The sequence below is a fragment of the Streptomyces sp. OZ13 genome (assembly GCF_052068155.1).
Lineage (GTDB): Bacteria > Actinomycetota > Actinomycetes > Streptomycetales > Streptomycetaceae > Streptomyces.
On record NZ_JBQHCZ010000022.1, the window covers coordinates 54,705 to 110,177 of the forward strand.

49 protein-coding genes and 3 pseudogenes (2 of these 52 running past the window's edge) are annotated in these 55,473 nt (G+C 73.3%); 21 read left to right on the plus strand and 31 right to left on the minus strand.

The window, feature by feature from the left end; translation table 11 throughout:
* The 8 genes from ACTMTU_RS33120 to ACTMTU_RS33155 form a co-directional block, all read right to left on the minus strand.
* Positions 1-857, minus strand: the 5' portion of a protein-coding gene (locus tag ACTMTU_RS33120) for an NAD(P)/FAD-dependent oxidoreductase (protein WP_441267128.1). It extends 331 nt beyond the left edge of the window; the window shows 857 of its 1,188 coding nt (coding positions 1-857); its start codon is at positions 855-857; its stop codon lies off the left edge, out of view.
* 108 nt (positions 858-965) lie between these two features.
* Positions 966-1,463, minus strand: a complete 498-nt coding sequence (locus tag ACTMTU_RS33125; RefSeq protein ID WP_441267129.1) for a GNAT family N-acetyltransferase — start codon at positions 1,461-1,463, stop codon at positions 966-968.
* Between the two features lie 87 nt (positions 1,464-1,550).
* Positions 1,551-1,826 carry a hypothetical protein gene (locus ACTMTU_RS33130; RefSeq protein ID WP_441267130.1) on the minus strand — a complete coding sequence of 92 codons (276 nt, stop codon included), beginning with the start codon at positions 1,824-1,826 and terminating at the stop codon, positions 1,551-1,553.
* Positions 1,827-2,060: 234 nt separating this feature from the next.
* On the minus strand, positions 2,061-2,435 hold the full coding sequence (locus ACTMTU_RS33135; protein WP_441267131.1) for a hypothetical protein: 375 nt from the start codon (positions 2,433-2,435) through the stop codon (positions 2,061-2,063).
* 124 nt (positions 2,436-2,559) lie between these two features.
* Positions 2,560-3,393 (minus strand): NmrA family NAD(P)-binding protein, encoded by an 834-nt coding sequence (locus ACTMTU_RS33140; protein WP_441267132.1) that lies wholly within the window; start codon positions 3,391-3,393, stop codon positions 2,560-2,562.
* Positions 3,394-3,402: 9 nt separating this feature from the next.
* A complete protein-coding gene (locus ACTMTU_RS33145) occupies positions 3,403-4,755 on the minus strand; it encodes a cytochrome P450 family protein (RefSeq protein WP_441267133.1) in 1,353 nt (450 codons plus the stop codon).
* Between the two features lie 23 nt (positions 4,756-4,778).
* Entirely contained in the window at positions 4,779-6,473 is a 1,695-nt protein-coding gene (locus tag ACTMTU_RS33150) for a phytoene desaturase family protein (protein ID WP_441267134.1), read from the minus strand.
* 107 nt (positions 6,474-6,580) lie between these two features.
* Positions 6,581-7,207, minus strand: coding sequence for a 5' nucleotidase, NT5C type (locus ACTMTU_RS33155; RefSeq protein ID WP_441267135.1), 627 nt, complete (start codon positions 7,205-7,207; stop codon positions 6,581-6,583).
* A 231-nt stretch (positions 7,208-7,438) separates the two neighbouring features.
* Here ACTMTU_RS33155 and ACTMTU_RS33160 point away from each other — a divergent pair, with 231 nt between their 5' ends.
* From ACTMTU_RS33160 to ACTMTU_RS33170, 3 genes are all read left to right on the plus strand, one after another.
* A complete protein-coding gene (locus ACTMTU_RS33160; RefSeq protein ID WP_441267136.1) occupies positions 7,439-12,805 on the plus strand; it encodes a type I polyketide synthase in 5,367 nt (1,788 codons plus the stop codon).
* A 116-nt stretch (positions 12,806-12,921) separates the two neighbouring features.
* Entirely contained in the window at positions 12,922-13,980 is a 1,059-nt protein-coding gene (locus ACTMTU_RS33165; RefSeq protein WP_441267137.1) for a ketoacyl-ACP synthase III family protein, read from the plus strand.
* Positions 13,971-14,693 carry a transglutaminase-like domain-containing protein gene (locus ACTMTU_RS33170; protein ID WP_441267138.1) on the plus strand — a complete coding sequence of 241 codons (723 nt, stop codon included), beginning with the start codon at positions 13,971-13,973 and terminating at the stop codon, positions 14,691-14,693. The genes ACTMTU_RS33165 and ACTMTU_RS33170 overlap by 10 nt, the downstream gene beginning before the upstream one ends.
* Before the next feature lie 179 nt (positions 14,694-14,872).
* Here ACTMTU_RS33170 and ACTMTU_RS33175 read toward each other — a convergent pair whose 3' ends face one another.
* Complete coding sequence (locus ACTMTU_RS33175) at positions 14,873-15,442, minus strand: rhodanese-like domain-containing protein (protein WP_441267139.1); 570 nt, start codon at positions 15,440-15,442, stop codon at positions 14,873-14,875.
* A gap of 77 nt (positions 15,443-15,519) precedes the next feature.
* Between ACTMTU_RS33175 and ACTMTU_RS33180 the strand changes: the two genes are divergently transcribed.
* Positions 15,520-15,801 carry a metal-sensitive transcriptional regulator gene (locus tag ACTMTU_RS33180; RefSeq protein WP_085573762.1) on the plus strand — a complete coding sequence of 94 codons (282 nt, stop codon included), beginning with the start codon at positions 15,520-15,522 and terminating at the stop codon, positions 15,799-15,801.
* Between the two features lie 24 nt (positions 15,802-15,825).
* Here ACTMTU_RS33180 and ACTMTU_RS33185 read toward each other — a convergent pair whose 3' ends face one another.
* Genes ACTMTU_RS33185 through ACTMTU_RS33195 form a run of 3 tightly spaced genes read right to left on the minus strand, consistent with a single transcriptional unit; the run spans position 15,826 to position 18,327 of the window.
* Positions 15,826-16,578, minus strand: coding sequence for a sulfite exporter TauE/SafE family protein (locus tag ACTMTU_RS33185; protein ID WP_441267140.1), 753 nt, complete (start codon positions 16,576-16,578; stop codon positions 15,826-15,828).
* On the minus strand, positions 16,575-16,934 hold the full coding sequence (locus ACTMTU_RS33190) for a rhodanese-like domain-containing protein (protein WP_441267141.1): 360 nt from the start codon (positions 16,932-16,934) through the stop codon (positions 16,575-16,577). The genes ACTMTU_RS33185 and ACTMTU_RS33190 overlap by 4 nt, the downstream gene beginning before the upstream one ends.
* A gap of 28 nt (positions 16,935-16,962) precedes the next feature.
* Complete coding sequence (locus ACTMTU_RS33195; protein ID WP_441267142.1) at positions 16,963-18,327, minus strand: MBL fold metallo-hydrolase; 1,365 nt, start codon at positions 18,325-18,327, stop codon at positions 16,963-16,965.
* A 528-nt stretch (positions 18,328-18,855) separates the two neighbouring features.
* On the opposite strand from ACTMTU_RS33195, the pseudogene ACTMTU_RS33200 reads away from it, so the two are divergent.
* A pseudogene (locus tag ACTMTU_RS33200) lies at positions 18,856-19,390 on the plus strand (RNA-guided endonuclease InsQ/TnpB family protein); the annotation flags it as partial.
* A 183-nt stretch (positions 19,391-19,573) separates the two neighbouring features.
* On the opposite strand, the gene ACTMTU_RS33205 reads toward ACTMTU_RS33200, so the two are convergent.
* Positions 19,574-20,224 (minus strand): anthrone oxygenase family protein, encoded by a 651-nt coding sequence (locus ACTMTU_RS33205; RefSeq protein WP_441267143.1) that lies wholly within the window; start codon positions 20,222-20,224, stop codon positions 19,574-19,576.
* Between the two features lie 279 nt (positions 20,225-20,503).
* On the opposite strand from ACTMTU_RS33205, the gene ACTMTU_RS33210 reads away from it, so the two are divergent.
* A complete protein-coding gene (locus tag ACTMTU_RS33210) occupies positions 20,504-22,006 on the plus strand; it encodes an MFS transporter (protein WP_441267144.1) in 1,503 nt (500 codons plus the stop codon).
* Here ACTMTU_RS33210 and ACTMTU_RS33215 read toward each other — a convergent pair.
* The gene (locus ACTMTU_RS33215; RefSeq protein ID WP_441267145.1) at positions 21,999-23,450 is read right to left on the minus strand and encodes a multicopper oxidase family protein; all 1,452 of its coding nucleotides are present in this window, start codon (positions 23,448-23,450) and stop codon (positions 21,999-22,001) included. The genes ACTMTU_RS33210 and ACTMTU_RS33215 overlap by 8 nt on opposite strands.
* 272 nt (positions 23,451-23,722) lie before the next feature.
* Between ACTMTU_RS33215 and ACTMTU_RS33220 the strand changes: the two genes are divergently transcribed.
* The 3 genes from ACTMTU_RS33220 (at position 23,723) to ACTMTU_RS33230 (ending at position 26,574) form a co-directional block, all read left to right on the plus strand.
* Complete coding sequence (locus ACTMTU_RS33220; protein WP_441267146.1) at positions 23,723-25,102, plus strand: pyridoxal phosphate-dependent decarboxylase family protein; 1,380 nt, start codon at positions 23,723-23,725, stop codon at positions 25,100-25,102.
* Between the two features lie 234 nt (positions 25,103-25,336).
* On the plus strand, positions 25,337-25,939 hold the full coding sequence (locus ACTMTU_RS33225) for a hypothetical protein (RefSeq protein ID WP_441267147.1): 603 nt from the start codon (positions 25,337-25,339) through the stop codon (positions 25,937-25,939).
* Positions 25,936-26,574: a DUF6875 domain-containing protein gene (locus ACTMTU_RS33230; RefSeq protein ID WP_441267148.1), complete on the plus strand. Its 639-nt coding sequence runs from the start codon at positions 25,936-25,938 to the stop codon at positions 26,572-26,574. The genes ACTMTU_RS33225 and ACTMTU_RS33230 overlap by 4 nt, the downstream gene beginning before the upstream one ends.
* Before the next feature lie 67 nt (positions 26,575-26,641).
* Here ACTMTU_RS33230 and ACTMTU_RS33235 read toward each other — a convergent pair whose 3' ends face one another.
* Both ACTMTU_RS33235 and ACTMTU_RS33240 read right to left on the minus strand, forming a co-directional pair.
* Complete coding sequence (locus ACTMTU_RS33235; protein ID WP_441267177.1) at positions 26,642-27,490, minus strand: alpha/beta hydrolase; 849 nt, start codon at positions 27,488-27,490, stop codon at positions 26,642-26,644.
* A gap of 121 nt (positions 27,491-27,611) precedes the next feature.
* Positions 27,612-28,313 (minus strand): indole-3-glycerol-phosphate synthase, encoded by a 702-nt coding sequence (locus ACTMTU_RS33240; RefSeq protein WP_441267149.1) that lies wholly within the window; start codon positions 28,311-28,313, stop codon positions 27,612-27,614.
* A 218-nt stretch (positions 28,314-28,531) separates the two neighbouring features.
* Here ACTMTU_RS33240 and ACTMTU_RS33245 point away from each other — a divergent pair.
* Together ACTMTU_RS33245 and ACTMTU_RS33250 are read left to right on the plus strand one after the other, a co-directional pair.
* Positions 28,532-29,566: pseudogene (locus tag ACTMTU_RS33245) on the plus strand (hypothetical protein).
* Positions 29,567-30,282: 716 nt separating this feature from the next.
* The gene (locus tag ACTMTU_RS33250; protein ID WP_441267178.1) at positions 30,283-31,653 is read left to right on the plus strand and encodes an MGH1-like glycoside hydrolase domain-containing protein; all 1,371 of its coding nucleotides are present in this window, start codon (positions 30,283-30,285) and stop codon (positions 31,651-31,653) included.
* Between the two features lie 31 nt (positions 31,654-31,684).
* Here ACTMTU_RS33250 and ACTMTU_RS33255 read toward each other — a convergent pair whose 3' ends face one another.
* The 8 genes from ACTMTU_RS33255 to ACTMTU_RS33290 form a co-directional block, all read right to left on the minus strand.
* Positions 31,685-32,830, minus strand: a complete 1,146-nt coding sequence (locus ACTMTU_RS33255; protein WP_441267150.1) for an acyl-CoA dehydrogenase family protein — start codon at positions 32,828-32,830, stop codon at positions 31,685-31,687.
* Positions 32,831-32,858: 28 nt separating this feature from the next.
* On the minus strand, positions 32,859-33,233 hold the full coding sequence (locus tag ACTMTU_RS33260) for an ectoine synthase (protein WP_441267151.1): 375 nt from the start codon (positions 33,231-33,233) through the stop codon (positions 32,859-32,861).
* Between the two features lie 142 nt (positions 33,234-33,375).
* Positions 33,376-34,422, minus strand: a complete 1,047-nt coding sequence (locus ACTMTU_RS33265; RefSeq protein WP_441267152.1) for an anthranilate phosphoribosyltransferase — start codon at positions 34,420-34,422, stop codon at positions 33,376-33,378.
* Positions 34,423-34,424: 2 nt separating this feature from the next.
* Positions 34,425-34,682 (minus strand): phosphopantetheine-binding protein, encoded by a 258-nt coding sequence (locus ACTMTU_RS33270; RefSeq protein ID WP_159682266.1) that lies wholly within the window; start codon positions 34,680-34,682, stop codon positions 34,425-34,427.
* Positions 34,679-36,013 (minus strand): AMP-binding protein, encoded by a 1,335-nt coding sequence (locus ACTMTU_RS33275; protein WP_441267153.1) that lies wholly within the window; start codon positions 36,011-36,013, stop codon positions 34,679-34,681. Before ACTMTU_RS33275 ends, ACTMTU_RS33270 begins: the two co-directional genes overlap by 4 nt.
* Complete coding sequence (locus ACTMTU_RS33280) at positions 36,010-36,828, minus strand: MaoC/PaaZ C-terminal domain-containing protein (RefSeq protein WP_441267154.1); 819 nt, start codon at positions 36,826-36,828, stop codon at positions 36,010-36,012. The genes ACTMTU_RS33275 and ACTMTU_RS33280 overlap by 4 nt, the downstream gene beginning before the upstream one ends.
* Positions 36,825-38,060, minus strand: a complete 1,236-nt coding sequence (locus tag ACTMTU_RS33285) for a beta-ketoacyl-[acyl-carrier-protein] synthase family protein (RefSeq protein ID WP_441267155.1) — start codon at positions 38,058-38,060, stop codon at positions 36,825-36,827. The genes ACTMTU_RS33280 and ACTMTU_RS33285 overlap by 4 nt, the downstream gene beginning before the upstream one ends.
* A 47-nt stretch (positions 38,061-38,107) precedes the next feature.
* Entirely contained in the window at positions 38,108-39,325 is a 1,218-nt protein-coding gene (locus tag ACTMTU_RS33290) for an aminotransferase class I/II-fold pyridoxal phosphate-dependent enzyme (protein WP_159682272.1), read from the minus strand.
* Between the two features lie 352 nt (positions 39,326-39,677).
* On the opposite strand from ACTMTU_RS33290, the gene ACTMTU_RS33295 reads away from it, so the two are divergent.
* Positions 39,678-40,550 carry an AfsR/SARP family transcriptional regulator gene (locus ACTMTU_RS33295; RefSeq protein WP_441267156.1) on the plus strand — a complete coding sequence of 291 codons (873 nt, stop codon included), beginning with the start codon at positions 39,678-39,680 and terminating at the stop codon, positions 40,548-40,550.
* A 223-nt stretch (positions 40,551-40,773) separates the two neighbouring features.
* Here the strand turns inward: ACTMTU_RS33295 and ACTMTU_RS33300 are convergent, their stop codons facing one another.
* The gene (locus ACTMTU_RS33300; protein ID WP_441267157.1) at positions 40,774-41,529 is read right to left on the minus strand and encodes an SDR family NAD(P)-dependent oxidoreductase; all 756 of its coding nucleotides are present in this window, start codon (positions 41,527-41,529) and stop codon (positions 40,774-40,776) included.
* A gap of 158 nt (positions 41,530-41,687) precedes the next feature.
* Between ACTMTU_RS33300 and ACTMTU_RS33305 the strand changes: the two are divergent.
* A pseudogene (locus tag ACTMTU_RS33305) lies at positions 41,688-42,124 on the plus strand (RNA-guided endonuclease TnpB family protein); the annotation flags it as partial.
* A 165-nt stretch (positions 42,125-42,289) separates the two neighbouring features.
* Here the strand turns inward: ACTMTU_RS33305 and ACTMTU_RS33310 are convergent.
* Positions 42,290-43,855 carry a flavin-containing monooxygenase gene (locus tag ACTMTU_RS33310; RefSeq protein ID WP_441267158.1) on the minus strand — a complete coding sequence of 522 codons (1,566 nt, stop codon included), beginning with the start codon at positions 43,853-43,855 and terminating at the stop codon, positions 42,290-42,292.
* An 11-nt stretch (positions 43,856-43,866) separates the two neighbouring features.
* Positions 43,867-44,745 carry a class I SAM-dependent methyltransferase gene (locus ACTMTU_RS33315; RefSeq protein ID WP_159682277.1) on the minus strand — a complete coding sequence of 293 codons (879 nt, stop codon included), beginning with the start codon at positions 44,743-44,745 and terminating at the stop codon, positions 43,867-43,869.
* A 172-nt stretch (positions 44,746-44,917) separates the two neighbouring features.
* On the opposite strand from ACTMTU_RS33315, the gene ACTMTU_RS33320 reads away from it, so the two are divergent.
* The 5 genes from ACTMTU_RS33320 to ACTMTU_RS33340 all read left to right on the plus strand — a co-directional run bounded on the left by ACTMTU_RS33320 (position 44,918) and on the right by ACTMTU_RS33340 (position 49,071).
* Positions 44,918-45,172, plus strand: coding sequence for a hypothetical protein (locus tag ACTMTU_RS33320; protein ID WP_005321911.1), 255 nt, complete (start codon positions 44,918-44,920; stop codon positions 45,170-45,172).
* Between the two features lie 15 nt (positions 45,173-45,187).
* Positions 45,188-46,174, plus strand: coding sequence for a 3-oxoacyl-ACP synthase III family protein (locus ACTMTU_RS33325; RefSeq protein WP_005321909.1), 987 nt, complete (start codon positions 45,188-45,190; stop codon positions 46,172-46,174).
* Positions 46,171-47,664: an FAD-binding protein gene (locus ACTMTU_RS33330; RefSeq protein ID WP_441267159.1), complete on the plus strand. Its 1,494-nt coding sequence runs from the start codon at positions 46,171-46,173 to the stop codon at positions 47,662-47,664. The genes ACTMTU_RS33325 and ACTMTU_RS33330 overlap by 4 nt, the downstream gene beginning before the upstream one ends.
* A gap of 79 nt (positions 47,665-47,743) precedes the next feature.
* Positions 47,744-48,229 (plus strand): SRPBCC family protein, encoded by a 486-nt coding sequence (locus ACTMTU_RS33335; RefSeq protein WP_441267160.1) that lies wholly within the window; start codon positions 47,744-47,746, stop codon positions 48,227-48,229.
* Positions 48,226-49,071 (plus strand): alpha/beta fold hydrolase, encoded by an 846-nt coding sequence (locus tag ACTMTU_RS33340; protein WP_441267161.1) that lies wholly within the window; start codon positions 48,226-48,228, stop codon positions 49,069-49,071. The genes ACTMTU_RS33335 and ACTMTU_RS33340 overlap by 4 nt, the downstream gene beginning before the upstream one ends.
* A 337-nt stretch (positions 49,072-49,408) precedes the next feature.
* On the opposite strand, the gene ACTMTU_RS33345 is transcribed toward ACTMTU_RS33340, so the two are convergent.
* From ACTMTU_RS33345 to ACTMTU_RS33360, 4 genes are all read right to left on the minus strand, one after another.
* Positions 49,409-50,404, minus strand: a complete 996-nt coding sequence (locus ACTMTU_RS33345) for an AraC family transcriptional regulator (RefSeq protein WP_441267162.1) — start codon at positions 50,402-50,404, stop codon at positions 49,409-49,411.
* 128 nt (positions 50,405-50,532) lie between these two features.
* Positions 50,533-51,024 carry an anthrone oxygenase family protein gene (locus ACTMTU_RS33350; RefSeq protein ID WP_441267163.1) on the minus strand — a complete coding sequence of 164 codons (492 nt, stop codon included), beginning with the start codon at positions 51,022-51,024 and terminating at the stop codon, positions 50,533-50,535.
* A gap of 113 nt (positions 51,025-51,137) precedes the next feature.
* Entirely contained in the window at positions 51,138-51,788 is a 651-nt protein-coding gene (locus tag ACTMTU_RS33355; protein ID WP_441267164.1) for a hemerythrin domain-containing protein, read from the minus strand.
* A 103-nt stretch (positions 51,789-51,891) separates the two neighbouring features.
* Complete coding sequence (locus ACTMTU_RS33360) at positions 51,892-52,731, minus strand: NmrA family NAD(P)-binding protein (protein ID WP_441267165.1); 840 nt, start codon at positions 52,729-52,731, stop codon at positions 51,892-51,894.
* A gap of 328 nt (positions 52,732-53,059) precedes the next feature.
* Here ACTMTU_RS33360 and ACTMTU_RS33365 point away from each other — a divergent pair, with 328 nt between their 5' ends.
* The 3 genes in view from ACTMTU_RS33365 to ACTMTU_RS33375 are tightly spaced (at most 32 nt apart) and all read left to right on the plus strand, a layout consistent with a single transcriptional unit that may run on beyond the window.
* The gene (locus ACTMTU_RS33365; protein ID WP_441267166.1) at positions 53,060-54,331 is read left to right on the plus strand and encodes a tryptophan 2,3-dioxygenase; all 1,272 of its coding nucleotides are present in this window, start codon (positions 53,060-53,062) and stop codon (positions 54,329-54,331) included.
* Between the two features lie 32 nt (positions 54,332-54,363).
* A complete protein-coding gene (locus ACTMTU_RS33370) occupies positions 54,364-55,281 on the plus strand; it encodes a hypothetical protein (protein WP_441267167.1) in 918 nt (305 codons plus the stop codon).
* Between the two features lie 22 nt (positions 55,282-55,303).
* On the plus strand, positions 55,304-55,473 hold the 5' portion of the coding sequence (locus ACTMTU_RS33375) for an acyl carrier protein (protein ID WP_441267168.1). It continues 154 nt past the right edge of the window; the window shows 170 of its 324 coding nt (coding positions 1-170); the start codon lies at positions 55,304-55,306; the stop codon falls past the right edge of the window.

Below are 55,473 nucleotides of genomic sequence, written 5' to 3' on the forward strand. Positions count from 1 at the left end.
TAGGAGCTCATCCGCAGTGGCCGGTCCGACGGCGCCGCCGCGTCGCCTGCCGCGACGACACGGTCGTCGTCGATGCTGGTCAGGGTCTCGTCGGTGAGCAGCCGGCCGAGCGCGTCGGTGCGCAACCCGCTGGCTCGGGCCAGTTCGGGCACGCCGAAACCGGCCGCCCAGATGGTCAGTGCGCTCGGCCGCACCCCACCGCTGGCGAGGGCGACCGCGTCCGGCCGGACCTCGGCCACCTCATCCTGCTCGAGCACGGCGACACCGTGCCGGGACAGCCACTTGGCGATGGACCGGCGACCCGGCGCGCTGAACGTCGGCGCCAGGATCGTGCTACAGATCAGCGTGACCGTGCGTCCTTGCTCGGCCAGTTCGGCGGCGGTCTCGATGCCGGTCGACCCGCCGCCGACGACGGTGACCTGAGCGTCGAGCGGTACTTCTCCCAGTCGGGTGCGCAGGCGCTGGGCGAGCTCGAACTCGCTCGGGGAGAAAGAGAAATCGACCGCGCCGGGCGCTGACGGTGTCGCCCCGGTGCTGCCGACCGCATAGATGACGTGGTCGTAGTCCAGCGCGCGCCCCGACGCCAGTTCCACCGCGCGGGCGGCGGTGTCGATGCGCGTGGCGCTGTCGACGACCAACCGGACCTCTTCGCCGAGCAGAGTGCCGTGGTCCACCTCGGCCTCGCCGGTGCCGGCGACGAACTGGTGCAGCCGGATCCGGTCGACGAACGCCGGGCGGGGATTGACCAAAGTGATGTCCGCGCCGGAACGCATCCGCAGCCGATTGGCCGCGAGCGTTCCGGCGTAGCCACCGCCGATCACGACAACCTTGGTGCTTGGTGCGCTGTATTCCGTCATGCCTCCAAGACACCGCGGGCCCAACGAAACGTGACACCCGCCGATGTGACACGTGGCACACCATCGCGAATAACCGGTGATGCGGCCATGTCGTACCGGGTGGCGATGTCAGGCTGGGGCGGGTGGGGCGAGGGCGCGGGTGAAGCGCAGGGCGGGGTGGCCGTCGAGGACGGTGGTGCCCGTTTCCGTGAAGCCGTTGCGGGCGAGGACGGTCCGCGAGCCGGTGTTGGCGACGGTGGCCGCCGCGTGCAGGATGTTCAGGCCGTAGGCGGTGGCCGCGAGCGTGCACACCTGCTGGACGGCTGTGGTGGCGAGGCCTCGTCCGGCGGCCTTCTCGGCGATGCGGAAGCCGAGTTCGGCTTCGCCGTCGGCGAGGTCGACGAGGTTGACGCGGCCCACGATCGCGCCGGTGTCGTCGACGAGGACGTGGAAGCGGCAGATTCCCGCGGCCTGTTCGGCGAGGAGGGCGTCGAGGCGGTCGGCGAAGTGGGTGAAGTAGTCGTCGCCGCGGTCGGGGACGTGGGCGGCGAAGTAGGCCCGGTTGTCGCGTTCGAAGGCGAGCAGGGCGTCGGCGTGACCGGCGTGCAGGGGTTCGAGGCGGGGCATGGGGGAACGGTACGCGGCCGGGCGCGGGGCCGGGCGGCCGGGTGGGACGTGGCCCGGCCACCCGGTGCGGGGTGGGGGCGGTCCTGGTCACGGCGTGCGGGTGATCCAGCGCTGGAGGGCGGCGTGGGTGGTGTCGTCGAGGGCGCAGAGCGCGTCGATGGCGGCGAGGTCGCCGGGCAGCGGGGCGATACCGGCGGTGGTCAGGGCCGCGTGCAGGTCCAGGCGGCGGCGGTCGGCCGGCTCGAGCGGAAGGGGAACGCGCTGTCCGGGCCGGGGCGCGGGCAGCAGGTAGTCGTCGGGGGCGCCGGGGAAGCGGTAGGGGTCGATGGTGGTGGTCCCGGTGGTGGTGTGCCAGGCGGTCATGTCTGCCTCCCTGAGGTGGTGCGGTGTGTGGTGGCAAGGACTGCGCTGCGGGCGGCGGCAGTTGCAGTACGGGAGAATTGCCACCCGAATGTCCCCTATGGCATTTCGTCACATGACAGTTCGTCACAACAGTGGTCGTCTGACGGACACACCGGCCCGCGACGTGCGGGCGGGCCGGTGCGGGCAGGGCCGAAGGCCAAGAGGCCGGGGTGCGGGTGCCGTTCGGGTATTGGTTCAGACACCCAGGCAGCGGTGGGGCGATCCGTTGCCCGACAGGTGTGCGTCCCAGATCCAGCCGGCTCCGGGGACGTAGGACCAGGTGTTTCCGTACTCGTTGACGATGAAGCAGCGGACCTCGATCCGCGTGCCGGCCGCGTAGGTCTGCAGCCGGTAGCACTCGCCGTAGGGGCCCATGCGCAGCGGTGCGGCGTCCAGGGCGGTGTGGGTGGTGGTGTACGGGTTGTCGGCGCGGGTGGGGGCTGCCTGGCTGCACCTGTCGGCCGGTGCGGCGGTGGCCGTGGTGGTGGCGCAGACGGTGGCGGTCAAGGCCGCGGCGGTGGCCATGACCGTGGCGGTGGTGCGGTGGCGGACCTGTCGGTGCTGACGCATGGTGGCTGCCTCCTGCGGGTGGTTGCCGGTGATGAGCGGTCACCGTGGCACGGGGCGGGCGGCCGGCGGGAGGTGCGGGGGTGTCCGGGACGTGTCCCGGACACCCCCGGGGGGCGGGTGCGGGTCAGGGTGTCCAGACGCCGGTGGCGGCGGTCTCGCGGGCGAAGTCGGTGAAGTCGCGCGGCTCGCGGCCGAGGACCTGGCGGACGCCGTCGACGAGGTGGGCGTTGCGGCCGTCGAGGAAGACGGCGAAGACGTCGGCGTAGGTCTGGTCCTGGCCGGCGTCCTCGAGGATGGTGCGGTACTCCTCGACGGTGACGGGGCGGTAGGTGATGGTGCGGCCCGTGGCCTTGGACAGTTCGTCGGCGATGTCGGCGAAGCTGAGCAGCCGGGGGCCGGACAGTTCGTAGGTGCGGCCGGTGTGGGCGGGGTCGGTGAGGGCGGCGACGGCGACGTCGGCCACGTCGTCGGCGTCGACGAAGGGGGCGACGGTGTCGGCGGCGGGGACGGCGAGTTCACCGGCGAGGACCGGCGGCAGGAAGAAGCACTCGGAGAAGTTCTGGTCGAACCAGTTGGAGCGCACGACGGTCCATTCGGCGCCGGAGGCCTTGAGCTGGTCCTCGGCGGCGCGGGCGCCTTCCTCGCCGATGCCGGAGAGCAGGACGATGCGGCGGACGCCGGCGGCGACGGCGGTGCGGCAGAACGCGCCGACGGTGTCGGCGGCGCCGGGGAAGGCCAGGTCGGGGTAGTAGCTGAGGTAGACCGAGCCCATGCCGTCGAGGGCGGCGTCCCAGGTGGCGGGGGCGTTCCAGTCGAAGGGCGGGGTGCCGGTGCGCGATCCCGTACGGGGCCGCAGGCCGCGTAAGGAGAGCCGCTCGGCGACGCGGCGTCCTGTCTTGCCGGTGCCGCCGGTGACGAGGGTCGGACGGGTGTCTGCTGTGACTGCGTCAGGTGTCATGCGTGCCAGTCAAACCGAGCGGTTCCGGGCGGCGCCAGGTTCCTCGAGTCGGAGCCGAGGATTCCTGGCGACCGGGTGGAGTGCGGCGGCGAGGCGCACGGGGAGGGTGTGGTGTCCGTAGGCGATGAAACCTTCGGTGGGGGGCGGTCCGCCGGGTGCGGCGGCGAGGTGGAGGCCGGGGAAGCGGTCGAAGAGGGCGGGCAGGGCGACGACGGCTTCCATGCGGGCGAGGGGGGCGCCGGGGCAGAAGTGGACGCCGTGTCCGAAGGCGAGGTGTTCGGCCGCTCCCCTGCCGGGGCGGGTGATGTCGAACCGGTCCGCGGTGGGGCCGTGTTTGGCGGGGTCGCGGCCGGCGGCGGCGTAGGCGGCGAGGATCGCCTCGCCCTTGCGGATGGTGGGGCCGCCGGGCAGGGGGATGTCCTCGACGGCGTAGCGCAGGGGGACGTTGGCGACGCTGGGGGCCCAGCGCAGGGTCTCCTCGAGGGCGTCGTGCCAGGAGACGGTGCCGTCGAGGACGAGGCGCAGTTGGTCGGGGTGGGTGAGCAGGGCGTGGACGGCGTTGCCGATGAGGTTGACGGTGGTCTCGTTGCCGGCGCCGATGACGAGCAGGAGGGTGTCGAGGAGTTCTCTTTCGCTCAGGTGTGATCCGTCGTCGTCGCGGGCGGCGACGAGGGCGCTGGTCAGGTCGTCGCCCGGGTGCCGGCGCCGGTGGGCGACGAGGGCGGCGAGGGCCAGGTCGACCTCGAGGACGGTGTGTTCGGCCTCGTCGGGGGTGAGGGTGGTGTCCATGGCGCGGGCCATGAGGTGGGCGAGGCGGGGGCGGGAGGTTTCCGGGACGCCGAACAGGTCGCAGATGACCTGCATGGGCAGCGGGTGGGCGTAGGCGGCGCGCAGGTCGACGACGGCGCCGGGGGCGGTGTCCTCGAGGGCGTCGAGGAGGCGGTCGGCGGCGTGCCGGACGCGGGGCAGCATGGCCTGGGTGCGGCGGCCGGTGAAGGCGGGGGCGACGAGTTTGCGCAGCCTGCGGTGTTCGGGGCCGTAGGCGGTGTCCATGTTGTGGACGCCGACCCAGGTGCGGATCCAGGTGTCGTGGTGTTCGCCGCGTTGCCAGGCGGGCCAGTGGCGGCGCGGGTCCTTGGAGACGCGGTCGTCGGTGAGGAGGGTCTTGAGGAGGTCGTGGGTGTTGATCGACCAGGCCCGGATGCCGGCGGGGAGTTCGACGAGGACGGCGGGGCCCAGCGCGCGCAGGCGGGCGGCCTCGCCGTGCAGGTCGCGGCCGGCGGCGTCCAGGACGAACGGCCGGGGGCCGGGTGGTGCGGTGGTGGCGGGCGTGGCGGGCCGGGGCGGGTGCGGGTGGGTCATGGGGTGCTCCTCGGGGCTCGGGCTCATGCCGGGCGGGGGGCGGTGTCGATGCGGGCGAGGCCGCGGGCGTGGTGGCGGGCCTTGCCGCGGGAGACGGCGAGCGGGTCGAAGTCGTCGCCCCGGTGCGGCAGCAGGGACGGGTCGGCGAGGACGGCGCCGCGGGTGACCTCGGGGAGGAGCCGGCGGCCGAGGATGGTGGAGGCGCACATCATGGCGCCCGTGGCGACGCCTTCGATGCCGGAGCCGTAGCGGACGCTGGTGCCGACGACGTGCAGGCCCTCGACGCCGGTGGTGGTGTCGGGGCGTTCGCCGGTCGCTCCCCAGCCGGCCAGGCCGTAGGGGGTGCCGCCGCGGGAGTGGATGTAGCGCTCGTGGGTGAGGGGGGTGGCGGCCTCGAGGTGGGTGATGTGGCCGCGGAAGGGGCCGAGTGCCTCCTCGGCGGCGTTCAGCATGGCGTCGGTGAGTTCCTTTTTGCGGCGCCGGTAGAGGTCGGTGCGGCGGTAGCGGCCGCCGTCGGCGGGCGCGGCGTCGGCTCCCCAGTAGGCGTGGTCGGGCGGGACGAGGGTCATCACCTGGAAGTTGCTGTGGCCTTCGGGGGCGATGTTGCGTGCGCCGGGGTCCTTGAGGGAGGAGAAGGACACGAACAGGAACGGCACCGGGTCGATGCGGTGTTCGGCCAGTTGCCGGAAGCCGGTGTCGATGTCGGTGTGCCGGTACCACCACAGGTTGGCGTTGGGGCGTTCGGGGAGGGTGGTGTCGAGGGCGACGTACAGGACGGCGAAGGGCAGCGACATGCTGGAGTCGCGGGTGCGTTCGACGGTGCCGGGGTCGAAGTGTTCCTCGCCGACGAGGTTCTGGACGGTGCGGGTGTAGTCGGCGTTGGAGACGACGAGCGGTGCGGTGAGGACCTCGCCGTCGGTCAGGGTGACGCCGTGGGCGCGGCCGGCGGTGACGAGGATGCGTTCGACCCGGGTGCGGGTGCGGACCTCGCCGCCGTGCGACTCGATGACTTCGACGAGGCCGGCGGGCAGCATCTGGCCGCCGCCCTTGGGGTAGTAGGCGCCGTGGAGGTAGTGGTCGATGATCGCCGCATGGGTGGGCAGCGGGCAGCGGGCGGGCGGCAGTCCGTAGGTGGGCGCGTGGGCGGCCAGGACGGTACGGGCCCGGGTGGAGAGGCCGCAGTGGTCGAACAGGTCGGCCAGGGTGCGTTGTTCCCAGGCGGTGAAGGCGGGGCTGCGGGCGGCGAACTGCTCGTCGGTGAGGTCCGTGTCGCCGAGCAGGGCGCTGCGCCCTTCGGCGCCGACGGCCGAGCAGATCGAGGTGAACGTGTCGATACCGGCGGCATCGCCGGGTAACGCCTCCTTGAGGCGTTTGCGGTAGCCGTCCCAGCCCGCGGGGACGTCGAGGGTGAGGCCGGGGACGACGATGCGGTCGAAGCCGTCCTGGTCCATGGGCAGGTAGGTGATCCGGTCGGCGAGGCCCAGGCCGCCGAAGACGGAGGGCAGCAGGCCGCCGGGGCCGCAGTCGCCGAGGTAGTGGATGCCGACGTCGAACTCGTAGCGGCGGCGGCGACGGAAGACATGGCTGTTGCCGCCGGCGACGTCGTGCTGTTCCAGCACGAGGACGCGCAGTCCGCTGACCGCGAGGTAGGCGGCGCAGACGAGGCCGCCGATGCCGGAGCCGACGACGACGGCATCCCACTCTTTGCGTTTCGCCATGCTGCGAGCAAAGCGGGCGGCTCGCAACAGGCGTGCAAGGCGGCGCGGACGGCGGCGCTCCGGTCCGGGTGCGGGCGGGGCCGCGGCCCGCTCCTGACCTGAGAGGTTCAGGCGGTGGCGGCGAGGCGGGCGGGGCGGCGGGCGGCGGGGCAGGCCGCGGGGGCGGCGCTCTCGGCGGCCACCAGGGCGAGGAACTCGTCCCAGTCGAAGACCCGTTCCGCCCGGTGGGCGGTGATCGGCCCGTGGCACCACAGCACGGGACGCGGGTGGCCGGCGTCGACGAGCGCGTCGCAGTTGCCGGGCGAGTCGTCGAGGAAGACGTCGGTGAACCGGCACGCCTTGTCGGCGGCGATGGTCAGCGAGTCGACGGGGAAGTCCCAGGCGGCCAGCCACGCCGCCGTGCGGTTCCAGGCCAGCTGCGCGGGCACGCCGGTGATCGCGCGGGCCGTCACGTAGTGCAGCCGGTGGCCGGCGCGGGCCAGTTCGCGGACCGCCTCGAGCGCGCCGGGCAGCGGGGCGCCCTCGGTGAACACGACGTTGTCGTGCACCCCCCGCCCGCACAGCGCGAAGAACTCCTGCTCGCTCAGGCCCCATTGGTGCACGTACCAGTCCCATGACTCGGCCTTCGCCGAGCACGGGCGTCCCAGGGTGTGCTCGGCGTAGCGGGCGACGACGTCGACGAAGGGGTAGAGCACCCCGTCGATGTCGAGACCGATGTCCAGTGTGCGGGTCACGGCTGCCTCCTTGACCTCGTACCGCGTGGAGACGGCCGCCGGCTCCCGGATCCCCGGGGGGCGGTGCCGCCCGGTCGGCATCGTGGACCGCCGCCCGCAACGCCGTCGCAACGTGCCCGCAAGGGGCCGGCCGGCAGGACGGGGCGGGGGACTTGCACCGCGCTTGCTCCCGGCGGGATTTGCTGGCCTGTGGACGTGGGACCGTTCGCCAACGCCGAAAGGCTGGAGTCTGTGACGCAGCAGCACGAACATGCCGAAGCCATCGCCGTCGTCGGGATCGGGTGCCGCCTGCCGGGCGGGATCGACACCCCCGACGCGTACTGGACGTTCCTGACCGAGGGCCGTGAGGCCGTCGGCGATCTGCCCGAGGGACGCTGGGACGCCTACCGGGGCCGGCCGGGCGCGGCACGTGCGCTGGCCGGCGCACCGCGGCGGGGCGCGTTCCTCGCCGACGCGGCCGGTTTCGACGCCGCGTTCTTCGGGATCACCCCGCGCGAGGCGGAGCTGATGGACCCCCAGCAGCGGCTGACGCTGGAGGCGGGCTGGGAGGCGCTGGAGGACGCGGGGATCGCCCCGCACACCCTGGCCGGTTCTGACGCGGGCGTGTTCATGGGCGCCGGATCCGACGACTACGGGCGGCAGATGCTCGAGGACCTGCCCGCGATCGAGGCCTGGTCGGGGATCGGCGCGTCGCTGTGCGCGATCGCCAACCGCCTCTCCTACGTCCTCGATCTGCGCGGGCCCAGCCTCGTCGTCGACACGGCCTGTTCGTCCTCGCTGGCCGCGCTGCACCTGGCCTGTCAGAGCCTGCGAGCACGCGAGTGCACGCACGCCCTGGCGGGCGGTGTGCATCTGGTGGCCGCGCCGGGCCTGTCGATGGTGCTGGACGCCGCGGGAGCCACCTCCCGCGACGGGCGCTCCAAGTCGTTCGACGCGTCGGCCGACGGCTACGGCCGCGGTGAGGGCGTGGGGGTCGTGGTCCTCAAGCGGCTCTCCGACGCGCTCGCCGACGGTGACCCGGTACGGGCCGTGATCCGCGGCAGTGCGCTGGCGCAGGACGGCCGCACGAACGGGATCATGGCGCCCAGCGGCGCCGCGCAGGAGCGGGTGGTGCGGGCCGCGCTCGAACAGGGCGGCGTCGAGGCGCTGTCGGTGTCCTTCGTGGAGGCGCACGGCACCGGGACCCGGGTGGGCGATCCGGTGGAAGTGGGCGCGCTGGCCCGGGTGTTCGGGGCCGGACGGGCCGCGGAGCGGCCGTGCCTGATCGGGTCGGTGAAGGCCAACATCGGGCATCTGGAGGCGGGCGCCGGGGTCGCCGGGGTGATCAAGGCCGTGCTGGCGCTCCAGCACGGTGTGATCCCGCCGACCGCGAACGTCCATGAGCTCAACCCCGACATCGACTGGGCCGCCTCGGGGCTGGCCGTGCCCACGGAGCCGGTGCCCTGGCCCGCACAGGACACGGTACGGCGGGCCGGGGTGTCCGGCTTCGGCTACGGAGGCACCGTCGGCCACGTGGTACTGGAACAGGCCCCGGCCACGGCGGACACCGCCACGGCCGGTACGGGGACGGGCGCGGCGGCCGGGAACGCGGCCGCGGATGCCGCACGTACCGAGGGCTCGGGCGATGCGGCGGGTCCGGGGCTGTTCGTGGTGTCCGGGGCGTCCGGGGACGATGTGCGGGCGCAGGCCGCCTCGCTCGCGGCCTGGCTGCGGGGCGAGGGCGCCGGCGCGCCCCTGGACGGTGTCGCGCACACGCTGATGGCCCGTCGCAGCCATGCCGTGCACCGGGCCGCGGCCGTCGCGCAGGATCACGGCGGGCTCGCCACGGCGCTCGAGGTGATCGCCGAGGGCGGCACCGCGCCGACCGCGGTCGCGGGTCAGGTCCTGCCCGGTGGCGGGGGCGGCGCGGTGTGGGTGTTCTCCGGGCACGGCTCGCAGTGGGAGGGCATGGGCCGCGAACTGCTGGCCACCGAGCCGGTGTTCGCCGCGGCGGTCGACCGGCTGGAGCCGGTCTTCGCCGAGGAGCTCGGCATCTCGCCGCGCCGGGTGCTGAGCGAGGGGCCGCTGGGCGGGACCGACCACGTCCAGCCGATGATCTTCGTGGTGCAGGTCGCCCTGGACGCCCTGCTGCGCTCCAAGGGCCTGACGCCGGCCGCCGTGGTGGGCCACTCGGTCGGCGAGATCGCGGCCGCGGTCAGCGCCGGGGTGCTCGGCGCGGCGGACGCCGCCCGGCTGATCTGCCGCCGCTCCGTCCTGCTGCGCCGGGTCATGGGGCGCGGCGCGATGGCGATGGCGGGCGCCGGGTTCGAGACCGTCCAGGGCCTCCTGGGGGACCGTACCGACGTGGTGGCCGCGATCGCCGCCTCCCCCGCCTCGACCGTCGTCTCCGGCACGCCGGAGGCCGTCGAGGAGGTGTGCGCCCGCCTGGAGACCATGGACGTGATGGTGCGGCGTGTCGCCTCCGACGTCGCCTTCCACAGTCCGCAGATGGATCCGCTGCTCGGTGAACTGGCCAAGGCGGCCGACGGGTTGGAGGTGCGGGAGCCGGTGGTGCCGCTGTATTCGACGGCGCTGGAGGACCCGCGGTCGGCCGCGGTGCGCGACGGCGCCTACTGGGCGGCGAACCTGCGCAACCCGGTCCGCCTGGACGGTGCGGTGCGGGCGCTGGCGCAGGACGGGCACCGGGTGTTCGTCGAGCTGTCCGGGCATCCGGTGGTCACCCATTCCGTCGGCGAGACGCTGGAGGCGGCCGGTCACGACGACGTGCTCGTCACCGCCACCCTGCGCCGTGAGCGGCCCGAGCGGGCCACCCTCCTCGCCCACCTGGGCGCCCTGCACTGCCATGGTGCCGCCGACGGCCTGGAAGTGCCGCGCGGGCCGCTGACCGCGCTGCCCCGCCGGGCCTGGCAGCATGTGCCCTACTGGCGCACCCCGTCCTCGCAGGGGCCCGTGGCGGAGGAGCACGACACCGGCTCGGGCACGCTGCTCGGCGGGGAGGTGACGTGGGCGGGTGGCGTCTCGCCGCGGCTGTGGCGGACCCGGCTCGACGAGGACTGCCGGCCCTACCCCGGCTCGCACCCCATCCACGGCGTCGAGGTCGTCCCCGCCGCGGTGCTGCTGAACACCTTCCTCGCCGCCGGCGGCACCGACACGCTGCACGACGTGGCGCTCAAGGTGCCGGTCGCCGTCACCGTCGAACTGGAGGTGCACGTGGTGCGCGACGACAGCGGCATCCGTCTCGCCTCCCGCCGCACCGCCGCCGCTTCCCCTGACCTTGCCGCCGGTACGGACGGCGGTGCGGCGCAGGCGGGTTGGAGCACCCACACCACGGCGCGGCTCACCTCCGGCCGCCCCGGCGGCGGTGACGGTGACGGCGGGGGCGGCGAGGTCGCGGACCGTGCCGGTGACGGCGGATGGGACGGGTCGGCAGCCGTGGCGCTGGACCCCGGGGCGGTGAACGAGCGGCTGCACGCGGTCGGTGTCGCCGATGTCGGATTCCCCTGGCGGATCACCGAACTCGCCTCCTCACGCGGGCAATTGCGTGCCCGGGTGCTGCCCGCGCCCGGCGGGGACCTCTCCCCCGCCCTGGCCCGCGCCTCGCTGCTCGACGCCGTCTTCTCCGTCGCCCCGCTCGTCTTCCCCGCCGACGTTCGGCTGCGGATGCCGGCCGCCGTGCGGCGGGTACGGCTGCCGCTGGCTCTGCCGGAGGCCGTCACCGTGCAGATCGTCCCCTCCCCCACGGGCGGCGACGCCACCGACGCGGTCGTCCGCGACGAGGACGGGCAGGTCCTCGGCACTCTCGAGGGACTGGTGTTCGCCACCCTCGACGGCGGCACGGGCAGCGGCCCCGGGCTCCCGCCGCAGCGCCTGGCCCACACCCTCGGCTGGTCCGCGGCCGCGCTCACCGCCGAGGCCCGTACCCGGCTGCGGACCGTCGCCCTGGTCGGCGAGGGCGCCCCCGCCGGGCTCGCCGACGATGTCACCCGCGCGCTCGGCGAGGCCGGACTGCGCTGCCTGCACGCGAAGGACGCCGATGCGCTCGGCGGCCTGGTCGACGAACTCGGCCCGGGGGACGCGGTCGTCGTCCTCCCCGACACAGCCGGTCCGCCGGCCGGCGCGGCGCGGCGCTCCGCCTGGCGGCTGGCGTCGACCGCCCAACTGCTGCTGGAGCGCTGCGGATCGCTCCCGCCGAGGCTGTGGGCGCTGACCCGCGGCGCCTGGGAGGCCGCCGGCGGCGACGCGGTCGCGCAGAGCGCCCTGCTGGGCCTCGTCCGCATCGTCGCGGGCGAGCACCCGGAGTTGAACGCCCGTGCGGTGGACCTCGACAACGGCACCCCGCCGGCTCTCCTCGCCGGGCCGCTGGCGGAGTTGCTGCGCTCCGCGCCGGAGGCGGACGTCTACCGGGTCGGCGAGGGCGGGGTGCGGGCCGCCCGTCTCACTCCCCTGGTACCGGACCCGGACGGCCGGGACGGCCGGGGCGCCGGGCCGGGAGCGGGCGCGTGCCGGGCGGACGGGACGTACCTGATCACCGGCGGGTTCGGCGCGCTGGGCCTGGAGGTCGCCGACTGGCTGGCCGGCCGGGGTGCGCGGCGGATCCTGCTCGCGGGCCGCACGGCCCTGCCGCCGCGCCGCGGTTGGCCCGCCCAGAGCGACCCGGCCACCGTGCGGCGTATCGAGGCGGTCAGGCGGCTGGAGGCGCGCGGGGTGAGCGTGACGAGCGTGGCCGTCGACATCGCCGACGAGGCGGCGGCCCGCGCGGCGCTGGACACCGACGCGCTCGGCCTGCCGCCCGTGCGCGGTGTGGTGCACGCCGCGGGAGTCCTGGACGACCGGATGCTCGGCGACCTCGACGAAGCGTCGCTGGAGCGGGTGCTGGCGCCCAAGGCGGGCGGGGCGCTGGTGCTGCACGAGCTGTTCCCGCCCGGCAGCACCGACTTCTTCGTGCTGTTCTCCTCCGTCGGCTACCAGTTGGGCCTGACCGGCCAGTCCAGCTACGCCGCCGCCAACGCCTGCCTGGACGCCCTCGCCCGCCACCGGCAGGCGGCCGGCGACAGAGGCAGCACCGCCTATGCGTGGACGTCGTGGCGCGGCGCGGGCATGGCGGTCAGCGACTTCGTCGACGCCGAACTCGCCGACCGTGGCAGCGGTTCCGTCGAGCCGGCCGACGCGCTGCGGGCCTGGGAGTACGCGCTGGGCTGCGGTGCGCGGCCCTATGTCGCCGTCCTGCCGGTCACCGGCGCCACCGGCCTGCCCGTCCTCGGTGAGCTGTCCGCGCCGGGCGGTAAGGCGGCGGACGGGCCGGACGACGCGGCCGCGTTCCGGGCCGACGGGCTCACGCAGGAGGAGCTGGGCGCGCTGCTGCTGGCCGAGGTCGGCCGGCAGATCGAGGCCGAACTCGGGCTGAGCGCCGAGCGGCTGGACGTCCACCGGCCCCTGACCGAACTGGGCCTGGACTCGGTGATGACGCAGGTCCTGCGGCGCGGCCTGGAGCGGCGGCTGGGTCTGAAGCTGCCCGCCACGCTGGTGTGGAAGCACCCAACGGCCGCCGCCGTCGCCGCGTTCCTCACGACCCGGCTGGCCGCCCCCTCCCCCGCGTAACGCCTCCCCCGCCCCCGTCCCCGCGCAGCTGCTCCCGCCCCCGTCCCCGCCCGTTCCCGCTCTGTGCCGTCCCCCTCCCCGTGCCCGTTCCTGTGCCGTCACGAAAGGACCGTCCCATGCGCCACGACGACATCCATCTCGCCGCCACTGGTGCCTGGCACCCCAAGACGGTGCCGGTCGACGAGGCGATCGCCGACGGCCGCTACAGCCGCGAGTACCAGCGGGCGACCGGGCAGCAGCGGGTCGCCGTCTGCGACGACGACGCCGACTCGCAGCCGGCGATGGCCATGCGGGCGGCGCGGGCCGCGCTCGGCCGGTCGGGGATCGGGGCCGAACGGTTCGCGCTGCTGCTGCACGCGGTGGCCACCCACAACGGGCTGCCCGGCTGGAACGCCGCCTCCTATCTGCAGCATCACGTCCTGGACGGGCACGGTGTCTCGCTGGAGATCCACCAGCTGTCCAACTCGGCCGTCGGCGCGCTGGAGTTGGCGTGCACGCATCTGGCGGCCGGCCCGGCCGGCCGGGCGGCGATGATCACCGCCGCGGACCGGTTCGGCGACGGCGCCTGGGACCGGTGGCGTGCCGCGCCGCCGGTGTTCGTCTTCGGTGACGGGGCGAGCGCCGCCGTGGTGACCCGCGGTGAGGGTTTCGCCCGGGTCGTGTCCACCGTGTCCGTCGCCGACACCGGTCTGGAGGGCATGCAGCGCGGCGCGATGCCGTTCTCCGCCGACCCGCGGGCCGGCTACCCGATCGGCTTCTTCGACCGGGTGATGGAGTTCTCCGACACCCTCGCCGGCGGGCTCGACGAGGCCAAGCGGCGCATGGCGGACCTGATGCAGCGGGCGGGTGCCACGGCCATGGCGGAGGCCGGGATCACGGCCGCCGACGTGCGGTGGGTGGCCGGGCCGGCGCTGGGACGCGAGGCGCTGTACGAGCAGTGCCTGGACCCGCTGGGCATCGACATCGACCGCTCCACCTGGCCGTTCGCCCGCCGGGTGGGACATGTGGGCTGCACCGACCAGTTGGCCGCCCTCGACGACCTGATCGTCTCCGGCGCGATCGGGGCGGGCGACCGGGTGCTGGTCGCGGGGCTGGGCGGCGGCTACAACTGCACGGTCGCCGTGCTGGAGTTCACCGCCGTACCCGCCGTGCCGGAGGCCGGGGAATGTCGCTGACGCCGGCCGTGGTGCGGATGCCCGAGGACGTGCGCCGCTGTCTGGAGCCCGGCCGCTATGTCGACAGCGCCCACCCCGCGGTGCGGGAGGCCGCGGCCCGCATCGCGCCGGGCGCGCACGGCGTCGACAAGGCGCGTGCCCTGTACGAGCAGGTACGCGACCGGATCGGCTACTGCAGCATCCCGCCGGGCCGTGCGATCTCCATGGGCGCGTATCTGCGGGACCAGGAGACCTACCGGGCCAGCAGCGTGCTCGCCGAGGGGCACGGCTTCTGCGTGAGCAAGGCGTCGCTGCTGACGGCGCTGGCGCGGGCGTCGGGCATCCCGGCCCGGGTGGCGTTCGCCGACGTGGTCAACCACCATCACACCGGGCGGCGGCTGCGGGCGGCGACCGGCACCGACGTGTTCGCCTGGCACGGCTACAGCGAACTGTGGCTGGAGGGCCGCTGGGTGAAGGCGACCCCGATGTTCCACCGCACACTGTGCGAACGGCTGGGCGTGGAACCGACCGACTTCGACGGCCGCGGCGACGCGCTGCTGCCCGACCGGGACCGGCGGGGCGCGGCGTTCTTCTCCTACGCCGCCCGGCACGGCAGCTTCCACGACGTGCCGGCCCGGTTCCTCACCACGCAGATCCCGCAGCGCTATCCGGGGCTGGACGAGTACCGGCAGTTGCCGGACGCGGGGCCGGCGGCGGGGCGGACCGGTCCGTAGCGAGGGTTCCGGGCGTTCGGCGGATGCACCGGCGCCGGCGTGACCTGGTCCGCCCTGGAGGAGCGGGAGCCGGGCGCCGGCGGAGCGGTCGTCGGCCGCGTCCGGAGGATGCATGGCGAAGGCCCCGGGGCGTTGCCCCCGGGGCCTTCTGCGCGGGACGCCGGTGGTGGCGTCGTGGTTCAGCGGTTGCGCAGGGCGGCGAGGGTTGCGTCGAGGTCGGCCCGGCGGGGACGGTTGTGCGGCAGCTTGGCGAGGACGGCGGCCATGCCGCAGGTGTTGGTGACAGCGGAGAAGACCAGGCCGCCCGCGATGCCGGCGGACAGGAGCTGAAAGGCCGGGTGGAGCAGACCGAGTCCGAGGCCGGTCAGGACCAGAGCGCCGGCGGTGAGGCGGACCTGTCGTTCCATGCCCCACACCGTGCGGGTGGGCTGCTGGGGACGGTGCAGGTCGTGTCCGTCGGCGGCCCAGGCTCCGGTGCCGCCCGTGAGGGTGGCGGCGGCGATGCCCCGCGCGGCGAGGCGCTCGGTCGCCTGGGCGGAACGGGCGCCGGAGGCGCACACCACGAGGAGGTCGCCGCGGGCTGCCGCTTCCTTCAGGACCGGCAGGGCCGCGTCGAGGGCGTCGAGGGGGATGTTGTGGGCGCCCGGGAGGTGACCGGAGGCGTATTCGCCGGGGGTGCGCACGTCGATGACGGTCAGCTCGTGCAGCTGGGCACGGGCCTGGTCCGGGGCGAGGGCGTTGATGGTCACTGGTGTTTCCTTTTCTTTCCGGGGTCTCGTCCCCCTGCGGGTAGGATACCCGCAGGGGTATATCGAAGGAGTTGCTTGTGGAACTGGCGATGGCGGCCGAGGAACTGAAGACGGTGGTCAACCGGCTGCGCCGGGCCCAGGGCCAGATCGCCGGGGTGATCAAGATGATCGAGGAGGGCCGGGACTGCGAGGACGTGGTCACCCAGCTCGCGGCTGCCTCACGGGCGCTCGACAAGGCCGGTTTCGCGATCATCGCCACCGGTCTGCAGCACTGCCTGACCGACTCGGACATGGCGGCCAGTGGTGACCGGGAGCAGATGCGGGCACGGCTGGAGAAGCTGTTCCTGTCCCTGGCGTGAGCCACGCCCGGGGCGCGCAGCGGGTCAGGTCATGGCGTCTACCAGCATGAACGCGGCCACGGCCAGCAGGACTAGTGCGAAAACGCGCTGCAGCAGGGGGCCGGAGACTTTCTGGCCGAGGCGTTTGCCGTCCCAGGCGCCCAGGATCGCGGTCGCGGTGAACGGTGCGATCACCGCCCAGTCCAGGCCCGCCGTCGTGGCACCGCGGGTGGCCAGGGAGGCCACCGAGTTCGTCGAGATGACCAGCAGGCTGGTGCCGACCGCGGCCTGCATCTCGAAGGCCAGGACCGTCACCAGGGCCGGGACGGCGAGAAAGCCGCCACCGACACCGAGCAGCCCGGTCAGTGCGCCCAGCCCCGCGCCGGCCCCGGCCGCCCTTGCGGGCCTGACCGCGTCCGACGCCCCGTCGGCGGCCACGGGTCCGGGACGCAGCATCTTGACCGCGGCGAGGGCCGCGAGGGCGGCGAACGCCGCGGTCAGCGCCGCCTGGGGCAGGCGGGCCGCCGCGGCTCCGGCGAGTGCCGCGGGCAGGATGCCGGCGGCGGCGAACGCCGCGCCCGCCTTCCACCGCACATGACCGGTCCTGGCGCGGGCGTACAGGGCGGTCAGGGAGGTGGCGGTGACGATGATCAGGCTTGCGGTGGTGGCCCCCGCGGGGGTGAAGCCGAGCAGGTAGATCAGCGCGGGCACGGCCAGGACGCTGCCGCCGCCGCCGAGCGCGCCGAGCGCCAGGCCGACCACGGCTCCCGCGATCAGGGCCAGGATCAGGGTGCTCACGCGATCCGGCCGCCCTGCCCGCGTTCGTCGACCACCGGCAGCCCGGCGTCCGCCCAGGCGTTCATGCCGCCGGCGACATCGACGGCGTCGACGCCGCGTGCGGACAGGAGATCGGCGGCCTGCCGGGAGCGGTGACCGGACCGGCAGATCACCACCACCGGACGGCTTCGCACCACTGCCGGGAGTGCGGCACCGGCCCGCAGTCGGGTCAGCGGCAGATGCAGGGCGCCGGGCGCGTGCCCGGCCTTCCACTCCGGCGTCTCGCGGACATCGAGCAGGACGGCGGTGCCGTCACCGGTGAGGGTGCGGGCCCGGTCGGGTGTGAGGCGGTTTCCACCGCGGCGGAGGAGGAACATGCTGTGCCTTCGGTATGTGGGGGGCGGGTCAGTCGCGGGTGACGGCCAGGCCCGCGTCCGTGGCGGCGTCGAAGCCGTCGTCGACCGCGACGACCTGCCGCCCGGCGGCGTCCAGGAGCGAGGCGGCGATCGCCGCGCGCATGCCGCCCGCGCAGTGCACCCACACGGTGCCTTCCGGGACCTCGCCGATGCGGCCGTGCAGCTCGTGGATCGGGATGTGCACCGACCCGTCGATGTGTCCGGCGGCGCGTTCCAGGTCGCGGCGCACGTCCAGCACCACCACCCGCTCACCGCGCTCACGGCTCGCGGCGAGGTCGGCGAAGACGGCGCGGGGGAACGAGGCGAGCTCCTGGCCCTCACCGATCCAGTCGCCGGGTTCTCCGGTGGCGGCGGCGGCCGGGCGGTCGATGCCGACCCGCGCCAGCTCGCGCTGGGCCGCGGCGATCTGCTCCGGCGTTTCCGCGAGCAGGGTGACGGGCTTGCCCCACGGAATCAGCCAGGCGAGATACGTGGCGAGCTTGCCCTCGCCCTCGAAGTTGAACGATCCCGCCACGTGCCCCTCGGCGAAGGCGACGCGGCTGCGCAGGTCCACCACCCACTCGCCGGCCGCCAGCCGCCGCGCGATCTGCGCGGCGTCGGCCCGCTCCGGCGGGGTGAGGTCGAGCGGCGCCGGGCCGGCGGCGTTGGCGGGGCCCATGTGGGCGTAGTAGGCGGGCACGTCCTCCAGGCCGGCCAGCATCCTGGCGACGAAGGTGTCGACGTCCAGGGTGAGCGCGTCGTTGGTGGCCCGCTCCTTGCCGATCGTGGTGGCGTCCCCTTCGGCCTGCGAGGAGGAGCAGAAGCTGCCGAACCCGTGGGTGGGCAGCACCGGCACCTCGTCGTCCAGCTCGGCCGCCAGGCGGTGGGCGGAGGCGTGCTGGGCGCGGGCGAGCTCCTCGGTCAGCCGCGGCTCGACCAGATCCGGACGGCCCACCGAACCGATCAGCAGGGACCCGCCGGTGAACGCCGCCACACCGCGCCCGGCCTCCTCCAGTACGTAGGAGGTGTGGTGCGGGGTGTGGCCGGGGGTCGCGATCGCCCGAAGCACCAGGCCTTCGCCCACCGCGACCGTGTCGTTGTCGGCGACGGGCGTGCGGGCGAAGGACACGTGGGCCGCGGCCGGCACGAGGTAGGTGGCGCCGGTGACGCGGGCCAGCTCCAGGCCTCCGGTGACGTAGTCGTTGTGCACGTGGGTCTCCGCCACGTACGCGATCCGCACCCCGCGCCGGGCCGCGGCGGCGATCACCTGGTCGATGTCGCGCGGCGGATCGATCACGACGGCACCGCCGGCGCCACCCGCCAGGTAGCTGCGGTTGCCCAGGCCCTCGAACTCCAGGGTGTCGACGAAGAACACGACTACGGCTCCTTTACGGGACGATGTACCCCCGGGGGTATCTGACACCCACCCTAACAAAAATACCTGGGGGGGTATTTCAGTGGTCAGGGTCACCCGTTCGGCATCGCCTTCCCGGGGCGCGAGTACCCGGCAGGTATCAAGGAATCCGGCCTTCCGCCCTCCGGTGCGTCCGGCAGGGCCCTGGGCGCCGGTGCGCCGGTGCGCAGCGGGGGTGAAGGCGGGGGCCGTGGGAGCCAGGACCGGGCGAGCACGGCGTGCGGCCCGGACGCGGCCCGTCACCGCGGCCAGGACCCTGCTTGCAGGTCGGTCCGCAAGGCCCGTCCGGCGGGTCCCCTCGCCCCCGGCCCCGGCAGCAGGGGCTTCGTCACCACTGCCGGGTGTCGGGCGGCCGGGCGGCACCACGTTCGCGGTCCGAAGTGCAGGCGAGATGTACCACTACGGGCCGGAGAAGCTGGTCATCAGGATTCGTGGATACCCCGGCCTCCGGGCCGGGGAGGAAGCGGGGCTCCTGCGGAGCAGGGCAGGGCGTTCGGGAACTTCTTCGCCAAGCGGGCCAAGTACCCGCGGTTCAAGTCGCGGAAGAAGTCCCGGGCGTCGGCGGAGTACACGCGTTCCGGCTTCAAGTGGCGCGAGGGGAAGCTGACGCTGGCGAAGATAGCGGAGCCCTTGGACATCCGCTGGTCGCGTCCTCTCCCGGAGGGTGCGGAGCCCACGACGGTGACCCGTGTCCCGCGACAGCGCGGGCCGCTGGTTCGTCTCGATGCTCTGCGAGGACGCCATCTCCATGGCCCCCGCCACGAATGCGGCGGTCGGCCTGGACGCCGGGATCACCTCCCTGGTGACCCTGTCCACCGGGGAGAAGATCACCAACCCGAAGCACGAACGCCGCGACCGCGCCCGGCTCGCCCGCGCGCAGCGGGAACTGTCCCGCAAGGCCAAGAACTCCAACAACCGGGCCAAGGCCCGGGTGAAGGTCGTCCGCGTGCACGCCCGGATCGCCGACCGGCGCCGGGACTTCCTCCACAAGTTGTCGACTCGGCTCGTCCGCGAGAACCAAACGGACTGGCCCGCGGAGCACCTCACCGAGCACCTTCGCACCGTCATGACCGGCACCGTCGACGAGCTGGAGAAGGCCGCTCCACGGGTCTGAACCGGGCCTGTAGGGGGCCTGGAAGGGCTCCACGTGTCACGCCGGGACAGCGCCGGCCGGCCGCCCCCCGGCGGCCGGCGCGGCGGCCGGTGGTCAGCCGGTGCGCGGGGCGTACGGCGGGAAGTGCGGCGGCGGGGCCTGCGGGGCGGTGGGGGCCGGGGCGCCGGCGGTGGCGCGGCCGTGGAGTTTCAGGCAGTGGGCCAGGCAGCCCAGCGCGGAGACGCACAGCAGGGTCCGCATGATGTTGGTGGTCTCCCAGATGCCCTTGAACTTGTCGACGAGGGCGAAGTCGGTGACCTTCGCCGGGTCGCCGAGCTGCGCGAGTTCCATGTTCAGGGGGATATTGACGGAGAACGTGATGAGCAGCGCCACCAGGTAGAGGGACGCGGCGATCGCGGCCCACAGGGCCGGTGAGCGGTGGCCGCGGCGGAAGTCGAGGACGGCGGCCGTGGTGGTGGCGATGAACGCGCCGATGAACACGAGCGCGAACAGGCCACTGTTGTCGATGAGTTGGTTGAAGTTCTGCATCGCCTCGACGTAGACGCGGTCGTCGGTCCGGGCGAGGCCCGGCATGATCGACACGTCGAAGGTGAAGAACAGGCCGGCCATCAGGCCCATGGTGACGGTCGAGATCACCAGCAGCGGGCCGGTCGTCCTGCTCGGCCGGCGGGCCGGGCGCGGGGGCGGCGGCGCGGGCGCGTACGGGTTCGCGAGGCCGTACGGGTGGTACGGGTTGGCAGCCATGGGGTCCTCACTCGGTCGATTGCGAGGCTCGCGGCAGGTGTCGGGCGACGCGCACACGGGCGTCGGGAGCCTAGGCGCGGACCCGGTGGCCGGCCAGGGTCATCCGAGCGGATCTGGACAGGGGCTCGAGCCGGCACCGGCCGGCTGGTGGGCGGCGGCCGGTGGCGCCGTGCGCGGCGGGGCGCCGGGGCGAGCGGGTGTCGACGGTTTCTCGAGCGGTCCCTGAGAGCGTGCCGGGGGCGCTGTGGGCGCCGGGAAGCATCTCGAGGAGGCCGAACCATGACCGCGCAGCTCTCCGACCAGCCGGTGCCGACCGCCCCGGTGGGGCCCCGGCCCTCGACCGCGTCCGGGCCGGCGACCGCGTCCGGGTCCGCGTCCGGGTCCATGTCCGTGGCCGCGTCCGCGTCCGGGCCGGGGCCCGGTGCGGGCGGGGGTGCGGGGAAGAAGCGGCGGGCGGCCGGCGCGCTCGCGGTGATCGCCGGCTGCAACGCGATGATCCAGCTGGACGATCCGATCGTGAACATCGCGCTGCCGGGGATGCGGGCCGACCTGGGTCTGTCGGCCGTCGGCGCGTCGTGGGTGCTGACCGCCTATCTGCTGGCGTTCGGCGGGCTGCTGCTGCTCGGCGGGCGGCTGGGTGATCTGCTGGGCCGGCGGCGGGTGTTCATGGCCGGGGTGGGGCTGTTCACGGCCGCCGCGGCGCTGCGGGGCGCGGCCTCCTCGGGCGAGATGCTGATCGCGGTGCGGGCGGTGCAGGGCGTGGGTGCGGCGCTGGCCGCGCCCAGCGGGCTCGCGCTGCTGCTGAGCATGTTCCCCCAGGGGCCCGCGCGGACGCGGGCGATCGCGGTGTGCACGGCGGCCGGGGCGCTGAGCACGGCCGGCGGGCTGCTGCTGGCCGGTGCGCTGACCTCGCTCGGCTCGTGGCGGTGGGTGGTGTATCTGGATGTGCCGGTGGGGGTGGCGATCGTGGTGGCGGCGCCGTTCGTGCTCGCCGAGACGCCGCGGGTGAGGGGCCGCCTCGACGCGGCGGGGGCGCTGCTGTCGGCGCTGGGCGCGGCGGCGCTGGTGTTCGGGCTGGCGCGGGCGGCCGAGCGGCCGTGGGGCGACTTGAGTGTGGCGGGCAGTGTGCTGGCGGGGGTCGTGGGGCTGGTGCTGTTCGCGGTGGTCGAACGGCGGGCCCGGCAGCCGCTGGTGGCGCCGTCGCTGTTCGCCGACCGGGACCGGCTGCTGGCGTACGGGGCGACGCTCGCGGTGCCGGGCGCGGTGATCGGCACGTACTTCTTCCTCAACCAGTTCTTCCAGGCGGAGCGGGGCTGGTCGGCGCTGGTGGCGGCGTGTGCGCTGCTGCCGCTGCCGGTGACGACGGCGCTCGCCGCGGCCGTTGGTGAGCGGCTGCTGCGGCGGCTGGGGGCGCGGCGGATGCTGGCGGTGGGTGCGGGGCTGCTGGTGTGCGGGAACGGGTGGCTGGCGCTGTCGGCGACGGGCCCCTACCCGCTGGTGCTGCCGGCGCTGGTGCTGCTGGGGGCGGGGATGGCGTGCGGGGTGCTGCCGTTGACGGTGCTGGCGACGTCGTCGCTGGCGCCGGGCGGGGCGGGGGCGGCGTCCGGGGTGCTGAACGCGGTGCAGAGCGTGGGGGGGTCGGTGGGGCTCGCGACGCTGGTGACGGTGGCGTCGCACGGCGGCGGGGCGGCGGCCGGGTTCGTCGCGGGCGCCGCTTTCGCCGCGGTGGCGCTGGTGGCCGCCGCCGGGTTGCGGGGGCGGCCGGCGGCCGGCGTCAGCTGATGCGCAGCTGGGCCATCATGCCCATCGCGGAGTGGTCGAGCAGGTGGCAGTGGTAGACGTAGGTGCCGCGGTAGGTGTCGAAGGTGGCGTGCAGGCGGACGGTTTCGCCGGGCAGCAACCGCACGGTGTCCTTGAGGCCCGACTCGGAGGGGCCGGGGGCCTGCCCGTTGCGGGCGAGGATCCTGAACTGCACCAGGTGCAGGTGGAAGTTGTGCGGGACCAGGGTGTTGGGGTTGGTGACGGTCCAGATCTCGCTCGCGCCGTGGCGGATGCGGGTGTCGATGCGGTCGTGGTCGAAGACCTGGCCGTTGATGAGGCCCTGGGCGGTCGGGGCGCCGCTCTCGTCGTTCATGCGCAGTTCGAAGGAGCGTTCGGCGGTCGCGGTGGGCAGCGGCGGCAGGGTGCGCAGCACGGCCGGGACGCGGCTGGGGTCGGATGCGGTGCGCACGACGTCGAACCGCAGGACCTGGCCGACCTGTTCGGGGCTGCCGGGGCCGAGAGTGTTCTCGAGGACGAGCCGGGTGCCGACGGGGTAGCGGGAGAAGTCGATGACGATGTCGGCGCGTTCGGCGGGTGAGAGCCACAGGGAGTCGAGGGTGGCGGGGGCGGGCAGCAGGCCGCCGTCGGAGCCGATCTGGGTGAAGGGGCCGCCGTCGGCGAGGCGCAGGTGGAAGAAGCGCAGGTTGGAGGAGTTCAGCAGCCGGAAGCGGTACTTGCGGGCGGCGACCTGGAGGTAGGGGTAGGGCTTGCCGTTGGCGAGGAGGGTGGTGCGGCCGAGGGCGTCGTCCATCTCGTAGACGAGGCGGCCGCGTTCGTCGAGGCGGGCGTCGCGCAGGGCGATGGGGATGTCGTAGGAGCCGGCGGGCAGCGGCAGTGCCTGTTCGGTGTCGTCGGTGAGCAGGTAGGAGCCGGACAGGCCGCGGTAGACGTGTTCGGACTCGTGGTGGTGGGCGTGGTCGTGGTACCAGAGCGGGGCGTGCGGCTGCCGGTTGGGGTAGGTGTAGGTGCGGGTCGTGCCGGGGGCGAAGGTGTCCATGGGGGCGCCGTCGTCGGCGGGCGGGACGGAGGCGCCGTGGAGGTGGACGGAGGCGGGGTTCTCCAGGGCGTTGCGGTGGTGGACGACGACGGGGCGGCCGGATCTGGCCTTGATGGTGGGGCCCGGGAAGTGGCCGTTGTAGGTGAGGACCTCGGTGCTGATGCCGGGGAGTATCTCGGTGCGGGCGCGGCGCAGGGTGAGGGCGTAGGTGTCCTTGCCGCCGGCGGTGGACAGCGGGGTGAGGACGGGCGGTACGGGCAGCGCGGTGGCGAACAGCGGGGCGCTCGCGGTGCGGGTGCCGGCCTGGGCGCTGCGGGCCTGGAGCAGCGGGGTGAGAGCGGCTGCGGTGAGCAGTGAGGTTCCGGTGGTGGCGAGCGCTGCGCCGAGCACACGGCGTCTGGTGACCATGGGGTTCTCCCTTGAGGGCAGGGGCTGGGCGGGCTGAGTGCAGCACGGGCGGCTCGCACGGCACTCGGGCAGGCCCGCGCCAGGTGGGACGGGTCCGGGGGCAGGGCGTTCCGGCGCCCGGGGCCGTGGGGTCCCGCGGGGCAGCGCGGGTGGGATGTGCGCGGCCTCGGGGGCGGGTGGCGGCCGGGCCGGCGGGGCTCGCGTTGCGGGGGCGTTGCGCCGCTGTCCGTATACCTGGTGCGTCGGTCGTGCCGCCCCGGGAGGACGTTGTCGTGGATCTTCGCTACTGGCTTCCGCGTGCGGTGGACGTCTTCGAGCGGTTCGGGGAGCGGTTCGGCCCGTTCACCGCCCATCCCAGTCACCGGATCGACGACGCGGCGTTCACGCCGGTCTTCGAGCGGTTCGCCAAGCGGATGGACGACAACTATCCGTTCTTCCACCCGTCTTACGCGGGGCAGATGGTCAAGGCGCCGCATCCGGCGGCCGTCGTCGGCTATGTGACGGCGATGCTGTTCAACCCGAACAACCATGCCGCGGAGGGCGGTCCGGCGACGACCGAGATGGAACGCGAGTGTGTCGCCGCGCTCGGTGCGATGTTCGGTCTTCAGGAGCCGCTGGGCCATCTGACGACCAGCGGCACGATGGCGAACCTGGAGGCGCTGTACGTGGCGCGCGAGTCCCATCCGGGGCGGGGTGTCGCCTACAGCTCCGAGTGCCATTACACGCATGAGCGGATGTGCCATGTGCTGGGCGTGGAGGGCCACCGGGTGCCGGTCGACGCGCGGGGCCGTATCGACCTCGAGGCGCTGGAGCGGCTGCTGGCCACGGGCCGGGTCGGGACCGTGGTGGTGACGCTGGGGACGACGGGGCTGGGCGCGGTCGACGAGGTGCACGAGGTGCTGCCGATGGCGCGCCGCCACGGGGCGCGGGTGCATGTGGACGCGGCGTACGGCGGTTTCTACGCGCTGCTGGGCCGTTCCGCGGACCCGGTGGGCCTGGACGCGCGGCCGTGGGCGGCGGTCGCCGGGTGCGACTCGGTGGTGGTCGACCCGCACAAGCACGGTCTGCAGCCCTACGGCTGCGGGGCGGTGCTGTTCAACGACCCGGGGGCCGGGCGGCATTTCGCGCACGACTCCCCCTACACGTACTTCACGCGGGCGGAGCTGCATCTGGGCGAGATCAGCCTGGAGTGCTCGCGGGCGGGTGCGGCGGCGGCCGGTCTGTGGCTGACGCTGCAACTGCTGCCGCTGAACCGGGAGGGCTTCGGCGAGATGCTCGCCGCGAGCCGCCGGGCGGCGCTCCGCTGGGCGGACCTGCTGGCCGGCTCCGATGTGCTGGAGCTTTACCAGCGGCCGGATCTCGACATCGTCACGTATGTGCCGGCGGTGCGGCCGTTCTCGCTGCTGTCCGTCGACGCGGCCTGTGAGCGGCTGCTGCACGAGGGCATGTATGCGGCCGACGATCCGGTGTTCCTGAGTGTGCTGCGCGCGGACGCCGACGCGTTCGCCCGGCGTCATCCGCGGGTTGTGCGGGACGCCGGTGCGGCACGGGTGATGCGCAGTGTCCTGATAAAGCCGGAGGCCGAGCTCCGTCTCGACCGGCTCCACGCCAGGGTGGAGCAGCTGGCCGCCCTGGCCGCCGGGAGGCAGTAGGCCCCTTTCTTCTTCGCGGGCCGGTCCGCCGGCGAGCGGGGACCTGGTGCCGCCCTCCGTGAGGCGCGGGCGCGGGCACGGCTTCCGCCGTGTCCGGCGCCGGCGGCGCGGCGGGCCGGCGGCCGGGGCCCGTGAGCCCGGCCGGGCCCGCGGGGCGGGGCGTGCGGGGCGCGGACGGCCGGCGCCGTTCTCTTTGGAGGGATGGGTCCCTTGTCCTCGTCAACAGTTCCGGTGGTGCCTGCACGTGTCGGAAGGCCCGCGTCGCGGTCCGATTCCGATGTGCTGGCCGCGCTGCTGGCCGATGCTTTCTTCGATGATCCCCTCGCCCGGTGGATCACTCCCGACGACGGGCGCCGCGCCGCGGTGCTGCCCGGTTTCTTCCGGGTGTTCCTTTCCATGTCGTTCGCGTTCGACTCGGTGCGCACCACCGCCGGGCGGGATGCGGTGATGACGTTCCTGCCGCCGGGCGGCTGGGAGGAGGTGGAGCGGCACGGTGACGCCTACGGGCGGCAGTTCGCCCAGGTGCTGGGCGAGGACGCGGCCCGCCTGGCGGAGATCACCGCTCTGCAGGCGGCGCACCATCCGGTGGGCCGGCCGCACTACTACCTGGCGTTCGGTGCGGTGTCCCCCCGGGCGCGCGGCGCGGGTGTGCTGGCGTCGCTGGTGGGTGAGGTGACGTCGTGGGCGGACGCGCAGGGCGTCGGTGTGTACACGGAGGCGAGTTCGCCCGGCGGGCGGGCGGCGTGCCTGCGGCACGGCTTCACGCCGGCCGGGCCGGCGCTCACGCTGCCCGGCGGCGGGCCGTCGCTGGAGCCGCTGTGGAGGGATCCGCGGTGAGGGGCGACGAGACGCTGAGGATCTTCTCCGCCTCCGAGGTGGAGCAGGACACGGTGCCGCCGGAGCATGCCGGGCCGCTGCGGCAGGTACTGGAATGGAGCCGCGAGTTCCTGGTGAGCGGGCATCCGGCGCTGGGCCGCAGCGGCCCCGTGTGCCCGTACACGCAGCCGTCGCTGCGCCGTGACCTGTTCCTGCTGGCCGTGCCGGCGGCGGGGACGGACGAGGCCGATCTCGCGGACGCGGTGGCGCATCTGCGGGTCTGGTACGAGAAGCTGGCGGTGGACCTGGACGCGGAGGAGCGGGAGCTGCTCACGCTGCTGATGGTGCTGCCGCATCTGGACCGGTCGGACTCGGCGCCGCTGGACGCTTTGCAGCGGGCGGCGAAGGACGAGTTCGTCGCCGAGGGGCTGATGATCGGCCAGTTCCATCCGGTGTGTGCGGAGCCGGGCCTGTGGAACGAGGACTTCCGGCCGTTGCGTTCGCCGGTGCCGCTGCTGGCGGTGCGCCGGCTGCTGGTGTTCGACCTGCCGTTCCTGGTGAACACGGATCTGCATCTGTCGCACTATCTGCGGCAGTTCGCGCCGGGGATCCCGGCGCGGATGCGGGACGAGCTGGTGAGCCGGGTGGTGTCCTGACGGTTCCGTTCACGCTGCTGCCCCGGTCCCTGTCTCAGGGGCCGGGGCAGCGTCGTGCGGTGGGCGGTCAGCGGTTCAGGCACTCCTCGAGGAAGGCGAGGGCGCGCAGGTGGTAGGGGCGGGCGGCCCAGCCGAGGCTGATGTTGTGGCCGGCCGCGTCCTGGCGGTCGACGCGGACCCGCGGGGAGGCGCTGAGGCGGGCGGCCATCGCGGTGAGGGCGGCGTCGTCGGTGTGCCACCACTGTTCGTGCTCGGCGAAGGTGAGGCGTACGGGCACCCGCACGCGGGGGGCGAGCTGCCGGTAGCGCAGCGGCCAGGGCGGGCCGGGGTCGTGCTCCTCGCGGCGCGGGGTGGGGGCCATCAGGTCGCGGGCGCCCTGGAAGGTGCCGGGCGGATAGAGGTGCATGGGGCCCCAGTTGAGGCCCCATGCACCGCCGCCGAGGGTGGCGGGGAAGCCGCGGGCGGCGGGGGCGTAGTGGTCGCCGAGGCCGGAGATGTCGAGGCCGATCAGGGTGTCGTCGGTGTCGTCGGCCGCGGCGTGCAGGGCGAGCTTCCCGCCGTAGGAGTGGGCGAGGAGGAAGAACCCGGCGCCGGTGGGGTGTTCCCGGGCGAACGCGGCGAGGGCCCGGTGCAGGGTCGCGGACTGCTCGGCGAGCGGCTGGCCGTCCGGGTGGCGGGCGGCGAGGCGGCCGTGGCCGGGGCGGTCGACGGCGAGGACCGGGTGGCCGAGGCGCGCGGCGAGGGTGAGCAGGGACAGATCGGGGTGGGCGGGTGAGTGGAAGTAGCGGGCGTGCATGCCGAGGCCGTGGACGGCGACGACGACGGCCCGTGGCTCACCGGCGGCCGGGTGGGGTCTCGCGTACAGGGCGGACAGCTGAAGGGCGCCGGCGTCGAGGGTGATCTCCTCGATCCGCACGCCGTGGCTCGCGGCGGCCGCCGTCCCCGGCGCGGCGGGCGCGGGTGCGGGCGTGTCTGCCGACCGGGGCGCGGGTACGGGCGCGGCTGCCGGCCGGGGCGGGGCGGGCGCGGCGGGGGGTTCAGGCGGCCGGGGCATGGCGGGCGCTGCTGACGGTGGGCCAGGCGTGCAGGTCCTCGGTGCGCAGCAGTGCGGTGGCGATGAGCAGGCCCCGGTAGCCGGCCCGCAGCAGGCGGGCGGCGGTCTCGGGGGTGTCGATCGCGCTGGCGCTGACCGGGCAGGGGGTGCCGGCGGCGGTCAGGGCGGGCAGCAGCGCCAGGCTGCGGCCGATGTCGCCGGTGTCCTGTTCGCGGGTCTTGATGTTTTTGTTGTTGACGGCGATCACGCACTCGTCGGCGTGCGGGACGTGTCCGAGCTCGGCCTCGTCGGTGATCTCGACGAACGGGGTGAGGCCGGTGCGCAGGGCGGCGGTCACCAGGGAGCGCATGCTGGAGGCCGGCAGCAGCGCGGCGGTGAGCAGCACCGCGGACGCGCCGAGGGTCCTGGCGGTCTCGAGCTGGTCGCGACGGGTGATGAAGTCCTTCTGGAGCAGCGGGAGTTCGGTGAGGCGGGCGACGTCGCGCAGCAGGTCGGGGGTGCCGCCGAACCAGCGTCCGGTCACCACGGAGATACAGGGGGCGCCGGCCGCCTCGTAGCCGGCGACGATGTCGGCGGGCGTGCGGCCCGACATGAGGTCGATGCCGTGCGCGTCGCGCCGCTTGACCTCCATGACCAGGGGGCGTTCGGCGCCGAGCAGGGCTTCGATGAAGCGGGACGACGTCATGGCGGGTCCTTCCGGTGTGCGGACGAGGGGCGTGAACTGCTGCTGTTGACTTCGTATGAGTGAGTTCTGCCGTGTACGGGTGAGTTGTTGTGGGCTGCGGTGAGTGAGGGCTCGCGGGGCGGATGGGGGTTCGTCTGTCGAATGGGTGACCTTTGCGGATTGTGGTCGTTGGGGGTGGTGGCGGGTGCGTGTGGTCCGGTACGGAGGGGGTGGACACTGTGGGCGGTCTGCGGGAGGTGGCGGCGCCGTTCGTGGTGACCGGACCTTCGGGTGTGGCAGTGCGTACGCGGCTCAAGTGCCTGACGGCCGGGGACGAGGAGGTGTTGCGCCTGGTGGGTGCGCATCTCGGGTCGCTGGCCTCGCGTGATCTCAAGGCGCGGTGTTTGGAGGGTCCGGAGCACTCCGCCGAGTCGTGAGCGGTCCGGAAGCGCGGCCTGACGGGGGTGTCCTCGTCCAGGTGGGCGGGGTCGATCACGAAGGCCACGCACGATCAGTGGGCACTGGCCCGGCGCGGCCAGGCCGCCCACATCCAGGGCCTCGAAGCCGGTGTCAAGGTGATCCGGCATCGGTTGTCGCTGCCGGTCGGGGCGAAGGGCTCCAAGCGGGCTCCGGGTGGTTACCGTTCGCGGCGGGAGTGGCATGCCAAGGCCCGGCGCCTGCGGGTGCTGGAGACCCGGCTGGAGCGGGTGCGGGCCGACCGGGACGCAGGCCGGGTGCGTGTGGTGCGCGGCGGCGGACGTCTGGCCCGCACCCGTCACCACCTTGCCGATGCGGGGCTGACCGCAGCCCAGTGGCGGCAGCGGTGGGAGGCCGGCATGCCCACCGGCAAGCTCCGTGCCCGGCTCACCTCCATGGCCGACCGGACGGGTATGACGATCATCGCCGTGGACCCGGCCTACACCAGCAAGTGGGGGGCCCAGCACTGGCAGAAGCCCCTCACCAGCACCACCCGCAGGACCAGCCGTCATGATGCCGCGAGCATCGCGATCGGCAGGCGCGCCCAGGGGCACCCGATCCGGCGACGGACGACACCGCCCCCGCACGACCAGAGCGATCGTGCGGGGCATCGGACCGTCCAGGCCGGCCCGGGCACCCTCGGGCGCGAGGAAACCCGCCCCCGCATCCCCGGCCCACGCACACGATGCGTGCCCCCGGACGCGGAACGAAAGCGGGCAACCAGTGCGTCCAAAACCGTTCGGGACGCGCCAGTCGCACAGGTCTGGGTCCAAAACTCACTCCTGCTCACTGAATAGGAACGGTGGCCCGGCGCACCGGAGCGGGGGCGCAGTGCCGGTGGAGGGCGCCGGCGGTACACCGGAGCGCCGGGTGCCCTCAGGGCAGCAAAGCGCGCCGGGGGCAAGCGGGGTGCAAGGGGGCCGCGGGCGGGTCCGTCCGGCGTGCGGGAGGTGCGGGCGGGGCGGGCGGGAGGGGCGTTGCGCCGGCGTTGCGGGGCGCGTGGTGCGGCGGGCGGAGCCCCGGCCGGGCTTCCCGGGAGCGCGTGGTGCGGCGGGCGGAGCCCCGGTCGGGCCTCCCGGGAGCGCGTGGTGCGGCGGCCGGACGCGCGGGCGGACCGCCCGGAGCGCGTGGGCCCGCGCGTCCCACCCGCGGGGAGCTTATGTCGGGAATGTCACTGTGCGGGGGTGGTGATTTCCCGCGGGGGCGGCGCATACCCTGTCGCTGTCCTCCGCTGTGTGCGGTCCCGAGCATCTGGAGCTCCCTGGTGGAACGCGTCCGCGGCCCGCTCGTTCCCGGGCAGGCCGCTCCGAAGGCGCCCCTGCCGCCCGGTGAGCTTCCCGCCGACGCCTCCAGGCCGCGCAGCCCCCTCGTCCCGCCGCAGGCCGGGCCCCCGCAGGTCCCTGCCGGGGCCCAGGTCCCCCCGCCGCGGCCAGGTCCCGCGCAGGGCGTGGTTCCGCCGCAGGCCGGGCCCGCGCAGGCCGTCGCCGCGGCTGCGGACGCCGGGCTCGAGGAGCTGCGCCGGCGGGCCGCGCAGGTGCTGGTGGGCAACTGGACGGGGGCTTCGACCGTCCCCTCCCCCGCCCTGTATCCGCACCAGTGGAGCTGGGACTCGGCGTTCATCGCCATCGGGCTGCGTCATCTGTCGCCCGAGCGTGCCCAGCGCGAGCTGGAGACGCTGCTGGCCGCGCAGTGGGCCGACGGGCGCATCCCGCACATCGTCTTCAACCCGGCCGTGCCGCTCGGGGCGTACTTCCCGAGCCCCGACTTCTGGCGGTCCTCCACGGCGGGCCGGGCGGCGGGCGCCCCGGCCGCGACGGAGACGTCCGGCATCGTGCAGCCGCCCGTGCACGCGCTGGCCGCCTGGCTGGTCCACCGCAGCGACCCGGGCGCCTCACGCCGCCGGGGCTTCCTGGAGCGGGCGTGGCCCGCGCTGGTGGCCTGGCACGACTATCTGCTGCGCTGCCGCGATTTCGGCGGCCGGGGGCTGGCGGCCGTGCTCCATCCGTGGGAGCCCGGCATGGACAACAGCCCCTGCTGGGACGAGCCCCTCGAGCGGGTGGAACCGGCCCCGGCCGGTTCCTTCCGGCGGGCCGACCTCGGACACGGGGACCGTGCGGACCGGCCCACCGATCTGGACTACGGCCGGTACGTCGCTCTGGCCGCGCACTACCGGGACCATGGTTACCGCGACGCGGGCACGGAGCACGCGTTCGTCGTCGAGGACCCCGGGTTCAACGCGCTGCTCGCCCTGTCGGAGCATGCCCTGGCGGCCATCGCCGGCGAGCTGGGGCAGGACGCGGCGCCGCACCGGTCGCGGGCGCAGCGGCTGACCGCCGCGCTGGTGGAGCGGCTGTGGGACGAGGAGGCGGGGATGTTCCTGTGCCGGGACGTGCGCACCGGCGCCCTGGTGCACGACAGGAGCGTCGCCGGTCTGCTGCCGCTGGCGCTTCCCTCGCTTCCCGGGCCCGTCGCGCAGGCTCTGGTGCGCACCATGACGGGGCCGCATTTCGGGCTCGGTTCGGTCTGTGGCCTGGTGCCCAGCTACGACCTGCGGGGCCCTGCCTTCGACGCGTCCCGCTACTGGCGCGGGCCGGCCTGGTTCAACGTGAACTGGCTCCTGGAGCGGGGGCTGCGGCAGCACGGCGAGGCGGGCCTGGCCGACGCCCTGGAGCAGGCGGTGCTCGCCTTCGCCGGTGGTTCCGGCTTCGCCGAGTACGTCGATCCGCACACCGGGCAGGCGCGTGGGGCGACCGGCTTCAGCTGGACCGCTTCCGTCGTCCTCGATCTGCTGGCCCGCTCCGGCCCGTCCGCGCAGGCGAAGGCGGGTGCGCAGGCCGGTACCGCGGCCGGTGCGGCGGCCGCGGTGGCGGAGGCCGGGGAGTGACGGTTCCCCGCCCCGGAGGGCGGGGACGGTGTCAGGTGCCCAGGCCCAGCATCGAGGCGATGCGGTTGTACTGGATCTCGTTGGTGCCCGAGTAGATCGTGCCGCCGACCGCGTTGCGCACGCCCTGCTCGAGCCCGTACTCGGACATGTATCCGTGTCCGCCGAAGATCTGCACGGCGGCCAGGGAACTGGCCACATTGGCCTGGCTGGTGAGGAGTTTGGCGATGGCCAGGTCGATGGTGACGTTCTCGCCGTCGTCGAGGCGCTGGGCGGTGTCGTACAGCCATTTGCGGGCTGTCTCCAGGCCGATCTTGGTGTCGACGATCTTGTTGGCGATCGATTGGTAGGAGCCGATGGGTTTGCCGAAGGAGCGGCGGGTCTTCGCGTACTCGATGCAGCGGTCCAGCCGGTGCTGCATCTCGCCCGCGTTGACGACGAAGGAGAAGAGGACCTCCCGTTTCATCACGTGGTCGAGGACGATGAACCCGCCGCCGACCCGGCCCAGTACCCGGGTTCTGGGGATGCGGCAGCCGTCGAAGTAGAGCTCGCTCAGCGGCGAGGTCCGCAGTCCCATCTTCTTGATCGGCTTGCCGACGGTGAGGCCGGGGGTGTCGCGGTCCACGAGGAACGCGCTGACACCGAGCGCTCCGCCGTCGGGGCGGGTACGGGCGTAGACGACGAACACGTCGGCGACGGGACCGTTGCTGACGAACGTCTTGCTGCCGTTCAGCACGAAGTGGTCGCCGTCGCGTTCGGCGCGGGTGGTCATCGCCATCGCGTCCGAGCCGCCCTCGGACTCGGTGATGGCGTGGGCGCCGATCGCCTCGCCGGAGCAGATCTGGGGCAGGTACCTCTCTTTCTGTTCGGGTGTGCCGAACCGGGTGAGGGGGATGCCGGTGCTGGCCAGGGTGGTGGTCACCGAGAAGTTCAGGCCGGCGTCCTGGCAGTGCTCCCCGAGGCCTTCGAGGACGTACATGGTGGTGAGGAGGGACTGGCCGAGGCCGCCGTGTTCCTCCTCGAAGGGCAGGGCGAGGATGCCGGTCTTCTGGATCAGCTTCCACTTGTCCCAGGAGAAGGTGGCCTGCTCGTCCAGCTCTATGTGGTCGGCGCTGAGCGCCTCGCCCCACCGTGCCAGGCCTTCGCGGAGCTCGGCCTGTTCGGTGTTCCATCGGATCACTTCGGATCCCTTCAAGGGTTTCGCGTCATCAGTACGCGGAGGAGACGTGCTCGTCGAGACTGTGGGTCTCGTCGCCGTTGAGGGCCGGGCTGAAGACGCACACGAGCCGCAGGTCCTCGTGGGGGCTGGCCACCAGGTAGTGGGCGTCGTGCTTGTCGAGCGCGTACATGCGGCCCGGCGTGATGGGGTGGGAGGTGCCGTCGAGCTCGATGACCTCTCCGGAGCCGGCGATGCAGTAGCAGGCCTCGAGGTGGTTGCGGTATTCGAGGCGGGACTTGGTGCCGGCCAGGACGACGGTGTCGGTGAGCGAGTAGCCGACGCCGTCGGAGGCGAGGAGGAAACGGCGGCTGACTCCGTTGCCCCAGTCGACGGTCTTCACGTCCTCGATGTCGCGGATGATCATGGTCAACTCCGATCTGGGTCGTGTGCGGCGCGGTGCCGCACGCAGGGAAGGACCCGGGGGTGGCCGGCGGCCACTGCTCGTGTCCCGGCCCCGCGGCCGGCGGCCGGCGGGGACGCATGGGGGCGCCGCGGATGCGGCGGGTTCATCGGACGGCGGGTGCGCCCGCCGCGGGGGCGGGGGTGCGCGGTGCGGTGCGCAGCCGGTCGGCCAGGGCGCGGGCGGCGCCGGAGGCGACGGCCTCGCGGGTGGCGGCGAGCGCGCTCGGCCAGTCGCCCGGGTGGCCGGAGGCGAGGACGAGGGCCGCGGCGTTGAGGCACACGGTGTCGGTGGCGGCGGGGTGGGCGGTGCCGGCGAGGACGGCGAGGAAGTGGTCCGCGGCGTCGGCGGGCGGCACGGGGCGCAGGTCGTCGAATCCGCCGCCGGGCGCGACGAGTTCGCCGGGGGCGAGCCGCCGGACGCTGCCGTCGTCGAGGTGGACGGTGTTGTCGGCGAAGCCGAGGAGTTCGTCGGCCCCCTGGTCGTTGGAGGTCAGCCAGATCCGCCGGCCGGGGAGTGTGCGGGCGAGTTCGCGCAGCACGGGCAGCGGCATGGCGGCGCTGACGCCGGTGACCTGGGCGGTGACCGGCAGGTCGGCGAGGAAGGGGCCCAGCGCGTTGAGGAAGCGGCCGAACGGTTTCATGCCGAGCGGTGCCACCGTGCGGGCCAGGCGGGTCAGTTCGGCCGGGTAGACGAACGGACCGGCGAACGCGATGCCGTACCGCTCGAGCATCTGCTCGGTCTGCCCGTAGGAGGCGGTCAGGCGGATCCCGAGCCGCTCCAGCAGGTCGACGGAGCCGAGGCTGGAGGTGTAGGCGCGGGAGCCGGTCTTGACGACCCGTACGCCGGTGGCCGCGGCGGTGACCGCGGCGGCGGTGGAGATGTTGAAGGTGGCGGGTCCTCCGCCGGTGCCGACGATGTTGACGGTGCCGGGCCAGGGGCCGGGCGGGGGCGTGGTTCTGCGCTCCCGCAGGGTCTCCAGCAGGGCGTCAAGGGTCTGGTGGCCGGGGAGGCTGGTGGTCAGGGAGGCCAGCAGGGCGACGGCCTGCTCCTTTTCGAGCGTGCCGTCACCGAGCCGGTCCCACAGTGATCGCCAGGTCTCGCGCTCGGTCACCGGGGCGCCTGCGAGCAGGCCGGTGAGCGCGGGATGCATGGCTAGCTGCTCACCCCCTGGCGGGCGTCCTCGATGAAGGCGTCGATGGCGCGCACGCTGCGGAAGTTGTCGGGGTCCAGGTCGGCGTCGCCGACGGCGAGCTGGAAGTGGTCCTCGACCCAGGCGATGAGCTTGAGCACGCCGAGGGAGTCGATGACGCCGTCGGAGAGCAGGTCGTGGTCGTCGGCAAGCTCGTGGACACCAAGGTCGGGCAGGAATTCCTCGATGACGAACTTCTTGATGGTGTCGTTGTGGCTCATGACGTCCTTCCTTGGACTGGGATCGGTTCGTGCGGTCGGCCGGGCGCGGCGCGTCCGGCCCGTCGGGTGGTGGCGGGGGGCCGTTGTGCGGCGGTGACCCGCCGGGCGGCGGGGGCGGGCGTGCCGGTCCGGTGCCGGGTGCCGCGGACGGTGGTCCGGGTGTCGCCGGCGCGGCCGGTCAGGTGGAGCAGGCCGTCAGCGTCGCGGCGGGCCAGGTCGCCGGTGCGGAACCAGGTGCGGCCGTCGTCGGCGCCCAGGGGGTGGGCGGTGAACGGGTCGCGGTGGGCGGTGCGGCCGAGGTGGCCGGGCGACTGGAAGGGGGTGGAGACGTACAGTTCGCCGGTGCCGGGGCCGTGGACGGGTGTGCCGTGGGAGCCGATGAGGAGGGTCCGCACGCCGGGCAGGGGCAGGCCGACGGGGACGGGCGGGTAGACGGTGGCTCCGGGGCCGGTCTCGTGGACGAGGCTGGGGCCGGTCTCGGTGCAGCCGTAGAGGTTGGTAAGGCGTGCGCCGGGGAACAGGCGCGGCAGCGCGGCGACGGTGCGGTCGGGCAGGGCGTGGCCGGTGAGCACGGCGTGGCGGACGCCGTTCAGGGTGGTGCCGGCGGCGCGGGCGGCGTCGGTGAGCGGCCCGTAGAGCGTGGGGCGGGCGGCCACGACATGGATGTCGTGGGTGGTGAGGAGTTCCAGCAGGGCGGTGGTGTCCGCGGCCCGGCCGGGTTCGGCGAGGACGACGGTGGCGCCGGCGGCGAGGGGGGTCCACAGGTCGAGGAGGCTCGAGCCTGCGGCGAGGGTGCCGGCGCCGAGGACGGTGGTGCCGGGGCCGATACCGAAGCGGCGGGCGGCCCAGGTGGTGAAGCGGTCCACGGCGGTGCGGGCGAGCGGCACGATCCGGGGCGGTGCGGCGGCGCCGGAGGTGGTGAACAGCAGGGCGGGCCGTTCGCCTGCCGGGTGGGGCAGGGCGCCTGCCGCCGACGGCGGCAGGCGGACGGGGCGTACTTCGCCGGCGGGGACCAGGACGCGGGCGCAGCCTGCCTGGGCGGCCAGGTCGGCGAGCCGGCCGGCCGGTGCCGGGGAGGGCAGCAGAAGGGGACGCTCGGACAGCAGGCCGGCCAGGACCAGGGCGATCGCGCCGGGTGAGGTGCGGGCGAGGACGCCGATGGTGTCGTGGGGTGCGGTGCCGAGCACCGCGAGGCGTTCGCGTTCACGGCCGGCCGCCTCGTACAGGGCGCGGTAGGTGGTGTGTTCGCCGCCGTGGATCAGGGCGGTGGCGTCGGGGCGGTGGCGCACCTGGGTGAGGAAGCCGGCGACGAGGCCGGCGGGGGCGTTCATCGCAGTTGGGCCCAGCCGCTTTTGACGGCGGGTCCGTTCGGGGTGCGGCAGGTGAAGCGCACCACGGTGCGGGTGTCGTCGGGCTGGAGGGCGATGTCGAGGGGGACGCCGGGCGCCACGGGGGCGGAGAAGCGGCCGCCGACGGCGTGGATGCGGGTGATGTCGCCGTCGGCGTAGCGGTCGGCGATCTCCTCCAGCGCCAGGGCGACGACGCTCATGCCGTGGGCGATGACGGTGTCGAAGCCGGCGGCGCGGGCGGCTTCCGCGTCGAGGTGGATGGGGTTGAGGTCGCCGGAGGCGTGGGCGTAGGCGCGGATCGTTTCCTCGGTGAGGGTGTGGCGGGCGGTGGCCGGCTCACCGCCGGGGCCGGCGGGGCCGGGGGCGGCGGCCGGGGGGATGTCGCCGAACGGTTCGGTGCCCTTGGCGCCGAGGAGCAGGGCGTGGGTGGTGAGTTCGGCGAAGGCGGTGCCGTCGTCGCCGGTGAGTCGGCTGCGTACGGCGATGCGGGTGCCGCGGGCCTCGCGGCGGGCGCCGGTGACGTCGAGGTGGACGATGACCTGTTCGCGGGGCCGTACGGGCCGCTCGAGGCGGATGTCCTGGCCGAGATGGACGACGGAGGTGGTCTCCTCCCCCGCGGTCAGCGCGCGCACGGCCTTGTCGGCGAGTGTGTGGGCGAGGACGAAGGTGTGCACGGGTGAGGCGTCGCCGGTCGCCGCCGGCGGCAGGCCGGGGCGGACGGCGGTGCGGTAGGCGTCGATCTCGGCGGCGCTCGCGGTGCGCTCCGCGGTGCGGGCGAGGGCGGGGGTCGTCGTCATACCGGCGCCACCACCAGTGCGGCGTTGTGGCCGCCGAAGCCGAAGGAGTTCGACAGGGCGGGCCCGGAGGCGATGGTTCGGGGACGGTGGTGGACCACGTCGATGTCCATTCCTGGCTCCAGGCGGTGGTGGTTGGCGGTGGGCGGTACCTCGCGCTCGCGCATGGCGAGGACGGCGGCGACGGCCTCGACGGCGCCGGCGGCGCCGATCAGGTGGCCGAGGACGCCCTTGGGTGCGGTGACCGGCGGGCAGGCGGTGCCGAACACCTTGGCCAGAGCGGCTGCTTCGGCCCGGTCGTTGTGGGGTGTGGAGGTGCCGTGGGCGTTGATGTGGGCGATGTCCGCGGGGGTGAGGCCGGCGTCGGCGAGGGCGGCGGTCATGGCGCCGGCGGCGCCGGAGCCGTCGGGCAGCGGCATCGACAGGTGGTGGGCGTCGCAGGTGGCGCCGTAGCCGGCGACCTCGGCGTAGGGGCGGGCGCCTCTGGCACGGGCGTCGTCGGCGCGTTCGAGGACGACGAAGCCGGCGCCCTCCCCCATCACGAACCCGTCGCGGTCCGCGTCGAAGGGGCGGCTGGCCTGCTCCGGTTCGTCGTTGCGCAGGGAGACGGCGTTGAGGTTGCCGAACCCGGCGAGGGTGACGGGGGTGAGGGTGGACTCGCAGCCGCCGGCGATGACCACGTCGGCGCGGTGGGTCTGCAGCAGCAGCCGGGCCTGGCCGATGGCGTCGGCGCCGCTGGCGCAGGTGGTGGCGATGGTGGTGGCGGGGCCGGTCCAGGCGAGGCGCATGGCGATCTGGGCGGCGGCCGCGTTGGGCATCGTCATCAGCGGCATCAGCGGGTTGACGCGGTGCGGGCCGTGTTCGGAGAAGTGGGCGGACTCCAGGTCGCTGGTGGCCCGTCCGCCGACCGCGTTGCCCACCACGACGGCGGTGCGGTGCGGGTCGGGGGCGGGGGCGCCCGCGTCGCGGTGGGCGGCGAGGGCGGCCGTCGTTCCGTACAGGGCGAACGGGTCCATCCGGCGGGCGTCCTTGGCGCCGACGAGGCCGACGTCGTCGAGTCCGCTGACGCGGCAGCCGATCCGTACCCGGTGGCGGTCGAGGTCGAGGTGGGTGAGGCGGGCGGCGGTGGAGCGGCCGGCGCGCAGCGCGGCCCACAGTGCGTCCGGGGTGCAGCCCGCCGGTGTGACCACGCCGATGCCGGTGATCACGACCGGGGGTGGGGTGGAGGTTGCCATGGTTGGTTTCCCGTTCCTGTCTGCCTTCGGTGTACGGGCCGGCCCTCTCAGGCCGGGAGGATGCCGCACTCGCGGGCGGAGGTGAGGAACGCCTGGGCCGCGAAGTCGATGTCGGCCTCGGTGTGGCGGGCGGTGACCGCGATCCTCAGGCGGGCGAGGTCGTTGGGGACGGCGGGGGTGACCACGGGCAGGCCGATGACGCCGTTCTTGCGGCAGGTGGTGGCCAGGTCGTAGGCGGCGTCGTCGGAGCCGGCGATGAGCGGCAGCACGGCCGTCTCGCTGTCCTGGGTGCGCAGCCCCTCGGCGTTGATGATCTTCCGCAGGCGGGCGGACTGGTGCTGGATGTGGGCGACGCGTTCGGGTTCGCGCTGCAGGATGCGCAGCGACTCCAGGGCGGCGGCGGCCTGGGCGGGTCCGAGGGCGGCGGAGAACAGGAAGGGGCGTGCGGCGTAGCGCAGGTGGCCGATGAGTTCGGCGGGGCCGGCGACCCAGCCGCCCATGGAGGGGATGGCCTTGGAGAGGGTGCCGAGTTTGACGTCGACCCTGGCCTGCCAGTCGAAGTGCTCCTCGATGCCGCGGCCGGTGGCGCCGATGACGCCGAGCGCGTGGGCCTCGTCGACCATGAGGAGGGCGTTGTGCTCGTCGCAGACCTTGCGCAGCTCGGGCAGCGGGGCGATGTCGCCGTCCATGGAGTAGACGCTGTCGACGATGACGAGCCGTACTCCGTCGGGGCTCGCGGCGCGCAGCCGGCGCTCGAGGTGGTCGACGTCGTTGTGGCGGAAGCGGGTGACGGTGGCGCCGGACAGGCGGCAGCCGTCGACGATGGAGGCGTGGTCGTACTTGTCGATGAAGACGGTGTCGCCGGGGCCGACGAGGCCGCCGACGGTGCCGGTGTTGGCGGCGTAGCCGGAGCCGAAGACCATGGACGACTCGCGGTCCGCGAACCGGGCGACCTCTGCCTCGAGTTCCTCGTGCAGGGGGATGGATCCGGCCAGGGCGCGCACGCCGTGGTTGCCGGTGCCGTAGAGGTCGACGGCGGCCTTGGCGGCGGCGACGACACGTTCGTCGCCGGCCAGGCCGAGGTAGCTGTAGCCGGACATCATCAGCAGCCGGCGGCCGTCGAGGTCGGCGTAGGCGCTGTCGCGTTCGACGGTGTAGGCGACGAAGCTGTTGCGGCGGTCGGGTTCCCATTCGAGTGCCTGGACGCGGCGCTGTGTTGCCGCCAGCTTCGGCTCGAGGCGTTCCCATCCTCCAGATGCGTTCACGTGCGTCTCCTCATCCACTTCTCGGTTGCTCCAGGCGCGCCGTCCTTTCTATGCGCCGGGCCGCAAGGCGGGCGCAACACGGTTTTCGACGCCGCAATTCCCGTGGTGGCGCGGGAAGTCGACCTTCAGGTCGAATACCGGAGGCGCTGATTCCCAGTTATTCCCCCCGGTATGTTTTTGGCCACGGTTGAATGTGGCGACAATTGGCCGGTACGGTCGAATCCACGGGAAAGTGAGTACGAACAGAGATCTGGCTGCGAAGCCGGGGCGCGAATTCGCGGCCTCCCTTTCCTGAATCGCGCCCCCGCACGTGTGATGACCGCGTGCAGCCGAAGTCTTGGGGGACTCAGCGTTGCTGATCAGACTCGTAGGTCTTGTCACCATCGAACACGACGGGACGGCGCCCCAGCATCTGTCGAGCGCGCAGGCCCAAGTGGCCTTCGCTCGACTGATACTGGAGCGAACGTCGGGAACCAGCCGCGACCAGCTCGCGGACACCGTGTGGCCGGAAGGGCTGCCCGACACGTGGGCCTCCGCGCTGCGCAGTGTGGTGAGCCGGGTCCGCGCCTATGTCACGGGCCCGCAGCAGAAGCCGGGCGGAACGCCCCTGATCGCACAGAGCGGCCGGTACATACTGCGACTGCCGGACGACGCGGCGGTCGACCTGGAAGCGGCGGAGGCCGCGATGACGGAAGCCAGGGCGGCCTTCGCGGACGGTGCCCACGCGGTGGCGCACCAGCTCGCGGCGGGCGCCGTGTCCAACCTGCGCGGCTCGTTCCTGCCGGCGCACGAAGGCGAGTGGGTCAACGCCGTTCGTGAGCGGGTCGACGAACTGCGCCTGATGTCGCTGGAGCTGGCGAGCCTGTCCTCGTCGGCGCTGGGCGCGGAGCACCACGCGGTGCGCTACGCCGACGAGGCGGTACGGCGCGCGCCGTTCCGCGAGAGCGCGCACCGCTGCCGGATGACGGCGCACGCCGCCGCGGGCAACCGGGCGGACGCGCTGCGCGCCTACCAGCAGCTGCGGGAGGTCCTCGCGGACGAGCTGGGCATCGACCCGGCGGCCGAGACCCAGGCCGCCTATCTGGAACTGCTGCGCGCCGAGCCCGCGGGCCCGCAGCGCCGGGCCCCCGCGGGGCGGATGACGGCCGACGCGCTGGACCCGCTGCTGATGGGAGCGTTCGAGGCCCTGACCCCACCACCGGCGGCGCCGCTGCCGACGCGCTGAGCCCGCCACGACGCCGGGGGCCCGACACCATCCAGGTGCCCGGGCCCCCGGCGTCCGCGTGCCCGGCGCCGCGCAGCACGGGCGGCGGGCCCGGGGGCCGGCAGGCGGGGGTGAACTCCCCTCACCGGCCGCCCGGTACGCGGTCCGGCCCCGCCGTGGACATGGAAGCGGCCCGCGGCCCCCCGGTCGAAGGGGGGCGGCGGGCCGCCGGGCAGCAGGGCGGTCAGGTGATGGAGACGCCGCTGTCGATGCTGATCACCTGGCCCGTCATGCAGTCCTGGTCGAGGAACAGGGACGCGCTGCGGGCGACCTCCTCCACGGTCACGAAGCGCGGGATGGGGGCCTTGCCCTCCATGCCCTCGACGACGCGGTCGGGGAGGTCCTTCGTCATGCCGGTGATCATGAAGCCCGGGGAGAGGGCGTTGACGGTCACCCCGCGCCGGCCGCACTCGGCGGCCAGTGTGCGGGTGAAGCCGATCAGGCCCGCCTTGGAGGCGGAGTACGCCGTCTGTCCGGCGGTCGCGATCAGGCCCGAGGGCGAGACCACGTTGATGACGCGGCCCCACCTCTGGCGCAGCATGTGCGGGACGGCGACGCGTGCGGTGTGGAACGAGCCGATCAGGTTGGTCCGGATGACCTGGGCCCAGTCGTCCGGGTTCTGCATCGCCATCAGCGCGTCCTTGCGGATCGCGCCGTTGTTGACGAGGACGTCGACGGGGCCGAGGCGCTCGCCGATCTCCCGGTACAGCACGGTGACGGCGTCGTAGTCGCCGACGTCGCCGCTGACGAGGACCGAGTCGTTGGTGAGTTTGTCCTGCACGGCCCGGGCCGCGTCCTTCGAGCTGTTGTAGTGGACGGCGACCCTGCAACCCAGTGCGTCCAGCTCGAGGGCCAGGGCCTGGCCGAGGCCTCCCGAGGCGCCGGTGACCAGCGCCACCGGCTGCTCGGGGCGGTTTCCGGTCTGTGGGCCCTTACTCATCAGAACTCCTTCGTGGATACCCCCGGCTTGAGCCGGGGAGGAAACGAAGCTCCTGCGGAGCAGGGCACGGAACAGCGAATCGCCGCCGGGCGATCCGTCGGTCACCGTCAACCACCCGCAGAAGCCCACAAGTTGGCGTGATGGTTTGTGAGTTGTGGCGTCACCTGCACAAGCTGACCACTCGACTCGTGCGTGAGAACCAAACGCTCGTGATCGAGGACCTGACCGTGCGCAACATGGTCAAGAACCACAGACTCGCCCGCGCCATCAGTGACGCGGCGTGGCGGGAGCTGCGGGCGATGCTGGAGTACAAAGCAGCCTGGTACGGGCGCGACCTGGTGGTCGTGGACCGCTTCTTCCCCTCGTCCAGACTGTGCTCCGCCTGCGGCACCTTGCGACACAAAATGCCGCTGCACGTGCGCACCTGGACGTGCGACAGCTGCGGGACGGTCCATGACCGGGACGTGAACGCGGCGAAGAACCTTCTGGCGGCCGGGCTGGCCGTGACAGTCTGTGGAGCTGGTGCAAGACCTCAACGGAGAGCTCCGGACGGGCAGTCGGCGACGAAGCAGAAACCCCACGGCGCGAGCCGTAGGAATCCCCCTCGTTCACGAGGGGGAGGAAGTCAACGCATACCTCCGTGGATACTCCGCCCTTCACGGCGGAACCGACTCCTGCCGGGCAGGGCAGGGAAAAGTGATCCGCCGTCAGGGCCGGCCGCCGCGCGGGACGGGCCCGCGGGCCGGCCGGCCGCGTGGCGTCAGGCGTTCTCCAGTGCCGGCCGCCCGGCGTTGACGGTGGTGGCGAGCTGGTACTCGCCCAGGTCGAAACGGCGCGTCGCGCGGCGGAACCGCCACGTGTAGGTGGGCCAGATCGACGGGTTGCGGCCGTGCTCGTCCAGGTACCAGCTCTTGCAGTTCCCGGCGTTCCACACGGTGCCCTCGAGCCGGCCCTGCAGCCGCTCGTTCCACTGCTGCTGGGCCTCGGCGCGGACCTCGACACTGGCCAGGCCGCGCTTGTCCATCTGTCCCAGCGCGTCGATGACGTAGCCGATCTGCGCCTCGATCATCACCACCTGCGAGGAGTGCCCCAGCGTGGTGTTGGGGCCCAGCAGCAGGAACAGGTTCGGGAACCCGGCGACCGTGGTGCCGCGGTGGGCGGCCATGCCGCCCTCGCGCCACACGTCCCGCAGCAGCCTGCCGTCGCGGCCCGTGATCCGGCCGGCGACGGGCCGGTCGGTGGCCTTGAAGCCGGTGCCGAGGATAATCGTGTCGACCTCCCGCTCGGTGCCGTCCGAGGAGACGATCGACTTGGCCCGCACATGGTCGATGCCGTCGGTGACCAGGTCCACGTTGGGCTGCTGGATCGCCGGGTACCACGTGTTGGAGAACAGCAGGCGCTTGCACGCCATCACGTAGTCGGGCGTCAGCTTCGCCCGCAGCTCCTCGTCCGCGACGGACTTCGCCAGATGGTCGCTGGCCATCTTCTGCATCTTGCCCGCGACCTTGGGCCGCTTCATCACGAACGCCAGGACCTCACGGCCCCACATGTTGAAGTTGCGGCGGAAGCGCTGGTAGCCGGGGACGTTGTGCAGCAGCTTCGACTGCAGCGCGCTGGTCGGCTTGTCGTTCTTCGGCCCGATCCAGGCGGGGGTGCGCTGGTACAGGTCCAGCCGTCCCACCTCCGGCTGGATCTTCGGCACGAACTGGATCGCGGAGGCGCCGGTGCCGATGACGGCGACGTTGCGGCCCGCGAGGTCGTGCCCGTGGTTCCAGCGCGAGGAGTGGAACACCGTCCCCTCGAAGTCCTCCAGGCCGGCGATGGCGGGCACGGCCGGCTCGGAGAGGTAGCCGGTGCCCGACACCAGCACCTGGGCGGTGTAGTCACCCTGGGAGGTGCTCACGTGCCAGCGGCGGGCGGTCTCGTCCCAGCGGGCGGCGAGCAGTTCGTGACCGAAGCGGATGTAGGGGCGGACCCCGAACCGGTCGGCGACGTCCCGCAGGTACTCGTACAGCTCCGCCTGCTTGCCGAACGTGGACTTCCAGCCCGGGTTCTGCGCGAAGGAGAACGAGTACAGGTGCGACATCACGTCGCACGCCGCGCCCGGGTAGGAGTTGTCCCGCCAGGTGCCGCCGACCTCGTAGGCACGCTCGAAGACGAGGAAGTCGTCGATGCCCTTCTGCAGCAGGCGCACCGCCATGCCCAGGCCGGAGAAGCCGCTGCCGATGACCGCGACGCGCAGATGCCGGGTGGGGCCGCCGCCCGTCGCCCGCCCGCCGGGCGAGGGACTCCCGTCGCTGCGCGCGGGTTCCAGAATGCTCGTCACGTGGGCCTCCTCTAGCGGCGCGCGATGGTGACGCGGAAGTTGTTGAAGAACTTGTCCTCGAGCGTGTACGCGAAGATGTCGAGGTAGCGCTCGAAGCGGGCCACGACCTCCTCGCCCTCCAGGGCGACGGCCTCGTCCCGGCGGGCGGCCAGCAGCTTCAGCCAGGCGCGGCAGGCGACGGCGAACGACTCGCGCTCGTTGACGATCTCGACCACGTCGAACAGGCCTTCCGCGGCCTGGGTGAGCTCGTGCAGGTGCGGGATGTGGCAGTTCTCGAACTCGGAGCGCTGGAGGAACTTCAGGTCGTCCAGCAGCTGCCGGTTCATCGGCAGTGCCTCCGCGGTCATGGTGTGCAGGACGAACCGGCCGCCCGGCTTGAGGGCCGCGCCGACCTTGTTGAAGAACACCCGGTACTTCTTGGTCCGCTCGCGCGGCGGGAGCGTGGAGGACACGAAGTGCTCCAGCGCGTTGATGCAGAACGCCGCGTCGTAGGGGTCGTCGGTCGTGTGGTCCTCCCACGACTCGACCCGGGTGGTGATGCGGGGGTTGTCCAGGCCGGCGATGAACGCCTCCTGGGTGCGGCTGAGCGTCAGGCCGACGGCCTGCTCGACGCCGTGGACGGTGGTGAGCCGGTTGAGCATGGTGCCCCAGCCGCAGCCCACGTCCAGCACCCGCCGGCTGCCGGCGGCGCCGGCGAGCTCGACGAACCGGTCGAGCTTGCGCTCCTGGGCCTCGTCGAGGGCCTCGGTGAGGCCCTCGCCCTCCTCCCAGTAGCCGCCCGAGTACATCATCGTCGGCCCCAGCAGGAGGCGGTAGAAGTCGTTGCTCACCTCGTAGTGGTGCCTGATCGCGTCGACCTCGGGGACCGACCTGTCAGCGACCGTCGTCATCTCTTCCTCAACTCCTGTCGGGGTGCGCGGCTGTCGGGGTCGAGGAAAGCGAAGTGCTCGCAACAGATGTGCAAGACGGCGCCGGGCCGGCGGTGTTGCGCCCCGCTTGCGCGGCTGCCGGTTCGATTCCTAGGCGTAACACCCCAAGCCTTGCGAGAGAGGACCGAACCCCATGTCGCTGCCCACCGTCGAAGAACTGGCGAGCCAGCTCGAGGCCGTCTCCGGCGCCCAGAAGGTCGACCCGGACCAGCCGCTCCAGCACATCGCCGACGTCGACTCGCTGGACCTGATGGAGTGGTTGTACGGGTTCCAGAACCAGTACCCGCACATCCCGGCCGACGAGTCGCTGTTCGCCGACATCGACGACACCACGACGCTGCGCGTCGTCCACGACCGGATCGTCCAGCTCGTGCCCGCCCAGGCCTGATCAGGGGAGAGTCCTGTGAACGGCTTCGACATCACCGGGTGGGGCATGGCCGTACCCGAACGCGTGGTCTCCAGCACGGAGCTCGCGCAGCGCTTCGGCGTCGACGAGAACTGGATCGTCAGCCGGTGCGGGATCCACGAACGCCGGGCCGTCGGTCCCGGCCAGACGACCGCCTCCCTTGCTGTCGAGGCCGGCCGGCGCGCACTGGACAAGGCGGGGCTGAGCGGCGGCGACATCGCCCATCTGATCGTCGCCACCGCCACCCCCGAACAGCCTTCGCCGGCCACGTCCGCGTTCGTCCACCACGAACTGGGCATCGCCGGCAGCGCGCACGACGTCAACTCCGAGTGCGCGGGCTTCGTCTACGGCCTCGTCCAGGCCATGGCACTCATCAAGATCGACCCGCGGCCGATCCTGCTGATCGGCTCGGACACCCACACCCTCACCGCCAACCCCGCCGACCGGGACCTGTCGATCCTCGTCGGCGACGGCGCGGGCGCGGTGGTGCTCCGGCCGGCCCCGTCGGACCCGGTACTGGGCTGGAACCTGGGCGCCGACGGCAGCTGCGCCGGCAGCCTCAAGGTCCTGGCCGGCGGCAGCCGGATGCCGACCACGGAGGAGACCGTCCGCCAGGGGCTGCACTACGCACAGATCAACGGCAACGAGATCTACCTCAACGCCGTGCGCTACACCGTGCGCACGGTGCGGGAGACGCTGACCAGCGCCAAGGTCGAGGCGGCCGACGTCCGCCACGTCATCCCGCACCAGGCGAACATCCGGATCATCAACTCGATCCTCAGCCACACGGGCCTGCGGCCCGAGGCCCTGGTCACGAATCTGCACAAGTACGGGAACACCGCGTCCGCGTCGATCCCGATCGCCCTGACCGAGGCACTCGACGAAGGCCGCATCAACGACGGCGACCTGGTCCTGCTGGCCGGCTTCGGCGCGGGCATGACCTGGGGATCGGTCCTGCTGGAATGGGTCGGAGGACAGAAATGAACAACGCACTCTCGCGGCGCAAGGTACTGGGCGGCATCGCCGCAACGGTCGTCGGCTGGAGCGTCGCCAACCAGACGTGGGCGACGGCCGCCGAGGTCGACGGCGGCCAGTACATCGACGTCAGACAAGTGCCCGCCCTGGACGGGACGCTGACCACGTCGGCGACCGACCTGGACGGATTCCGTCAGGACTTCGGGCGGCTGAAGCCGTCCGCGCCGTGGGCGGTCCTGCGTCCTGGTTCCGACCAGGACATCGTCAAAATGGTCAACTACGCCCGGACCAACCGACTGAAGATCGCCGTCAACGGGCAGGGCGGCACCGGCGACGACATGGAGTCGCACTCCGTGTACGGCCAGGCGGCGGTGCCGCAGGGCGGCATATCCATCGACGCCCGCGCCATGTCGAAGATCCTCAGCATCAACGCGACCAACGCGGTCGTCGAGGCCGGTGTCACCTGGGGACAGCTGACGGACGCCGCGCTGAAGGTGGGCAAGACACCGCCGGCGCTGCCCGACTACCTGCATCTGTCCATCGGCGGCACCGTCTCCATCGGCGGCATCGGCGGCACGGTGCAGAAGTTCGGCCTGCTGGCCGACACCGTCCACTCCATGGACGTCGTCACCGGCACCGGTGAGCTCGTCACCGTCTCCGCCTCGGCGCGGCCCGACCTGTTCCACTCGATCCTGTCCGGCGGCGGTCAGACCGCGATCATCCTGCGCGCCAAGGTGAAGCTCGCCCCGGCACCCCAGCGGTCGGTCGTCTTCAGCCTCTTCTACGACGACCTGGCGACCTACCTCGCCGACGGCGAGAAGGTCATGGCGGAGAACCGGTTCCACGTCCAGGCCGGCGAGATGCTGCGCCGCCCCGACGACACCGGCTGGCGCTACAAGATGGAGGTCGCCGCGAACTACTCCGGCACCGCCGTCCCCGACCGGGCGGCCCTGCTGGCCGGACTGCGCGACAACCGGGCCCAGGCCGTCGTCGAGGACGTCGCCTACCGGGACTACATGTTCCGGCTCGACGGCTACGAGGTCTACCTGAAGGAGACCGGCCACTGGTTCCAGCCCAAGCCGTGGCTGAGCCTGTTCCTGCCGGCGTCCAAGACCAAGGCGTTCATGGAGCTGGTGGAGCAGGAGCTGACCGCCTCCGACCTGGGCGGCGGGTTCCTGCTGTTCTACCCGTACTACACCCGCAAGATCACCCGGCCGCTGGCGGTGCAACCCAACGAGTCCGTCGGCTACCTGTTCGACCTGCTGCGGTTCCCCAACCCGGGCGACCCGAACATCTCGCAGATGCTCGAGCAGAACCGCCGCCTGTACGACAAGGCCGTGGCGCTGGGCGCCAAGCGGTACCTGGTCGGTGCGATCCCCCGGATGACCACCGCCGACTGGAGGACTCACTTCGGCTACCGCTGGGAGGAGTTCTACAAGGCCAAGCGGCGCTACGACCCGGCGAACATCCTCACCCCCGGTCAGGGCTTCTTCGGCTGACGTGTCCGGCCGCGGGCCCCGTCCCCGGGGCCCTTCGCGGGGCCCGCACCCTGACCCGTACACCGACAGGAGATGCGACATGACGAGTTACGACCTGATCGACGAGGCGGTCATCGACGCTCCGCCGGACGTCGTCTGGGACGCGCTGCTCGCCGAGTTCCGCGGCGGCGCGCAGTGGTGGGTGCCGGCCAACACCTTCGCCGCCGCGTCCGGTTCACCGGACGAGGTGGGCGGCGAGGTCAAGGTGACGGTCCACACCAAGGGCGTCGACAAGGGCGGTCTGAAGCTGCGGTTCACCTCACGCACGACGGCGGTCGAGACGGGCAGGCGACTGTCGGTCGAGTATGTCGACGGGGTGTTCCGCGGGCCGAGCGACTTCCTGCTCGAACCGCTGGACGGCGGGCGCCGCACCCGGCTCGGCATGCACTTCCGGGGCCGCCCGCACGGCTGGCTGAAGGTGCTCGCCAAGGTCGCCGACATCGGCGCGGAGCACTCCAAGGCCACCAGCGCCGCGTTCGCGGCCCTCAGCGGCGTGCTGGCCAGGGAGAAGGAGGGGGCGCGATGACGACGACGACGGCGGCGCCGCCCGCCACGGAGAGCGCACTCGTCACCGACGACGGCGCCCGCCTGGCGGTGAGCGTCCTCGCCCCGCTGGGCGCGCCGTCGGGCCGCACGGTCGTCCTCGCGCACGGCTGGGCCGCGGCCCGGCGGGTGTGGGGCACGGTCGCGGACCGGCTGATCCGCGACGGGCACCGGGTCGTGCTGTACGACCTGCGGGGGCACGGCGCCTCCACGTCCGGCCGGGAGCCGTTCTCGGTGCCCCGGCTGGGGGCGGACCTGGGCGCGGTCCTGGACCATGTCGGGGCGCCCGGCGACACGATCGTCGTGGGGCACTCGGGCGGCGGGTTCGCGGCGATGACGTACGCCGTCTCTCCCGCGGCCCGGCTGGGCGGTCTGGTGCTGCTGGGCACCGCCGCGCACGACCAGGACACGCCCGACAGCGAAGTGAAGATGATGGGAAGCCCTCTGTTCTCGTGGGCGGTGCGGCGGCCGGCGCTGGGCCGTCTGCTGCTGGGGCAGAACATGCTGGGCAAGCGGGCCGACGCCTGTGCCCGGGAGGTCAACCGGCAGATGTTCGCGGCCGCGTCGCCGCGGGTGCGGTCCGAGGCGTTCGCCTCTTCCCGCGGGATGGACCTGCGCGGGCAGCTGGCCGCGCTCACCGTCCCGGCGGTGGTCCTGGCGGGCGGCGGCGACAAGGTCATCGCCCCGGCGCTGGGACGGGCGGTGGCCGAGGCGCTGCCGGGCGCCCGCTTCGAGGAGATCGAGGGCGCCGGCCACATGCTGCCGCTGGAGGCCCCCGAGGCGATCGTGCGAGCGGTCGGGGAGGTGGCGGGGCGGGTGGGGTGACGGCCGGCTCCCCCGCACGCGGGCGCCGGGCCGCCGGATCTTCCGGTCGGCCCGGCGCCGCTTCATGTTCAAAGGCGGAGCCCTCCAAGGACTTGCATCCATGCGACTTGCATGGATGCAAGTCTTCAGCCTGAGCCGGGTGCGGTGCATCGACAACTGCCGCGGCCCGTCTCTTCCTTGACCTCTCGGAAGGCTGTGCCCGGTAGCGATTCGGTGGGTCCTAAACCGGGTCGGCGGCGCAGCGGCGGCCGGAGCGCCGCGTCGGCCGGCGTCGGTGCGAGGCCTTGTGTGGCCCCGGCCCTCACCGGTGCGGCCGGGCCGGGGACGCGAGGGCGGTTCAGCCGGTGCCCAGGACGACGGTCTGGGCGGGGGTGCCGGCCGGCATCGGCTGGTCGGCGGTGCGGCTGGTGCGGTATTCCTGGGGGCTCATGCCGCGGACCCGTTTGAACGCGGCGCTCAGCGCGAACGCGCTGCTGTAGCCGACGCGGCGGGCGACGGTGGCCACCGTGGCGTCCGGTTCGCGCAGCAGGTCGGCGGCGAGGGTGAGGCGCCAGGTCGCCAGGTAGGACATGGGCGGCTCCCCCACCACGGTGGTGAAGCGGCGGGCCAGGCCGGCGCGGGAGACGCCGACCTTGCGGGCGAGGGACTCCACCGTCCAGGCCTGGCCCGGGTTGTCGTGGAGCAGGCGCAGCGCGGGGCCGACGGTGGGGTCCGACTGGGCCCGGTACCAGGCGGGTGCGCCGGCGCCGGGTTCGGCGAGCCAGGTGCGCAGCACGCTGACGAACAGCAGGTCCAGCAGGCGGTCCAGGACGAGTTCCTGGCCGGGTTCGTCGCGGCTTATCTCTTCGGCGAGCAGGGCGACGAGTGCGTTGTCCTCGGCTCCGGCGGGCCGTACGAGCAGGGCGGGCAGGGCGTTCAGCAGCCGGCGGCCGATCTCGCTGGGGGCCTGGTAGGTGCCGCTGAGCATCACGGAGGAGCCCTGGCCGAGTGTGTCGCCCCAGGTGCGCACGCCGAGGGCCATGGTGTCGGTGACGTCCTCGCCTTCCGTGGTGTTGCAGCGCTGTTCGGGGCCGACGACGATCTGCACGCCGGTGTCCTGCTCGTCGGCGATGGTGTACGGGTCGGGGCCGCGCAGTACGGCGACGTCGCCGGGGCGCAGCAGGGCGGGGGTGGAGCGGTCGGGCAGGACCCAGGCGTCGCCGCGGACCATGGTGACCAGGGAGATGGGGGCGCGGTCCTCGACGCGCAGGGCCCACGGCGGGCTGAACACCGACTTGATGAGGAACGCGCCGCGGGCCTTGGGGCCTTCGAGCAGGCCGGTGAGAGCATCCATGCGTGTTTCAACCCATCGGCTGGGGGCGAGGCGTGGGAGGCCTCGGGGGACGGAAAGGGTCGCGCCCGCCCTGCCGTGCGGGGGACGTCCGGCAGGACGGGCGCAGTCGTGGGGACGCGGGCGCCGGTTCAGTGGCGCAGCGTCGACAGGGCACGGCCGAGGCAGAGCAGGGCGGCGGTGCAGGCGAGGGTCCGGGCGGCGTTGGAGGGCGCCCAGGTCTTCTTGAACGTGTCGCGCAGGGCGGCGAGTTCACCGGCGGCCTGGGGCAGGCCGCCTGCGGCGAGGCGCTTGTTGAGGGGGACGTTGATCCGCATGGTGAGGATCACGGCGGCGGTGTAGAGGGCGAGCGCGGCCCAGGTCCAGCGGGCGGCGGTGCGCTGCCCGATGCGGGTCAGGCGGGCGCCGGCGATTCCGGTGGCGAGGAAGGCGCCGAAGAAGACGAGTCCGAACAGCCCGTTCTCGATGGCCTCGTTGATGTTCTGCATGGCGGCGACGTAGGTGTGGTCGTCGCCGCGGTCGAGGCCCGGCAGGACGGAGACGTCGAAGGAGAAGTACAGGCCGGCGCTCAGGCCCATGGCGATGGTGGCGGCGTGGAGCGCGGGCTGGGCGGCCGTGGACATCGGGGCTTCCTTCCGGCGGGCGGTTCGCGGGTGGCCCCGGGCGGGGCGGGGTGTCCGGGCCGGGGCGGTCCGGGCGGGGGTGGTCCGGGCCGGGACGGTCCGGGCGGCGGGGGTCAGCGGGGGTCGAGGACGGCGCCGAGGCCGCGTTCGTAGCGGCGGCGCAGGACGGTGCGGCCGAGCAGCCGTACGGGGGGCGGCATGGTGGCGGCGACGAGATCGACGGACCGCCGGTCGGCGCCGTCGAACATCCACGGCGGCAGGTAGGTCAGGACGCCGGGCGGTGCGGTGCGCACCAGGCGCTGTTCGAGGGTGAGGTAGTCGCGGGCGGGGAGCTGGGCGAAGATCGGGAAGACGGTCTTCTCCTCGTCCGCGAGGTGGTGGGTGAGGACCTGGCGGAAGTGTTCGGCCGCGGCGGGCAGGGCGGCCGGGCCGCCTGTGGCGGTGAGGGCGGCGGTGACCCGGTCCATGGCCCGGTCGAGTTCGGTGTGGTCGCCGGCGATCTCGTCGGCCTGCGGCCGGAACTGCGGGTGGCGCCGCAGCAGTTCGGGCCACAGGAAGTCGTCCTCGCTGCGGTGGTGCCAGTCGATGACGTCGCGCAGGCGCTGCCACCACTGGCCGGCGGGACCGGCGCCGCGGGCGGTGAGGCGGGGGGCCGCGGCGGTCAGGCGGTGGGCGTCGCGGCGCATGGCGACGTGCATCAGGGCGAAGCCGTGGAAGTGGCCGGGCAGGGTGTCGAGGCGTTCGCTCGACATGGGGGTGCTCATGGCCGCCTCCTCGGGGGTGGCTGTCGGTTCGGGCTGGTCCGGTGCCGCGGCCGCGGGTGCGTCCGTCGGTCCGCGGTCGCGGCACCGGGGCTGGGGCTCCGGGTCAGACGTTCCAGACGCCGGAGGCGGCGGCCTGCCTGGCGTAGTCGCCGAAGTCCTTCGGCTTGCGGCCGAGGGCCTCCTCGACGCCGTGCACGAGGTGGGCGTTGCGGCCGTCGAGGACGTTCTCGAACAGCTCGGCGAAGTCGGCCGGCAGGCCGTGCTCCACCAGGGCGGCCCGGTACTCGTCCTTGGTGATGGGGATGTACTGGATCTGGCGGCCGGTGGCCTTGGTGAGCTCGTCGGCGACGTCGCGGAAGCTCAGCAGGCGCGGCCCGGACAGTTCGTAGGTCTTGCCGATGTGCTTGGGGTCGGTAAGGGCTGCGACGACGACGTCGGCGATGTCGTCGGCGTCGACGAACGCCTCGACGGCGTCGCCGGTCGGCAGGGCGATCTCGCCGGCCAGGACGGGCTCGAGGAAGAAGCTCTCGTCGAAGTTCTGGTTGAAGAAGCTGGAGCGCACGATCGTCCAGTCGGCGCCGGACTCCTTGAGCTTGTTCTCGCCGATCACGGCGCCCTCCTCACCGCGGCCGGAGAGCAGCACCAGGCGGGTGGCGCCCTTGGAGACGGCGAGCTTGGAGAAGGCGGCGATGTGCTCGTCGGCGCCGGGGAAGGCGAGGTCGGGGTAGTAGGTGACGTAGACGGCGCCGACGCCCTCCAGGGCGGCCTCCCAGGTGGAGGAGTCCTCCCACACGAAGGGCGGCTCGCCGGAGCGTGATCCGACGCGCACCGGGAGGCCCTGTGCGGTGAGCCGCTCGGCGACCCTGCGGCCCGTCTTGCCGGTGCCGCCGATCACCAGCGTCGTCTTCGTTCCGGTCGTCTGCGTGTTCTGTGTGTTCGTCATGGTGATGAGTCAACTCCAGTGCGGTGAGACGAGCCATAGTCCAAGCGCTCAACTCCATAAGCGTGCGTCTCAGGAGGAGCGAAGGCCGGATGGGTGCTGGTGCGGTGCCCGGGTCAGGGTAGGCAGCGCGGCGCCGGGGCGGCCATGGGTCCGGTCCGGTTCTCGAGCGGGTCGCGAGCGCGTCTCCAGGCGCCGGGCCGGGCGGGCCCGGGCGCGGCTCATCGGGGCGCGCCCGGCAACGGCCCGCCGTAGAGCGGTACTTGAGTGGTTCTCCAGGGTCCTTGGCGAATCTCTTCCCATTCACCGGTGGGCCGAAGGGATGCGCGACATGAACGTCACCGACGAGCCGCTGCGGCGTGAACTCGCCGTCTGGCGTTCCTTGGGCGGTGCAGCGCCTTTTCCTTACGACAGCACCATCGACCATCTGCGTGCAGTGGGAAAGCACTTTCTCGGGCGGGAACTCCTGGAGCTTCTCGCGGCGTGCCGTTCCCTGAATCGGGAGCGGAATCCGGCGGCTTTTCCGGATGCTTTTCTGGACCGGTTCCTCGATGTGCTGCTGGACAAGTTCGACGACCGTTACGACTATCCCAGCTATACGGCCCTGCCCCTGCTGTCGCACGGTTCGGACGAGGCGGCGACGGACGTGCCGGAGGGCGGGCGGGCGCTGCGTGACCGGCGGGACCGTACGGTTCTGCTGCTGCTCGCCGATCTGATCGGCTTCGAGTCGCTGGTCCTGGACGGCCGTCCCGCCGACCCGCGGGGCATGCTTCCCTCGCCGGTGCTGCTGAGCAAGCGGCTGCGGCTGGCGGTGAGGGTGATGGAGCCGGCCGCGCTGCGAGTGCTGGAGGGGGCAGTCGACCCGGTCGCGCTGGCGGCGACGCCCGGCCGTACCCCGGCCCGTGAGCTGGCGGACGCCGTGCTGGCGACGGCGACAAAGGCCGAGCGGCTGCTGCTGCGGGCAAGTGTGCAGCCGGTCCACGTGCTGCACGACGAGTACCTGTTCCTGCGGGTGCTGCAGAGTTTCGAGGCGACGTTCACGTTCATGTCGGCGACGCTGCGTACGGCGGTGTCGGTGCTGCGCGGCGAGCGGCCCGGGGACGCGGCCGCGCTGATCGCCGAGGTCGCCGACGTGCTGCGCGAGTCGCTGCCGCTGTTCTCGCTGCTGGCGACCATGCAGCCGGCGTCGTTCCAGAGCTTCCGGCGGTTCACCGACGGGGCGAGCGCGATCCAGTCCGAGGGCTACAAGCGGTTCGAGAGCTACTGCTCCACCCCGGCGCGAGCGCGGCTGGACTCGGCCGCGTTCACCTCGGTACCGGGCGTGCGCGGTGAGGTGCTGGCCGGGCGGGAGACCGTCCAGGGCACGTGGGAGGACGTGATCTCGAGTGGCTGGCTCGCGGAGCCGGACGCCGCCGCGGTGCGGGCGGCCGCCCGGCACCTGGAGGCGGTGCACCAGCGGTGGAAGCAGACGCACTTCCGGCTGGCGGTGCGGATGATCGGCACCCGCACCGGCACCGGGTCCACCGAGGGTGTGCCGTATCTGGAATCGGTGATCGCCAACCGTCTCTTCCCCGCCATGGAGCAGCAGCCGGCAGGCGGCTGATGCCCGATCCCGACCGAAGGACTGCGAGGCCGATGAGCAAGCGTGCCAGGACCGGGCGCCCGGGTGCCGCCCGTCGCGCACTGAACCCGGAGGCGGCCGACCATCTGCTCGTCTACGAGTACGACCGCGGCAGCAACTACGAGCAGGACACCCGGCTCACGCAGGCGTTGTCGGCCCTGCTGCCGGAGAGCGAACTGGTCCACCCCGACCAGCGGCTGTTCCAGTCGGTGCATCTGATCACCGAGTACGCGTGGGCGGCGATGCATTTCGAGATGGGCCGGGCCCTCGCGCTGCTCGACGACGGCGACGCGCTGCTGGCCGCCCAGGTGCTGGAGCGGGCCGCGTCGCTTGGCCGGATCCCGGTGCAGGCACTGGCCGTGCTGACCGATTTCCTGCCGCAGACCGCCCTGCTGACGATGCGTGAGACGTTCCCGGAGAACACCACCGGCCTGGACTCCCCCGGCGCGCGGAACCTGCGCCGTGCGGCGCAGCCGCTGTGGCAGGCGTTCGTGCGGGCGCTGGAGCGGGCCGCTCTTCCCATGGAGGAGCTGATCCGCGTGCAGGGCCGCACGGCCCGGCCGGCCGAGGCGGAACGGGACGCGGTCGGGCTCGCCCTGGTGCGTCAGGCCCTGATGCGTCTGGACGGCGCGGTCGGGGACTGGAAGCAGCTGCATCTGCGGATGGTGTGGGGCCAGTTGGGGGGCCATCCCGAGGCGGTGGCGCCCCGCGCCCCGGGGAATCCGTCGTGCCCGCACACGCCGCAGGATGCGGGCGCCCGCCGGGGCGAGGGCGCGGACGGGCTGCCCACGAGCCTGCGCGGGCAGTCCACGCAGAGCCTGATGACGATGTCCGAGCGGACGCTGTTCCCGCGGTTGTGGGACTCCGTGGACGCCGTCTACCGGCAGTTCGTACCCGCCGCCCCGGCCGCCCCCGCCGACGAGACGTCCTGAGAACGAAGGAGCCCGCGCAGCCATGACACCGATGCCTGAGACACCGTCCACGCCGCACGAGCCGGCCGCGCCGGTGGTGCTGGTGCGCACCGCCTGGGCCGAGGGCCTGGGGCACGACGAGTTCGACGACGACGACAACTTCTTCGCGGTCGGCGGGCACTCCATGTGCGCCGTGCGGATCGTGCGGGCACT

What these genes read in the sequence shown, in the direction of transcription:
- ACTMTU_RS33270 (WP_159682266.1), bottom strand. Translation starts at nt 34,682, where the DNA reads ATGAGCCACAACGACACCATCAAGAAGTTCGTCATCGAGGAATTCCTG.
- ACTMTU_RS33260 (WP_441267151.1), bottom strand. Translation starts at nt 33,233, where the DNA reads ATGATCATCCGCGACATCGAGGACGTGAAGACCGTCGACTGGGGCAAC.
- ACTMTU_RS33170 (WP_441267138.1), top strand. Translation starts at nt 13,971, where the DNA reads ATGTCGCTGACGCCGGCCGTGGTGCGGATGCCCGAGGACGTGCGCCGC.
- ACTMTU_RS33215 (WP_441267145.1), bottom strand. Translation starts at nt 23,450, where the DNA reads ATGGTCACCAGACGCCGTGTGCTCGGCGCAGCGCTCGCCACCACCGGA.
- ACTMTU_RS33135 (WP_441267131.1), bottom strand. Translation starts at nt 2,435, where the DNA reads ATGCGTCAGCACCGACAGGTCCGCCACCGCACCACCGCCACGGTCATG.
- ACTMTU_RS33275 (WP_441267153.1), bottom strand. Translation starts at nt 36,013, where the DNA reads ATGAACGCCCCCGCCGGCCTCGTCGCCGGCTTCCTCACCCAGGTGCGC.
- ACTMTU_RS33355 (WP_441267164.1), bottom strand. Translation starts at nt 51,788, where the DNA reads ATGAGCACCCCCATGTCGAGCGAACGCCTCGACACCCTGCCCGGCCAC.
- ACTMTU_RS33340 (WP_441267161.1), top strand. Translation starts at nt 48,226, where the DNA reads ATGACGACGACGACGGCGGCGCCGCCCGCCACGGAGAGCGCACTCGTC.
- ACTMTU_RS33335 (WP_441267160.1), top strand. Translation starts at nt 47,744, where the DNA reads ATGACGAGTTACGACCTGATCGACGAGGCGGTCATCGACGCTCCGCCG.
- ACTMTU_RS33140 (WP_441267132.1), bottom strand. Translation starts at nt 3,393, where the DNA reads ATGACACCTGACGCAGTCACAGCAGACACCCGTCCGACCCTCGTCACC.
- ACTMTU_RS33210 (WP_441267144.1), top strand. Translation starts at nt 20,504, where the DNA reads ATGACCGCGCAGCTCTCCGACCAGCCGGTGCCGACCGCCCCGGTGGGG.
- ACTMTU_RS33370 (WP_441267167.1), top strand. Translation starts at nt 54,364, where the DNA reads ATGAGCAAGCGTGCCAGGACCGGGCGCCCGGGTGCCGCCCGTCGCGCA.
- ACTMTU_RS33125 (WP_441267129.1), bottom strand. Translation starts at nt 1,463, where the DNA reads ATGCCCCGCCTCGAACCCCTGCACGCCGGTCACGCCGACGCCCTGCTC.
- ACTMTU_RS33240 (WP_441267149.1), bottom strand. Translation starts at nt 28,313, where the DNA reads ATGACGTCGTCCCGCTTCATCGAAGCCCTGCTCGGCGCCGAACGCCCC.
- ACTMTU_RS33145 (WP_441267133.1), bottom strand. Translation starts at nt 4,755, where the DNA reads ATGACCCACCCGCACCCGCCCCGGCCCGCCACGCCCGCCACCACCGCA.
- ACTMTU_RS33150 (WP_441267134.1), bottom strand. Translation starts at nt 6,473, where the DNA reads ATGGCGAAACGCAAAGAGTGGGATGCCGTCGTCGTCGGCTCCGGCATC.
- ACTMTU_RS33350 (WP_441267163.1), bottom strand. Translation starts at nt 51,024, where the DNA reads ATGTCCACGGCCGCCCAGCCCGCGCTCCACGCCGCCACCATCGCCATG.
- ACTMTU_RS33365 (WP_441267166.1), top strand. Translation starts at nt 53,060, where the DNA reads ATGAACGTCACCGACGAGCCGCTGCGGCGTGAACTCGCCGTCTGGCGT.
- ACTMTU_RS33320 (WP_005321911.1), top strand. Translation starts at nt 44,918, where the DNA reads ATGTCGCTGCCCACCGTCGAAGAACTGGCGAGCCAGCTCGAGGCCGTC.
- ACTMTU_RS33330 (WP_441267159.1), top strand. Translation starts at nt 46,171, where the DNA reads ATGAACAACGCACTCTCGCGGCGCAAGGTACTGGGCGGCATCGCCGCA.
- ACTMTU_RS33265 (WP_441267152.1), bottom strand. Translation starts at nt 34,422, where the DNA reads ATGCATCCCGCGCTCACCGGCCTGCTCGCAGGCGCCCCGGTGACCGAG.
- ACTMTU_RS33285 (WP_441267155.1), bottom strand. Translation starts at nt 38,060, where the DNA reads ATGGCAACCTCCACCCCACCCCCGGTCGTGATCACCGGCATCGGCGTG.
- ACTMTU_RS33280 (WP_441267154.1), bottom strand. Translation starts at nt 36,828, where the DNA reads ATGACGACGACCCCCGCCCTCGCCCGCACCGCGGAGCGCACCGCGAGC.
- ACTMTU_RS33300 (WP_441267157.1), bottom strand. Translation starts at nt 41,529, where the DNA reads ATGAGTAAGGGCCCACAGACCGGAAACCGCCCCGAGCAGCCGGTGGCG.
- ACTMTU_RS33205 (WP_441267143.1), bottom strand. Translation starts at nt 20,224, where the DNA reads ATGGCTGCCAACCCGTACCACCCGTACGGCCTCGCGAACCCGTACGCG.
- ACTMTU_RS33315 (WP_159682277.1), bottom strand. Translation starts at nt 44,745, where the DNA reads ATGACGACGGTCGCTGACAGGTCGGTCCCCGAGGTCGACGCGATCAGG.
- ACTMTU_RS33345 (WP_441267162.1), bottom strand. Translation starts at nt 50,404, where the DNA reads ATGGATGCTCTCACCGGCCTGCTCGAAGGCCCCAAGGCCCGCGGCGCG.
- ACTMTU_RS33165 (WP_441267137.1), top strand. Translation starts at nt 12,922, where the DNA reads ATGCGCCACGACGACATCCATCTCGCCGCCACTGGTGCCTGGCACCCC.
- ACTMTU_RS33190 (WP_441267141.1), bottom strand. Translation starts at nt 16,934, where the DNA reads ATGTTCCTCCTCCGCCGCGGTGGAAACCGCCTCACACCCGACCGGGCC.
- ACTMTU_RS33360 (WP_441267165.1), bottom strand. Translation starts at nt 52,731, where the DNA reads ATGACGAACACACAGAACACGCAGACGACCGGAACGAAGACGACGCTG.
- ACTMTU_RS33130 (WP_441267130.1), bottom strand. Translation starts at nt 1,826, where the DNA reads ATGACCGCCTGGCACACCACCACCGGGACCACCACCATCGACCCCTAC.